Origin of the sequence: Vogesella sp. AC12 (genome assembly GCF_024437575.1) — a bacterium.
Classification (GTDB): Bacteria; Pseudomonadota; Gammaproteobacteria; order Burkholderiales; family Chromobacteriaceae; genus Vogesella; species Vogesella indigofera.
The window spans coordinates 661,797-718,195 of record NZ_JANFNU010000001.1 but is presented as its reverse complement, the minus strand read 5'-3'; the positions used below and the strand labels follow the sequence as shown (position 1 = coordinate 718,195).

Genomic DNA, 56,399 nt, shown 5'->3' with positions numbered 1-56,399 from the left:
AAGCCAGACCCGGCGCCGTCAGCGTGGAGCGGCTGAGCAAGGTACTGCGCGCACTGAATGCCGAACTGGTGATCCACACCCGCGATGACAAACCGCCGGCAGTCAGCGACGAGGCTTGGTGAGATGGGCCGCAAAAGTCACCGACAACAGCTGAATGTGTGGATGAACGGCCTGCTCGTCGGTGAGTGGGCACTCACCCGCAGTGGCGAAACCTTCACCTATAACGACAGCTGGCCCAATCATCCGCAAGCGCGACCACTGTCGCTGTCGCTGCCATTTTTGCCCGGCAATGCCGCTTATCGTGGCGCGGTGGTCAACGCCTACTTCGATAACCTGCTACCCGATAGCGATGCCATCCGTCGTCGTCTGGCACAACACCACCGACTGAGCGATAGCGCGCCCTTCACCCTCCTGGCCGCGCTAGGGCGCGACTGTGTAGGCGCGCTGCAACTGCTGCCAGAGGGCGAAACGCCGCAACACCTGCAGAGCATCACCGGCGAAACGCTGGACGAAGTCGCCATCGCCAACCTCCTGCGTCAAACCGTACGCCCTGGCTTGCCCGGCCAGATGGACCCCGACACCGATTTGCGCCTGTCCATCGCCGGGGCGCAAGAAAAAACCGCCCTGCTCTACCATGATGGTCGCTGGCAACGCCCACTGGGCAGCACGCCAACCACTCATATTTTCAAACTGCCATTGGGGCTGGTGGGTGGTATGCAGGCGGACATGCATAGCTCGGTCGAAAACGAATGGCTATGCGCGCGACTGGTAACCGCGTTCGGCCTGCCGGTGGCTCATTGCGACATCGCCCGCTTTGAAGAACAGAAAGTACTGATCGTCGAACGCTTTGACCGCCGCCTGTCCGCAGACGGCAGCTGGTGGATACGCCTGCCGCAAGAAGATCTGTGCCAAGCCACCGCCACGCCGCCCCACCTCAAATACCAGAGCGACGGTGGCCCCGGCATCGCACGCATCCTCGACATTCTGGCCGGGTCGGAGAATAGCGAGACCGACCGCCGCCAGTTTTTCAAGGCTCAGGTGGTGTTCTGGTTGCTGGCCGCCACCGACGGCCACGCCAAGAACTTTAGTCTGTTCCATCTGCCAGCTGGCCGTTACCGTGCCACACCGCTATACGACATCCTGTCCGCCCACCCCGTCATCGGCCATGGTGCCGACAAGGTAGCGCCGCAAAAAGCCAAGCTCGCGATGGCTGTGCGCGGGCAAAGCAACCACTACCTGATCGATCGCATCCAGCCGCGCCACTGGCTGGCGCAAGCGCGTAGCAGCGGCCTGACCGAGGCCTAGGCCAAAGACCTGCTGCACGAATTGGCCGACACCACAGACAAGGTCTTGCAGGAGGTACAGGCAGGTCTGCCGTCAGACTTCCCGGCAGATGTGGCAGAGACCATCTTTCACGGCATACGACGCCAGCGCGACAAGCTGGCTGAGTCGACCCCAGTTTTGTAGGTTCGCTTATGACTGCGTTCAGATCAGGAAACCGCATTTCTTTGTACGTAGAGAATGGTACGGTTTCTATGACCGCACCAAGCTGCCGCCCCTGGCCAGAGGGCGACGAATCATTGAGCTGCAGCAGGCAGATGGCGCCCTGCCCCGCTACGCCGCCACCTCCCGCCACAGCTGCTCGACGACAGCTTTCAGCTGCAGCGACTCCTGCCAGCGGTCGGTGATGTCAAGACCGTCGGCGCCGGTGATCGCATATGGCGCCGGCCCCAGCTCGCAGGTGAACGACAGCGTGTCGCCCGCCGCCGCGCGCGCTCGCCAGCTGTGCATGCCGTAGCGCCACCAGTCCTGGAACTGCTGCAGCCACGGCTGGTGCTGGTCAAAGCGCAGCGGCACCTGCACCTGATGGCCGTTGGATACCCGGCCGTGAAATCCCCAGCTGTGATCAAGAATGGTGTGCATCTGCCGCTGGTCTTCCGCCGCCGGCGGCAGCGGCAGCTCGCGCGCCACCACGTAGTGCGACAGGTCGGCCAGCAGCTTGAGGTCGGGCAGCTGTTCCAGCACGTCCAGCGTAAACAGCAGGTCGTTAGTCAGCCGGTAGCGGTGTGTCTCCACCAGCACCGGGAAGGCCACCTGCTCCGCCAGCCGCTGCCAGCCTTCCAGCACGCGGATCGCCTCGCGCAGCGTGCGCGGGCGCAGGTCGGCCTGGATGGTGATGTGGTGGCAGCCGAACTCGCTGCCCAGCTCCAGCGCCGGTTGCAGGCCGTCGATGTCGCTGGGGAACACCTGGCCTTCGGCCTGCAGGCCAAGCTCGCGGGCGGTGGCCGCCAGCCGCTGTACGTGCGCGCGCTGGTAGTAGTGGTCGGTAAAACCGTCAAAGCCGGCGGCGGCCAGCTGCTGCAGGTTGTCCTCCACGCTGGCGGTGTGGCCGTGGGGATGGATGCGCTCCATCGCCCACATCGATTGAAAGATCAGCAACTGCTTAGACACGGGCTACTCCTTTGAGCAGGGATTTCAGACTGCTGGCCGGGTCGGCCAGCGCGGCGGCGGGCAGCGGCTTGCCGCTGCGGATCAGCATCTCCGCCAGCTTGATGTCGCGGGCGATGCTGTTACCGGCGCCCCAGCCGCAGGCACCCTGTAGCCGCTCCGCCGCATCGAGGTAGAACAGCAGCACGCCGTCATCCGGCAGCGCGCGGGTCACACAGTTGGCCGCCGCCTGCAGCTGGCCGGCCAGTTGCAGGCTGTGGTCGAACTGGTCGGACCAGAACCACGGCAGCGCGGCATAGGCGTCGGCGGCGCCCAGCAGGCTGCGCGCCACGTGGCGGCCCTGTTCCTCGGCATTGCGCCAGGTTTCCAGCCGCTGCGGCTGGCCACTGATGGGGCAGGGAAACTCGCAGGCATCGCCCACCGCGTAGATGTGCGCGTCGCTGGTGCGCAGCCGGGTATCGACACGGATGCCGTTGCCCACCGCCAGCCCGGCGGCGGCGGCCAGCTCGGTGTTGGGCTGGATGCCGATGCCCACTACCACCGTGTCGCAGGCCAGCAGCTCGCCATCAGCCAGCTCTACCGCGCTGACGCTGCCTTCGCCGCGAAAGGCCGCGATCTGACAGCCAAGGCGCACTTCCACCCCGCGCGCCCGGTGCAGCGCCAGCAGCTTGGCGGAAATCAGCGGCGGCAAGGCGCGTGCGGCCAACCTGTCGCCGGCTTCCAGCACCGTCACCGCACAGCCCAGCTGGCGCGCGCTGGCGGCCACTTCCAGACCGATGAAACCGCCGCCCACCACCACCAGCCGCTGCCCGGCCTGCAGCCGTGGCCGCAGCGCGGCGGCGTCGTCCAGTGTGCGCAGCAGCTGCACGCCGGCGAGACCGGCACCCGGCAAGCAGGCCTGGCGCGCACGGCCGCCGGTGGCCAGCAGCAGCTTGTGATAGGGCAGCGTGCGACCATCGTGCAGGGTGATCTGGCGCTTGGCCGGGGCAATGGCGCTGACACGGGTGGCGCTCAGCCGCTCGATGGCCAGCGTCTGGTACTGCTCGGCGCTGCCGATGTGGCAGGCGTCCGCCGGCTGGCTGTCCAGCAGCAGCTGCTTGGACAGCGCCGGGCGCTCATACGGCAGGTGCGGCTCGTCGCCGATCAGCAGCAGTGGCCCGGCGTAACCCTGTTCGCGCAGGGCCAGCGCGGCGCGGCCGCCGGCATGGCCGGCGCCGACGATGATGATAGGTGCGGTGTTCATGGCGCGGCTCCGTTCAGGCGTCGGCCAGTGCGATCCACACCCGGCCGCCTTCCAGTTTTACCGGGTAGGTCTGCAGGTTCACGCATACCGGCGCGCCCAGCGCCTTGCCGCTGCGGTAGTCGAAGCGGCCGTTGTGCTTCGGGCATTCGATGATGTGATCCATCACCAGGCCGTCGGCCAGGTGCACCTTCTCGTGGGTGCAGGTGCCGGCGGTGGCGTAGAACTGGTCATCCGGTGCGCGGTAGATGGCATAGGTGCGGCCGGTGTGGTCAAAGCGCAGTACGTCTTCCTGCTCGATGTCGTCGACATCACAGGCGGCGATCCAGTGGCTCATGGTTTGGTTCCTCGGTGTGGGTGTCGCCGGCGCTGGCCGGCGCGGTTGTCTGGGTTCAGGCGTAGCTGCGAACGGCTTCAGGGTTGGCCGCAACGCGGTGGCTGGCCGGCAGCGGCGGCAGCTGGCGCGGAATGGTGTAGCTGGGGTCGCTGCGCTGGCGCCACAGGGCCGGGATGATCTCGCGGTAGGCGTCGGCCAGGCCGGGGTGGGCCGGCGGGCATTGCTCCTTGATCAGCGCGTGCAGCTTGGGCAGGTTGTAGAACGGCACCATCGGGAACATGTGGTGCTCCACGTGGTAGTTCATCTTCATGTACAGGAAGGCGAACAGCGGGTTGAAGATCACGGTGCGGGTGTTCAGGCGGTGGTCCAGCACGTTCTCGGCGAGGCCAGCGTGCTGGGTAATGTTGAACACCTGGGTCAGCGGCGAGCCGTAAAAGCGCGGCAGTACCACGAACATGGCCGGCAGGATGCTGCCGCTGTAGATGCAGGCGGCGATGGTGGCGGCAAAGATCAGCGTGTAGACCTGGCTGGAGCGGATCATGCGGCCGATTTCCGATGCCGGCACGAAGCTGCGGGTGGCGCTACTGACGCTGCCGCAGGCGTGGCGCACGGTGCGCGCCAGCTCGATGCTGCCGGACTTGAGGAAGAAGAAATCGGCAAACAGCCCGGCCAGGCGGATGGGGCGCGGAAAAGCGATTTCGCGGTCGTTGCCGACGATGATGGTGTCGGTGTGGTGGCGGGCGTGGCTCCAGCGCCAGAACACGGTTTCATGCAGCGCCAGGAAAGAGGTGAGCTGGAAGAAAAAGGTATTCAGCCAGCCGGTGCGAAACGGCGTGCCATGCGACAGCTCGTGCGAGCCGTGCTCGCCGGCGGCATACAGCAGGCCGTACAGCAGGAAGGCCGGCACCGCCCACGGCGTGCCCCAGGCGTGGTAGGCCAGCACGCCGCTGCCGATCAGCAACGCCAGCCAGCTGCCCAGGTATTTCAGCGCCTGCCAGTCGTCGCGCTGCATCAGCTGTTTCATGGTCTTGCGGTCCACCGTGCAGGCAAACCACTGTGCTGATACCAGGCCGCGCGCGGCGGCCTGCTGGCCGCAGGGGCCATCGAGACTGTAGTCCCGGATTTGCTTGTTATCTATCATTTTCTATCATCCTCCGATGTATGGTGTCGTGATGCGCCTGCTGGCGATTACTTGTTGGCAATCAAGTGGCTGCAGGGTGTAATCGAGTATAATCAGCCAGCGCCAGCGTACAATCCGGCCGCTTCACTTGGCATCAATAGCTATCATTTGATGGTAAAAAGTGAATGATAGAAACCATCAAGACAAGGCAAGAAAATGGGACCGACAATGACGGATGTGGCCCGCGAGGCCGGGGTGGGCGTGGCCACGGTGGACAGGGTGATCAACAAGCGCGCCAGCGTCAGCCAGGAAACCGCCGAGCGGGTGCTGGCGGCGGCCGAGAAGCTGGGTTTTCGCCGCGCCGGCCTGATCCGCAACCGGCTTGACGAGCGCACCGCCGGCTATCGGCTGGGCTTTATCCTGCAAAAGAGCAGCACCCATTTCTACAGCGAGCTGGGCAGCGTGCTGGAGGCGGCGACCCGGACGCAGATGCAACCCGCGGGCAAGGCGTTGGTGGCGTTTCTGGACGAGCTGACACCGGAACACGTGGTGGCCAAGCTGTACGAGCTGAGCAAGAAGGTGGACGCCATCGCGCTGGTGGCGGCCGATCACCCGCTGGTCAGCCAGGCCATCGACGACATCACGGCGCGCGGCATCCCGGTGTTCGCGCTGATTTCCGATCTCACCGCCGACAGCTGCAGCGGCTATGTCGGCATCGACCACCGCAAGGTTGGCCGCACCGCGGCGTGGGCGATTGCCGAGCTGGCGCCAGCGCCGGGCAAGGTGGGGGTGATCGTCGGCAGCCACCGCTACCTGTGCCAGGAGCAGAGCGAGATGAGCTTCCGCTCCTACTTCCGCGAGTTCGCGCCGCAGTTCCAGCTGCTGGACACGCTGATCAGCCTGGAAGACATCCACCTGGCGCAGTCGGCGACGCTGGAATTGCTGAAGCAGCACCCGGACCTGACCGGCATCTATATCGCCGGCGGCGGTATTGAGGGCGTGCTGCAGGCGCTGAAGGACGGCAATCCGCCGCCGGGACTGGTGACGGTGTGCCTGGACCTGACCGCGGTGACGCGGCAGGCGCTGATCGAGCGGCGCGTCAACATGGTGCTGTCGCATCCGCAGGAGTGGCTGGCCAGTCGACTGGTGGCGGTGATGGTGGCCGCGATTCAGGACAAGGCCACCCGTGGCTCGCTGCAGAGCAGCCTGCCGTTCATCACCTACACCCCGGCCAACGTGTAGCGAACCCTGGCCGACAAGCCCTGCCGGGCTTGTCACCGCGCCGCAACGGCCACCGCATCAAGCCGCACGCTGCGGGCAGCCCAAGGCTGACGCCAGTGCGGGCTCCGTCACCCGCAAAAAAGGGCACCCCAACGGGGTGCCCAAGCTTACCAAGCGGGAGACAACAACGGCTGACGACCGCGCCACAGCCGCCACCACGCAACAATGCGTTGCCGCATTGCCGCGCGGGCGGCCATGGTGCCGCTCGTCAATTACGACTCTGGTAGTTCTTGTAGTTGGCCGCAGTCACCAGCTCGTACGGCACCCAGATCATGCTCGGCACCTTCTCGCCGGCCGCCAGCTTGATCGCCGCATCCACCGCGCCCTTGCCCTGGGCCGCGGCATCCTGGAATACCGTTACCTTCATCTCGCCGGTCTTCATCGCGTTCAGCGCATCCTGAGTGGCGTCGATGCCGGCGACCACGGTCTTGTCCAGCTTGCCGGAAGACTTCAGCGCCTGGATCGCGCCCAGCGCCATTTCGTCATTGTTGGCCACCACGGCATCGAACTTCAGGCCGGCGGTCATCCAGTTCATCACCAGATCGCGGCCTTCGGTGCGCGACCACTTGGCGGTCTGCTTTTCCACCACCTTGATGCCGTTGCACGGCGCCTTGGCCATCACCTCTTCCGCGTACCGGGTGCGCAGGCGTGCCTCTTGCGTGGCCAGATCGCCCATCATGATCACCACACTGCCCTTGCCGTTGAGCTGGCGGCACACCTCTTTCATCTGGATGGTGCCGGACACCGAGTCATCCGAGCCGACAAACGCCACTTTTGGCGGCAGGGTCTTGTCGGTGGGCATGCGGTTGACGAACACCAGCGGGATGCCGGCCGCCTGCGCCAGCTTGGTGATCTTCGGCGTGGTGCTGGTATCCACCGCGCTGACCACGATGGCGTCCACCTTCTGCGCGATGAAGTTCTGCACCTGGCTGATCTGGCGGCCAACGTCGTTCTGCGCGTCCTCCAGCTGCAGGTTCACCCCCTTCTGGCTGGCGGCGTAACTCTTCATGTTGTTGCGCAGAATGGTCAGGAAATTATTGTCGAAGGTGGCCATGGTCACGCCCAGCCGGGCGGCGGAGGCCGGCACGGCCTGCATGGCAAGGGAAACCAGAACTACCGAACCTGCATGCTTGATGAAACGTTTCATTGGTGTATCTCCTGTGTTTTATTAATACCACCGATACCTGCCACCTTCCCGCAGGAAAGCAGGCAGGCATATGACGCTGTTTCAGACTGCTGTTGCCTTACCCGCCGCGGCACGGCGCCTGCTGTACGCCCGCCGCGGCCGGTTGTTCATCACGGCTGGATTGCCGCCTGGCCGCGGATCTCGGCCAGCGCCACCGGGCGGCGCTCGGTCACCGAGGCAATGCAGGCCAGCGCGATTTCCAGCGCCGCCTTGGCATCCGCGCCGTCCGGGCCGCTGTTGCGGCCGCTGCGCACCGAGGCGACGAAGGCGTGCAGCTCGGCGGTGTAGCCGTCAATGAAATGGTCGGTGTCCAGCCGCCAGGTGTCGTTGGAGACGCCATCCTTGTCGAACAGCGTCATGCTGGAACGGCGCACGTCGCCCATGCTGACCATGCCGCCGGAGCCAAACACTTCACCGCGAATGTCGTAGCCGTACAGTGCGCTGAAGTTGGCCTCCGCCACCGCCACCGCGCCATTGTCGAAACGGATGGTGACCACCGCAGTATCCAGCAGGCCCTTGTCCTTGAAGTCCGGGCGCACCAGCGCGTCGGCCACCGCGTACACCTCGGTTGCCTTGGCGCCGGCGTTCAGCCACAGCAGGGTGTCGAAGTCGTGGATCAGGGTTTCGAAGAACACCGTCCACGGCGGGATGCGCGCCGGGTCGGCGCCAAACGGCCCCGGGTCGCGGGTCAGCGAGCGCAGCAGCTGCGGCGTGCCGACCTTGCCGGCCTCGATCGCCGCCTTGCCTTCGGCAAAGGCGCGGTCCCAGCGGCGGTTGAAGCCCACCTGCAGCGGCACCCCGGCCTCGCGTGCGGCGGCGATGGCCAGCTCGGCATCCGCCAGCGTCAGCGCCATCGGCTTTTCGCAGAACACCGCCTTGCCGGCACGGGCGGCGGCGACTGCCAGGTTGGTATGGAAGCGTGCCGGCGAAGCGATGATCACCGCCTCGATCTCCGGGTTGGCCAGCAGTTCATCGACATCGGTGTAGGCCAGCGGGCATTCCAGCTTGTCGGCCAAGCTGGCGGCGGCGCCCGGTGCCGGATCGGCAATGGCAGCCAGGGTGGCATTTTTCAGGCGGCGGGCGACGATCTCGGCATGCGAGGCGCCGATGCGACCGGCGCCAATCAGCGCCACGGCGACGGGTTTGGTGGAAGACATGTCTCACTCCTTGTTTTGTGGGGGATGAATGCAGTAGCGCGCTCAGGCCGGCAGCGTGAAGGCGTCGCGGAAGCGGCGCAGCGCCAGCTCGTCGTCACCGGAGGCAAACGCTTCCAGACCGATGCTGCCGCGGTAGCCCAGCGCCTGCAGCGCCCGGGCGATGGCCGGATAGTTGATCTCGCCGGTGCCCGGCTCGCAGCGGCCGGGCACGTCGGCGACCTGGATTTCGCCGATATGCGGCAGCGCCTTGCCCAGCAGTTCGATCAGGTTGCCCTCGCCGATCTGCGCGTGATACAGGTCCAGCATCAGCTTGAGGCCGGGGCGGTTCACCGCCGCCACCAGCGCCAGGCAGTCCTCGGCGCGGGCAAACGGCACGCCGGGGTGATCCACCGCGGTGTTGAGGTTTTCCAGCACGAAGGTCACCCCTTCGCGCTCGCCCAGCTCGGCCAGTTGCGCCAGGGTGTCGCGTGCCTGCAGCCACATGGCGCCGCTGACGTGGTGCGCCGGCTGCACCGGCAGGCCCTTGTTATCGAGCCCGGTGCCGTGCAGGTTCAGCCGCGGAATGCCCAGCGCCTTGGCCACCGGGATCGACTCGCGCGCGGTGTGCAGCAGCTCTTCGGCGCCGGCGGCATCGGCCAGCGTGCCGCGGATATAGCCGGTCATCGACGAGAAGGTGGCGCCGGTACGGGCCAGCGCATCGATGTCGTGGCGGGTCCAGTCCCAGATTTCCACCTGGAAGCCCAGCTCGTGAATGCGGTGAATACGCTCCACGATGGGTAAATCGCGAAACACCATTTCGGCACATACCGCCAGCGTGAACGGGCTGGCTTGCTGCTGATCCTGACTGCTCATCTCAATCTCCATGTGGGTTTTGTTGTGTCTGCCGCGGCATTCATTCACTGCAACCGCGTTTTGCTACCGGTTGCAAAACAATGCGTAAAAAAGGGGAAAGCCTGACCCTGACCAGTTGCACGCCTTCCCTCTGCCATTGATGCTACCGGTTGCAATTTCTGATCAAAGAAAGGACGGCTGGACGGTTACCCCGTCGCCAACTTGTCGCCCCTGCTTTGCTACCGGTTGCATTGACGTTACATTAGTAGCCCGTCACAAACAAAGTCAAGAAAATTTTTTTGATTTTAATTAAAATTGGAAAATATTTTTCAAGGAGACTCCATGAGCAAACCCAGCCGCGCGACGGCAGCAGACGTGGCCCTGGCCGCCGGCGTGTCGAAATGGACGGTGACACGGGCCTTTACCCCCGGCGCATCGATTGCCGAGCACAGCCGCGAACGCGTGCTGCAGGAAGCCGCCAAGCTGGGCTACCGCCCCAACCTGCTGGCACGCAGCCTGACGACCAAGACCACCAATCTGGTGGCGATCCTGGTCGACGACTTTGCCAACCCCTACAAACTGCCGGTGCTGGAAGTGCTGACCCAGGCGTTGCAGGCCGAGCAGATGGCTGCGGTGCTGATCAATATCAACCAGCACTTCGATCATCTGTCGGCCATTCTGGATGCCGACCAGCGTCAGGTGGACGCGGTGATCCTGGTCGGCACCGACTTCAAGGACGAGGCGCTGAAGCTACCGACCCTGCCTGCCTCGCGCCCGCCGCTGTATGTGCTGGCGCGGGAAAGCACCATCGCGCACATCCCGGCGGTGTCCTGCGACGCCAGCGTGTCGATGGCGGCGATCAACCAGCACCTGTGGGCGCAGGGCTATCGCCGCCCCGGTTTCATGTCCGGGCCGCGCTCTCTGTCCACTGCACTGGGGCGCAAGAGCCACTTCACGGCATTCTGGCAGCAGCAAGCCGGCACCCCGGTGCCGGAGCTGGCCGCCGGCAGCTACGATCACCGGGCGGCGGCGCAAGCGCTGCGCACCTACCTGCAGCAGACACCGGCGGCCGAGCGCATCGACGTGCTGATGTGTGAAAACGATGCGCTGGCCATCGGCGCCATCGAAACCGCCAGACATGAATTCGGCCTGCGCGTGCCGCAGGATCTGGCCATTGCAGGCTACGACGGCGACGAGTTGGCCGCATCGCCGTCGTTCAACCTGACCAGCTACCGCCAGCCGCTGCCGGAAATGGTCGCGGCACTGATCGACATGCTGAAAGGCCGCAGCGCCGCACGCTCGATCAATCTCCCCGGCGAACTGATCATCCGCGGCTCGACCTAGCCGCGACAGCGCCTGTGCGAAGCCCGCGGGCAGAGGCATGGCGGACACACGACCGGCAACGCCCGCCGGCGGCCGCGCCGCGGGCTACCAGCGCTGGGCTCCGTCAACGATCAGCTTGACCCCGGCCAGCAACAGGCCGGCATACGACACCCGGTAGAACCACTGCCGTTGCAGGCGGCCCGCCAGATAGACCCCCAGCAGCACCCCCGCGATGCCAACCGGCAGCAGCGCCAGCGCCATGCGCATGTTGCCGCCGGAGAGCAGGTCCATCTGGTAGTACAGCGGCCACTTCATGGCATTCACCATGAAAAAGAATACCGCGCTGGTGCCGGCCAGATAGCCGGGCGCCATGTTGCGCGCCAGGCAGTACATCATCATCGGCGGCCCGCCCGCATGGCAGATAAAGCTGGCAAAACCCGACAGCGCCGACATCAGCCAGGCGAGCGGGCGCCAGTGCCAATCGATGCGCCCGACAGGCAGCAGCCGCTGCAACAGGAAACACAGGGTCATGGCGCCGACCAGCACCGATACCACGGCCAGGCTCACCACGCTGAGCAGCAGCCAGCCCAGCAGCACACCGCACAGCCCCGCCGGCAGACAGTGCTTCAGCACCGCGCCATCCACCGATTTGCGCAGTGAATACACGCTGACCAGGTCCATCACCAGCAGCAAGGGCAGCATCACCGCCGCCGCCTGCGTGATCGGCATCGCCAGCGCCATCAGCGGCGTGGCAAAGGCGCCGAAGCCATTGGCAAAGCCACTCTTGCTCAGCCCCATCAGCAGCACGGCGGCAATGGCGGGCGGTAGCCAGTCAGCGGGCATCACTTGCGCCTTTCATCGTGCCAGGGATCGCGGCGGGGCGTTGTCACGCGCCGTCACGTCGCGGCCCTGTCGCGTGCCCCGGCCGTTGCCGGCCGGCACCGCATTGAAAAAAATAGCCACCCCGCAGGGTGGCAAAAACACAAACGCCTTGGGAGAGTTGCGTCCGTCTTACTTCATCGTTGGCATCGCGAATTCGGCGCCGGCGCGGATGCCGGTTGGCCAGCGGCTGGTCACCGCCTTCATGCGGGTATAGAAGCGCACCCCTTCCGGACCGTGCATGTGGTGGTCGCCGAACAGCGACGCTTTCCAGCCGCCGAAGCTGTGGAACGCCATCGGCACCGGCAGCGGCACGTTGATGCCGACCATGCCGACCTGGATGCGGTGCACGAATTCGCGCGCCGAATCGCCGTCGCGGGTAAAGATGGCGGTGCCGTTGCCGAAGGCGTGGTTGTTGATCATCTCCACCGCCTCGTTGAAGCTGTCGACGCGCACCACGCACAGCACCGGCCCGAAGATTTCTTCCTGGTAGATGACCATGTCGGTGCTGACGTTGTCGAACAGGCAGCCGCCGAGGAAGAAACCGTCCTCGCAGCCCGGCACGGAGAGGCCGCGACCGTCCACCACCAGTCTGGCGCCCTCTTCCACGCCGCGGGCGATATAGCCGCTGACCTTGTCGAGATGGGTGCGCGTCACCAGCGGGCCCATTTCCGACTGCGGATCGTTGCCGGGGCCGACTTTCAGTGTCTTGAGACGGGTTGCCAGTTTTTCCACCAGCGCATCGGCGACATTGCCGACCGCCACCGCCACCGAGATCGCCATGCAGCGCTCGCCGGCCGAGCCGTAGGCGGCGCCCATCAGCGCGTCGACGGTCTGTTCCAGATCGGCATCCGGCATCACCACCATGTGGTTCTTGGCGCCGCCCAGTGCCTGCACGCGCTTGCCGTGGCGGGCGCCGGTTTCGTAGATGTACTGCGCGATCGGGGTGGAGCCGACGAAGCTCACCGCCTGCACGTCCGGATGCGTCAGCAGGCCGTCCACCGCCAGCTTGTCGCCCTGCAGCACGCCGAACACGCCGTCCGGCAGGCCGGCTTCTTTCAGCAGCTCGGCAATCAGCAGCGCCGCCGACGGATCACGTTCCGACGGCTTCAGGATGAAGCAGTTGCCGCAGGCCAGCGCCACCGGGAACATCCACATCGGCACCATCGCCGGGAAGTTGAACGGGGTAATGCCGGCGACCACGCCCAGCGGCTGGCGCATGCTCCAGGCGTCGATGCCGCGGCCAACCTGTTCGGTGTACTCGCCCTTCAGCAACTGAGGAATGCCGCAGGCGAATTCCACCACTTCCAGGCCGCGGGCGACTTCGCCCAGCGCATCGGAATGCACCTTGCCGTGCTCGCTGGAGATGATGGCGGCCAGCTCGTGCTGGCGCGCTTCCAGCAATTCCTTGAACTTGAACATCACGCGGGAGCGGCGCAACGGCGAGGTATCGGCCCAGGCCGGGAAGGCAGCCTTGGCGGCGGCGACGGCGGCGTTGACATCGGCGTTGTCGGCCAACAGTACGTCGGCTTGTGCCTGACCGGTGGCCGGGTTGTACACCGTGCTGGTGCGGCTGCCGTGACCGGCGGTTTGCTGGCCGTTGATGAAGTGGCTGAGGATGCGGTTCATGTCATTTATCCTGTACTGGCGGGCGATACTCTGCCCCGGCAGCCCGCGTGCGGGTCTGCCTGTGGTCGTGTTCTTAGGTCGTGGGGGTTCGGTTTACGGCTTGGCGATGATCCACTCGTGCGCCGGGTCGTTCTTGAAGCACCATTCGCGCTTCGGACCGGCCATCACGTTGAGGTAGTAGGACTCGTAGCCGTAGGGCACGGACACCGGGTGGTAGCCTTCCGGCACCATCACCACGTCGTGGTCTTCCACTGCCATCGATTGATCGATGCGGCGGTCGTCGGTGTACACGCGTTGGAAGGCAAAGCCCTGCGCCGGGTTCAGCCGGTGGTAGTAGGTTTCTTCCAGCACACTTTCTTCCGGCAGCGCGTCGCGATCGTGCTTGTGCGGCGGGTAGCTGGAGGAGTGGCCGGACGGGGTGCGCACTTCCACCACCAGCAGGCCGTCGGCCGGCTCGCCCTGCGGCAGGATGTCGGTGACGTAGCGGGTGTTGGCGTCCTTACCGCGCACGCTGCGCTGCATGCTGTCCGGGGTGATCAGCCGTGCCGGATGGTTGCCGGCGGACGGCGCCGAGCAGAACGCCACTTCGGCAGCGCTCTCGGCGGTCACTTCCACCGCCACGCCCGGCGGCGCGTACACCGCGTACGGCGCCATGTTGTCGAACACGCTCTGGCGCTCGCCCAGGTGCGTCCACTGCTGCTCGCCCACCTTGACGCTGGCCTTGCCGGCCAGAATCACCACACAGCACTCGCGGCCCGGCTGCTGCCACACTTCGCGTTCCTGTGCGGCCAACTTGACGGCGCGAAAGCCGACATGGATCCAGCCTGCCGACGCCGGGGTCACCTCCACCAGCGGCTTGCCAGCCTGGTCTGCCTTAACCAGCAAATTCATGCCTTCTCTCCTCAGGACAGGCCGGCAACCAGCCCGGACAGGGTGTTGAAGCCCTTCTGTGCATATTCGTAGCTCGGCGCGATGGTCGGATCCTGCTCCGCTTCCACCACCAGCCAGCCCTGGTAACCGTGCTGCGCCAGACGCGCCAGGATCGGCCCGAACTGGATGTCGCCGTCGCCGGGCACGGTAAAGGCGCCGTTGAGTACCGACTGCAAAAAGCTCCAGCTGCCGTTGCGGGCTCGGCGGATCACTTCGGCGCGCACGTCCTTGCAGTGCACGTGCACCACGCGGTCGATGTGCTTGTTCAGTTCGGTCAGCGGATCGCCACCGGCAAAGCACATGTGGCCGGCATCGAACAGCAGGCCCACTTCCGGCCCGGTCAGCGCCATCAGCTTGTCGACGTCGGACGGATGCTCGACGTAGGCGCCCATGTGGTGATGGTAGGCCAGCTTGATGCCGCGTGACGCCAGGTGGCGGCCGAACTGGTTCAGCTTGGCGGCGTACTGCTGCCAGGCTTCCTCGCTGGTAAAGGTTGGCCGCTTGTACAGCGGGGTGTCGATCTGGCCCTGGATGGAGCCGGCCACCTCGCCGTACACCATCACCTGGCAACCGCTTTCCACCAGCAGGCGCAGATGGTTTTCCACGCTGGCGATTTCCTCCTCCACCGAACGCTCGGCCAGCTGGCCGGAATACCAGCCGGACACGCACTCCACGCCGTACGGTGCCAGCACCGCCTTCAGCGCCGCCGCGTCACGCGGAAACTTGTTGCCCAGCTCGAAGCCCTGGTAACCGATCTCGCTGCCTTCGCGCAGGATGGTGTCCAGCGTCACGTCACCGCCCAGCGACGGCAGGTCATCGTTGCACCAGGAAATCGGGTTGATGCCGATCTTTACCTTGAAAGTGGAAGTCATAGTGTTGTCCGTGTCTTTGCTTGCTGTTGTCGTTGGCTGCCGTGATGGCGTGCTTACTGCTGGGCCTGGCGCCGTTGCGCCTGCCAGATATCGATCAGGGTTTCAAAATTGTGACGGGCGGCGGCGATCAGGCCGGCATCGTCGATCTCGCCGGCCAGCCAGCGCTGCGACGGTTCCTGGAACAGGGTGCGGCCAACCATGAAGCCACGGCAGCTGCGGCTGTTGCGTGCCTGCTCGAAACCCTTGCGCAACTCGCCCACCGGCGCGTTCAGCCCCAGCAGCACCACGCCGCGGCAGTACGGATCGCGCTGTTCCAGCAGGGTGTCGATGTCCTGCCACTGCTCGGCGCTCATCGACTCCAGCTTCCACCATTCAGGGTAGATGCCGAGGTTGTAGAAGCGCTTCAGCGCGCGCAGCACGGTGTCCGGCTGTTGCGGCAGTTTCCGGGACGGGATCACCTCCAGCAGCAGTTCGTGGCCGCTGAGCTGTGCCATCTGGTACACGGCGCGCACCTGCGCCTCCTGCTCCAGACGGTTGCCGACTTCATCGTCCGGGTGGTACTGCACCAGACACTTGATGATGTGTTCCTGCGGCCAGATTTCCAGCCGTGCCGCCAGCGCGCGGCCGTGGTCGAATTCCAGCGGGTTGGAGCCGGGCAGTTCGATCGGGCGGCCGATCCACCAGCCGCGGCCGGTGGCGGCGTACATCGCGTCCTCGCCGTAGCGGTCGTCGACCAGGATGCCGGTGCGGCCCTGCAGGCCACTGGCGGCTTCGGTCTGTGCCACCGCCTGCACCAGCAGCGTTTTCAGCTGCGAGATACGGCTTTCCGGCACGCCGTTCTGCCGGGCCAGCTCGAAGAACTGGTTGCGGTGGTCAAAGGCGAACACGCACAGGTTGTCCCACTGCTTGCGCTTGACGCTGACGCGGTGCAGCCGGGCCAGGGTCGGGTCTTCTGCCGGGCGCAGCGGCGTTACCGCCAGACCCAGGAAGTAGTCCAGCTCCGCCGGGGTCGGCATCGCCACCGAGCAGCCGTGGCGCGACACCACCAGCGCGCCGCAGGCATTGGCACGGCGGCAGCAGCTGGCGTAGTCCTCGCCCCGCAGCCACGCCGACAGGAAACCGGACAGGAAGGCGTCGCCGGCACCGAGCACGTTCATCACTTCCACCTGCGCACCGCTGATGGTGAAGGCGTCGTCGATGTCGGCCGGGATGTCGCCGTCGATCACCGCGCAGCCCAGCGGGCCACGCTTGACCACCAGCACCGCCTGCGGCGCCAGCTGGCGCACCACTTGCAGGCAGTCCAGCAGCGCCGGCTTGCCACCGGCGATCAGGAATTCTTCTTCGGTGCCGACGATCAGGTCGAACAGCGGCAGCACCGATTGCAGGTGGGCGCTGACGGCATCGTCGGCAATGAAACGCTGCTCGCCGTCACCGCGGCCGGTCAGGCCCCACAGCACCGGACGGTAGTCGATGTCCAGCACGGTGCGCACATTGTGCTTGCGGGCAAAACCGAGCGCCTTGCGGCTGGCGGCGTTCACCTTTTCGGTGGACAGGTGGGTGCCGGTAATCAGCAGGCTCTTGCTGCTGGCGATGAAGGCTTCGTCGATATCGTCTTCGCACAGCGCCATGTCGGCGCAGTTCTCGCGGTAGAACAGCAGCGGAAAGGTATCGCGGTCCTTGATGCCCAGCAGCACCACCCCGGTCAGCCGCTGCGCGTCGATTTTCACCTGGCTGATGTCACAGCCTTCCTTCTCCAGCGTTTCCAGCAGGAAGCGCCCCATCTGCTCGTCGCCGACCCGCGACAGCATCGCCGACTTCAGCCCCAGACGGGCGGTACCGAAGGCGATATTGGCAGAGGAACCACCAAGGTATTTGGCAAAGCTGCTCGCATCCTCCAGACGTGCACCCAGCTGGCGGGCGTAAAGGTCAACTGCCAGTCGCCCCAGGCAAATCACGTCGAGGTTACGGTCGGGTGCAAAGGATGTCTGGTTTTGCATGGTGTCGATTCCGTTGGTTTCAGAAGGTCAGTGGCGCCGGCTCCGGCATCTGCGCAGGGGTGTCGCCGTTGGCTACTGTCTTGCAACAAGATTAATCCTGCCCCGCCGCGAATGCAACTTTTTTTTCGTATTTATTTTCTACTAGAAATTTATTTCTGAAATATTTTTTTCAAAACGTCCGCTTTCGTTTTAAGATGTAACCATCAACCTACAAGGTCAAAACAGCATATGAGCAACGGAATCACTGCCGATCAACTCATGCAGCGCATTTCTGAGGAGTACGAAGGCCTCAGCAAGCAACTAAAGGTCATCGCCAAGTACATCGAGGAACACCGCCCGACGCTGGTGCTGGAGCGCATTACCGACATCGCCCAGGCCTGCGAGGTGCAGCCGTCTGCCATCGTGCGCTTTGCGCAACGCTTCGGTTTCAGTGGTTTCAGTGACATGCAGGCACTGTTCCGCGATTCGTTCGCGCCGGCGCAGGGCAACGTCAACAACTACCAGAAGCGCATCCGCACCGTCATTGCCAGCCAGGACACCCCGCTCTCCAACACCGAGCTGACGCAGAGCTTTCTTTCCGCCTGCCAGCAGGGGCTGGACGAGCTGAGCCAGTCGCTGGACCCGGCGGCGATCGACGCCGCGGTGGAGCTGTTGTACAAGGCAGAAAACATCTACGTGGTCGGCGTGCGCCGCATGTTTCCGATCGCGTCCTATGTCTGCTACGCACTGCAGCACACCCAGAAGCGGGTGCACCTGATCTCCGGCCTCGGCGGCATGTACCACGACCAGGTGCGCAGCATCCGTGAAAACGACCTGATGATCGCGATCAGCTTCCAGCCCTACGGCCGCGAGACCCGCTACTGCGCCCGCGTCGCCAGCCAGAACAAGGCCAAGCTGCTGGTGATCAGCGACAGCAAGATGAGCCCGCTGGCGCGCAACGCCAGCACCGTGCTGACGGTCAAGGAAGGCACCGCTTTCGCCTTCCGCTCGATGAGCAGCACCATCAGCCTTTGCCAGGCCCTGTTCATTGCCCTGTCTTACCGGCTGGAACTGGTGATTGAAGAGACGCAGGACGCCGGGGCTTATGACGACTGACCAGGATGGCGGACAGGATCAGGCCGGCGCCTAGCCACTGCTGTCCCGTCATCACCGAACCGAACCACCAGCTGGCCAGCAGCGCCGTCCACACCGGCTCCAGCAGCAGGATGAAGGCGGCCCGGGCGATCGGCATCTTGCCCTGCCCCCAGTTCTGCAGCAAAAAGCGCAGGCACGTCGCCAGCAGGATGCTGGCCAGCAGCCAGTGCCCGCTGGCCAGCAGCGCCGGCCACGACCACGCCTCCCCCGGCACGCTCCCCAACAGACACATCACTCCCACCATCAAGAGCTGCAGCGCGGTGGCAGGCAGCGCCGGCACCCGCGCCATGAAATGACTGTTGAGGCTGAGATAGGCGGCGGAACACAGCGCGAACGCCAGAAACAGCCAGTCCGACGCGTGCAGGCCGCCACCGGCACGCAGCGACATGCAGGCCATGCCCAGCCCCGCCAGCGCCATCGACACCCACGCCGCCCGGCTCAAGCGCGTACCCAGCAGCAGGCGGCTGGCAAACGGTGCCAGCACCACGCCCATGCTGCAGATGAAGGCCGCCACCCCGAGGTTGCTGCTGTGCTGCAAGCCCTTGATCCACAGCATCATCGACACCCCGAACAGCAGGCCGCAGCCCAGGGTTGGCCGCAACGCCCGGCGCGGCAGCACCGCCCCGCGCCAGCGGCCCAGCAAGAACAACAGCAGGCCGGCCGTGCCGAAACGCAGGCCCATGAACAGCAGCGGCGGCAGCTGCTGCAATACCTGCTTCGAAAACAGCCAGCCACTGGCTGCCAGCAACGTCACCAGTAGCAGCACCGCATCCGCCGCCGCCACCTTGCCTACCCTTGCCTGATCCAAGAACACTTACCCGCAAAAACCCCGCCGCAGCGGGGTATACCAATGACAAAGGCCCGGGAAACCCGGGCCGAGTACAAGGTTGGCCGCAATGCGGCCAACCTTGAAAAAACAATCAGCTGCGACGATGACGCTGACGATACTGGTCGGCTACCACCGCCACCACGATGATCACACCTTTGACGATTTCCTGATAGTAGGCGTCGATGCGCAGGAAGGTGAAGCCCGAGGTCACCACCCCGAGGATCAGCACGCCGATCACGGTGCCGGTGATCTTGCCGAGGCCGCCGTTGAGCGAGGTGCCACCGATGACCGCCGCGGCAATCGCGTCCAGCTCGTACATCATGCCCATGCCGGCCTGACCGGATACGGCGCGGGAGGAGGTCACCACCCCGGCGAGGCCCGACAGCAGACCGGCCACCGCGTATACCACCACCAGATGGCGCCCGACGTTGATGCCGGACACCCGTGCCGCGGCGCGGTTGGCACCGATGGCGTAGGTGTACTTGCCGTAGCGGGTGTAGCTGAGGATCACGTGGAACAGCGCGGCCACACCGAGGAAGATCAGCACCGGCGTCACGCCGCTGCCGATTTCGGCGTAGCTGTCGGACAGCATGCTGATCGGCTCGCCTTCGGTATACCACTTGGCCAGGCCACGGGCGGTCACCATCAGGCCCAGCGTCGCGATGAACGGCGGGATCGCGGTCTTGGCAATCACGAAGCCGTTGAGCAGGCCACAAGCCAGCCCCACCACCAGGCCGGACAGCAGCGGCACCACCATCGGCAGGTCGGTCAGCGACGGGAACACCGCGCGGCCGAAGTCCGAGGTTTGCGCCAGACTGGCCGACACCATGGCGGTGAGCGCCACCACCGAGCCGGACGACAGGTCGATGCCACCCATGATGATGATCTGGGTCACGCCGACGGCGATGATGCCGATCACCGACACCTGCAGGATCATCACCAGCAGGCGATCCTTGTTGGCAAGAAAGCTCTGTCCGACCAGGAACCAGCCCAGAATTTCGAAAATCAGCGCCACACCGAGCAGCACCATGAAAATCCGTGCTTCGGCAGGGATCCTGAATTTGCTCAGCGGCCCTTTGTCGAGCTTGTCGATCGTGCCGGTATTCGCGATAGCCATCGTTCCATCCTCCATGTTTGTCTTGTGGCACTGTGACAGTGCTTACTGCTGTTAGCGTTGTGCTGGCGCGGCGGTTTAGCTGGCGGCCAGTTGCATGATGCTGACCTGGTCGGCATCGGCGCGATCGAGGATGCCGGTCACCCTACCGCCGTGCATCACCATGATGCGATCGCTCATGCCCAGCACTTCCGGCAATTCCGACGAGATCATGATTACCGCCACGCCCTGCCCCGCCAGCTTGGAAATCAGGCGGTGGATCTCGGCCTTGGCGCCGACGTCGATGCCGCGGGTCGGTTCGTCCAGGATCAGGATGCGCGGATTGGTCAGCAGCCAGCGGCCGATCAGCACCTTCTGCTGGTTGCCGCCGGACAGGTTCTCCACCCGTTCGTACAGCCCCGGTGCCTTCACCCGCAACGTCGCCGCCATGCTTTCGCACAGCTGGTCGATCGTCTTCTGGTGCACGAAACCGGCGGTGAGGTGATCGTCGTTCAGCACCGAGATCTGCATGTTCTCCAGGATGCTGAGATTGAGGAAACAGCCGGTGTCCTTGCGGTCTTCGGTGAGGAAGGCCATGCCCTGCGCCATCGCCACCTGCGGCGAATCGACGGTCACCGCCTTGCCGAAAATGCTGATGCTGCCGGCGCTGGCCGGGGTTACCCCGAACAGCGTCTCCGCCACATTGCTGCGGCCGGAACCGATCAGGCCGGCGACGCCGAGAATCTCGCCCTGGCGCACCTCGAAGCTCACGTCGCTGAAGACGCCGTCCAGGGTCAGGCCCCGTACCGTCAGCGCCACGTCGCCGATCTTGGCGGGCTCCTTGGGGAACATCTCGGTGATCTCGCGGCCAACCATCATGCTGATGATCTCGTCGCGCTCCAGGCGCTCGGCCTGCTTGCAGCCGATGAAACGGCCGTCACGGAATACGGTGACTTCGTCGGCGATTTCCGCCAGCTCGTTCATCTTGTGGGTGATGTAGATGATGCCCTTGCCCGCCGCGCGCAGCTCGCGAATGATGCGGAACAGGTGCGACACCTCGTGCTCGGTCAGCGCCGAGGTCGGCTCGTCCATGATCAGCACGTCGGAGTCGTAGGACACTGCCTTGGCGATTTCCACCATCTGGCGGGCGGAAATGCTGAGGTCGATGATGTTGCTTTCCGGATCCAGCTCGATGGACAGCTGTTGTAGCAGTTCGCGCGTCATCTGGTTCATGCGGCCGTGATCGACCATGCCCAGACGGTTCAGCGGCTCGCGGCGGATCCAGATGTTTTCCGCCACGCTCATGTACGGCATCAGGTTCAGCTCCTGATGGATCATGGCGATGCCGTGTTCCAGTGCGTCCAGCGGCGACTTCAGCACGATATCGCGGCCACGCAGGCGGAAGACGCCCTTGTCCGGCTCGTGCACCCCGGCCAGGATTTTCATCAGCGTGGATTTGCCGGCGCCGTTTTCGCCCATCAGGGCGTGCACGGTGCCCGGACGCAGGCGGAAGGAGGCATTGTCCAGCGCCACCACACCCGGAAACGTCTTGCGGACACCTTCCACTTCGATCAGCAGGGTCGCTTCCGGCTGTGATGTTGCGGCGGCCTCGGCAGCCGCGGCGACAACTTTCTCTGGTGCTAAACTCAACATGACTCGTGTTCCTTTGCAGCGCCGCAGCGGGTCGCCTGCCCCCACCGCGGCAACACAGACAATCAGTTACGCGCTTCGTAGGACTTCAGGTTGGCCGGGGTCACCAGCTCGAACGGAATGTAGTTCATCGACGGTACTTTTTCGCCGCGGCCGAGCTTCAGTGCGGTGTCGATGGCGCCACGGCCCTGGCCGGCGGCATTCTGGAACACGGTGACTTTCAGGTCGCCGGACTTCATCGCGGTCAGCGCGTCGCGGGTGGCATCGACACCGGCGACGATGGTACCGTTCAGGCGCTTGGCGGATTTCAGCGCCTGGATCGCGCCCAGCGCCATTTCGTCATTGTTGGACACCACCGCGTCAAATTTCACGCCGGCGCTGAGCCAGTTCATCATCAGGTCGCGGCCTTCGGTGCGCGACCACTTGGCGGTCTGCTTCTCCACGATCTTGATGCCCTTGCACGCCGGGGTGGCAATCACGTCTTCCACGTCCTTGGTGCGCATGCGCGCAGCCTGGTTGGACAGGTCACCCATCATCACCACGATGTTGCCCTTGCCGCCCATCTGGCGGCACACCTCTTTCATCTGCAGGGTGCCGGACTCCACCTCGTTGGAACCGACAAACGCCACCTTGGCCGGCAGCACGCGGTCGGCCGGCAGGCGGTTCACGTACACCAGCGGGATGCCGGCAGCCGACACCATCTTGGTGATTTTGGGTGTCACTTCGGTATCCACCACGTTCACCACGATGGCGTCCACGCGCTGGGCGATGAAGTTCTGTACCTGGGAGATCTGACGACCGATGTCGTTCTGCGCATCTTCAAACTGGACGCTGACGTCCTTCTGGCTGCCGGCGTGGGACTTCATGCTGTTGCGCAATACGGTCAGGAAGTTGTCGTCAAAAGCCGACATGGTGACGCCGATCTTGGCGGCAGAGGCAGGCATGGCGGCGGTGGCCAGTGCAACGAATACAGCAGAACCAGCAAGCTTGGTAATACGTTTCATCGGTGTGTCTCCTGTGTTTTTTTGATTTGCTACCGGGCCGTTGAGTGCCGTGTCAGTTGCGAGCAACTCCAGCGGCGTCTTCGGCAAATCCGTATTGCTAAGATAAGTGTTGCCGCCGACAATTGCAAATAAAATTTCACATAAAAATTTAAGTAGAAATTTATTTCTACAAAGCCACCACACCATGCCTCGGGCATCGGGCGGCGTGCCCGCCGCCAGCGACACCCGGCAGCAGAAAACCGCCGCGCCCGACCCCGCCGGTGCTACCGCGACAGCGCATGGGCAGCCGCTGCCTCAGGCGAGCTGTCACCCGCCGCCGCCGCAAACGCCGCGAACTGCACGCCACCACGGCAAGCGCTTGCGGCCAACCTTTGTCGCCAAGGTTGGCCGCAAAAAACAAGCGGGCCGCCCATCGCTGGGCGACCCGCTTGGCGGGACAAGACGACCCTCAGCCGCTGACGCTCAAGCGCACACTCAGACGCGCTGCTGGCGCACCGCCTGCTCGTAGCGCTCGCGTGCCGCGTTCACCTCGCTGCGCTCCGACACCTGCGGAATGCCCACCTGCCACCAGCTGCCACCTTCCGGCGTGCACTGCGGGCCGTCCACCTGCAGGCTGATCAGGTAGCTCTTGGTCGACGCGCGCGCGCGCTTCATCGCCTCGGCAAACTCGGCAACGCTGCACACCGTTTCCGCCGCCGCGCCCAGCGAGCGGGCGTTCATTTCGAAATCGATGGTCGGCGCACCGTCCGGCCCGGTCAGGCAGTGCTCGTACATATTGTTGAACTGCGCGCCGCCGCAGGCCTGCTGCAGGCGGTTGATGCAGGCGTAGCCGGCGTTGTCCAGCAGCACCACGATGATCTTGTGACCCAGCATCACCGAGGTGGCCAGCTCGTTGTTCAGCATCATGTAGCTGCCGTCGCCCACCATCACGATCACCTCGCGCTCCGGCTGCGCCATCTTGGCACCGAGGCCGCCGGCCACTTCGTAGCCCATGCAGGAGTAGCCGTATTCCATGTGGTAGCCGCCGGGACGGCTGGTACGCCACAGCTTGTGCAGCTCGGCCGGCAAGGTGCCCGCCGCGCACACCACGATGTCGTTGGCGGTGGAATCGGCCGACGAGGCCTGCACCGCGCCGATGGCTTCGGCGTAGGTCGGCAGCGCCGCGCGCGGGCTGACCACGATCTCCGCCACCTGGCGGCGCCAGGCGTCGCACAGCCGCCGCGCCTGCGTGTCCCACGCCGCCTCGCTGTGCCAGTCGCCAAGCGCGGCACTCAGTGCCGTCAGACCGGCCGTGGCGTCGGCCTGGATGCTGCAGCCGCCCCACTTGATGGCGTCGAAGGTATTGACGTTGATCGACAGCAGTTTGGCCTGCGCGTACAGCGTGTGCGAGCCGGTGGTGAAATCCTGCAGCCGGGTGCCCACCGCCAGCACCACGTCGGCGTCCTGCGCCAGCGCGTTGGCCGCCGGCGAGCCGGTGACGCCGATGGAGCCGGCCAGCAGCGGGTGATCCCACGCCAGCGCACCCTTGCCGCCGTGGGTCTCGCCCACCGGAATGCCGTGCTTGTCGGCAAACCGGCGCAGCGCGGCCACGCCGCCCTGGCTGTACAGTACGCCGCCGCCGGTGACGATCAGCGGCCGCTTAGCGTTTTTCAGGATCTCGGCCAGCTCCGCCACTTCGGCGGCCTCGGCCGGCGGCTGGCGGAAGCGGATGGTGCGTTCGTTAAAGAACGATTCCGGCCAGTCATGCGCCAGCGCCTGCACGTCCTGCGGCAGCGCCAGCGTCACCGGGCCGCACAGCGCCGGATCGGTCAGGTAGGCGATGGCGCGCGGCAGCGCGGTGAGCAGCTGTTCCGGCACCACGATGCGATCGAAATAGCGCGATACCGGGCGCAGGGTGTCGGCGGCGGAAACACCGCCGTCGTGGAAGTCTTCTACCTGCTGCAGCACCGGGTCCGGCGCGCGGGTGATGAAGATGTCGCCCGGCAGCAGCAGCATCGGCAGACGGTTGACGTGCGCGGTGGCCGCGGCGGTGACCAGGTTGTTGCAGCCGGGGCCGATGGAGGTGGTCACCGCCATCATGCGACGGCGGAAGTGCGCCTTGGCATAGGCGGCGGCAGCCAGCGCCATGCCTTGTTCGTTGTGGGCGCGGAAAGTCGGCAGCGCGTCGCGCATCGCGTACAGCGCCTCGCCGAGACCCGCCACGTTACCGTGGCCGAAAATCGCCCATACGCCACCAAAAAGCTGCTCGCGCGTGCCGTCCTCGGCCTCCACATACTGCGCAGCCAGAAAGCGCACCAGCGCCTGGGCCACCGTCAAGCGTACTGTCTTCACCTTTGTCTCCTTGTCCATGCGGCCTGCCGTGGGCCGTTACGCCGCCGTCAGCGTGCGGCTACCTGCTCACGATATAGGAACGGCGTCATTTTGCAAAATATTTTCTTAAATTTAAATCAATAGAAATTAATTTCGCAACGTCGCTTGCGCCTGTGTCAGCCATCAGCCCAGATACGGCTGCTGCCCCATGTTCTCCGGCAGATACAGCCGGAACTCGCCCGCCGCCGACGCCGCAGCATCCGCCGGCGCCATCTCCAGTGCCGCCAGCACATGCTGCAGCGCGCGGATCGCCTGCGTGTCCGGGTCCTGGTCGATCACCACGTCCAGCAGCCCCTGCTGCATGTACAGCCGGTGGTCGTCGGAAATCTCGTGCGTCACCCAGCACACCTTGTCCAGCGCAAAGCGGCGCAGCGCCGCCTCGATGCCGGGCGAACCGGCCCCGGTATTGTAGATGCCGGCGATCACGTCGCCGCGCTGGAAAGCCTGGCTCACCGCCCAGTAGCACTTGTCCGGGTCGTCGTGGGTTTCGCTGCTGCGCGCATCGCACTCCAGCTCCGGAAACTGCGCCGCCAGCACCTCGCGACAGCCGCGGCTGCGCTCGATATGGCCACGGTAGTCGCGGCGGCTGGATAGCAGCAGGATGCGGCCAACCTTGCGGCACAGCCGCCCCAGCAGATAGCCGGCGGTGCGGCCGGCGGCGTAGTTGTCGATGCCGACATAAGCCGCGTCCGGCACCTCGTCCACCCGCGTCACCACCATGGCAATATGTTCGCCGCGCGCGCGCGCCTGTTGCAGCGCCGCCCGCACCGCCGGCGTATCCGGCGCCGCCACGATCAGCGCCTGGCGCTGGTGGCGGCGCTGGGTGATGGCGCGCAGCAGCGCCGCCTCGTCCTGGTCCGGCGTCCACAGCCGGTGCACCACCAGCCGCTTGTCCAGCATCGCCACCCCGCGCTGCAACGCCTGGTTGAGGCGCAGGAAGAATGGCGAGCGGTTGTCCGGCAGCACGATGTCGATATGAATCAGCCCGTGGCGGGTTTCCGGCAGCAGCCGCGGTACCCCCAGCTGCCGCGCCGCCGCCACCACCTGCGCCCGCGCCCGCGCCGACACGCTGCCGCGCTCGTTCAGCACCCGGTCCACGGTGGCGATGCTGACGCCAGCCAACGCGGCGATCTCGACAAAGCGCGCGCTTTTCTTGCGGCGAGGAGGTGTATCCATGCGTGCTTCCCTGGTGATGGTGGTGGCGTGATGCAACGTTGGCCGCATGCCTTCCGGCGCGGGCGGCCAACTCTTTTTTTCCATGTTACGGACAAACCGGCCCCGGATGCGCCTGCTGCTTATCCGGGCTAGCGCCCATTTTGACGATTTATCGTCAACAACAGTGCTGCCATTTCTGTTGACGGCCTCTAGATTTAGCCAACACCAGCCCCCGACACAGGGTGCGGCCAACACTAAAAACCGGAGGAGATCATCATGAAAATTGCACTCGACCCCTATATGCACCGCCACCTCAGCCTGCCCGAGCTGGTGAAGAAAACCGCCGAGCTGGGCTACGACCAGATCGAGCTGTCACCGCGCGCCGACTTCCTCGACTGGTGGGTGATGCCGCGCGCCCACAAGCAGCGCATCGCCGAATTCAAGCGCGCGCTGCGCGAGCATGGCGTCGGCCTGGCCACCCTGCAGCCGATGTACCGCTGGGCCAGCCCGTTCGAGGACGAGCGCCAGTGGGCGATGAAGTGCTGGAAGAAAGCCATCGAAGTGTCGGTGGAAATGGGCTGCCAGCTGATGATCTCCGAATTCGGCCGTGGCGCCTCGCCGGAGCGCTCCGTCGGCCAGGGTGCCGGCGCCAATACCCGCGAGATGTGCGAGGCGGCCTGGTGGCGCTCGATGGAAGAGCTGGTGCCGATCTTCGAGCGCGAGGGCATCACGCTGTCCGTAGAGCCGCACCCGGAAGACTGGGTGGAAACCCTGGCCCCGGCGCTGGACATCGTGCGCGTGCTCGGCTCGGACAAGGTCAAGCTGTCCTACATCGCGCCGCACACCTTCTACTACGGCGACGACATGGCCGCCATGCTGCGCGAGGCCGCGCCGGTGCTGGCCCATGTGCGCGTGGCCGACACCTTCAACCACAAGGCCAGCTCGCAGCTGCGCTACATCGTCAACCCGCCCGGCTCCAGCCACATCCGCGTGCACCAGCACCTGGACATCGGCGAGGGCGAGATCGACTGGGACGTGTTCTTCGCCACCCTGGCCGACACCGGCTTCGACGGCGTGCTGTCGTCCTGCGTGTTCGCGTGGGAAGAACGCGCCGATGAATCCTCGCGCTTCATGCGCGGCGAAATCCAGCGCTACCTCGACAAGTACGCCCGTTAACCCGGCACCACGAATCCGTCACCCCGTGCCGCAACGGGGCCGGCCCCGCTTTACCCAGAACAAACAACCGGAGACACCGAACATGAGCCGCATCGACTTTGCCATCAACCGTATCAGCGCACCGCGCCTGTCGTTCCAGGACTACCTCGCCATGTGCCAGCGCCTGGGCGTAGCCACCATCGAGATCCGCAACGACCTGAACGGCGTGGAAATCAGCGACGGCACCGACCCGGCCGCCATCCGCGACGCCGCGCAGGCCGCCAATATCCGCATCCGCTCCATCAACGCGCTGTATCCATTCGATGTGTTCGATGCCGACCTGCAGGCGCGCGCGGTGAAACTGGCCGCCTACGCCCGCGACTGTGGCGCCGAAGCACTGGTGATGTGCCCGCTGAACAGCTGGGAAGACAAGCGCAGCGCCAGCGAGCGTTACCACGACCTGGTCAGCGCACTGAAGCAGCTGCGCCCGATCCTGGACGACCACGGCATTACCGGTCTGGTGGAACCGCTGGGCTTCGAAGAGTGCTCGCTGCGCCGCAAGTCCGACGCGGTGAAGGCGATTTTCGATGCCGCCGGCGAGCGCCACTACCAGCTGGTGCACGACACCTTCCACCATCACCTGTCCGGCGAGGACATCTTCTATCCGGAGCTGACCGGCCTGGTGCACATCTCCGGCGTGGAATCGACCGAGCTGGCCGACAACCAGATGCGTGACGGCCACCGCGTGCTGGTGGGCGATGCCGACCGCCTGGGCAACCTGCGCCAGCTGGCCATCCTGCTGCAGCGCGGCTACGACGGCGTGGTGTCGTTCGAGCCGTTTGCCGCCGAGATCATGGAAGCGACCGACAGCGAAGCGCTGCTGCGCAGCAGCATGGACTACATCCGCCACTCGCTGACCTGAGCAAGACAAGCCCACAAGGTTGGCCGCAAGCCATGCGGCCAAGCTTGACCCGACAGCAACAACAGCAGCAACCACATAGAGAGAACAGATCATGACATTGCAAATCGGCGTAATCGGCACCGGTGCCATCGGCCAGGACCACATCCGCAGAATCACCCAGGCGCTGTCCGGCGCCCGCGTGGTGGCGGTCAACGACATCAACCCGCAACAGGCGCGAGACACCGTGGCGCGCTACCAGCTGGACGCCATCGTGCATACCGATGCCCACGCGCTGGTAGCCGACCCGGCGGTACAGGCGCTGCTGGTCACCTCCTGGGGCCCGACGCACGAAGAATTCGTACTGGCCGCCATTGCCAAGGGCAAGCCGGTGTTCTGCGAGAAGCCGCTGGCGGTGACCGCCGAAGGCTGCCGCCGCATCGTCGACGCCGAAATCGCCCACGGCAAGCGCCTGGTACAGGTCGGCTTCATGCGTCCGTACGACGCCGGCTACCGCGCGCTGAAAGACGTGATTACCAGCGGCAAGATCGGCGCGCCGCTGATGTTGCACTGCGCGCACCGCAACCCGAGCGTGGGCGACAGCTACACCACGCCAATGGCGATTACCGACACCCTGATCCACGAGCTGGACGTGCTGCGCTGGCTGCTGGACGACGACTACGTGTCCGCGCAGGTGGTGTTCCCGCGCAAGAGCAGCCACGCCAGCTCGCACCTGGCCGACCCGCAGATCGTGCTGCTGGAAACCACCCGCGGCGTGCGCATCGACGTGGAAATCTTCGTCAACTGCCAGTACGGCTACGACATCCAGTGCTCGGTGGTGGGTGAAAGCGGCATTGCCAACCTGCCGGAGCCGGCCAGCGTGCTGCTGCGCAGCGACGCGCGGCTGGGCACCACCATCCTCACCGACTGGAAACAGCGCTTCATCGACGCCTACGACGTGGAGCTGCAAGCCTTCATCAACGGCATCCGTGACGGCCAGCTCACCGGCCCGTCGGCCTGGGACGGCTACGCCGCCGCCGTGGCCGCCGACGCCTGCGTCAAGGCACAGGAAACGCGCCAGGTCGAAGCCATCAGCATGGGTGCGCGCCCGGCGTTCTATCCGCGCTAAGCATCAGTTCACGATCTGCGGTGTTGTACTACTTGCTGCGCCTGGGGCGATACAGCGTTGAAAGTGTCTTCGAAATGCGCATTGACTTCATGTCAATGCCGCTTCCTCAGCCGCTTTCGCCTTGTCTCGCCTTAGCTCGCAAGATCGTGAGCCAGCCAAGGTAATAACAGCCGCCGGCTGCCGCACGATCACTGTCAGGGTGACGGCAGCCGGTGCGCTGTTGCAGGCATGGCACAAGCAGTGACGCCAAAAATTTTTCTAGTTAAATAGTATTTGAGAAATTAATTTCTAATCTTATACTGCGTTGGCAACAGGTCGCCCGCCACGGGCGCCACCAGATCGCCAGCGCTGCCGGTGTTTCCGACAGGCAGGCGACCAACCTACAACACGGAGAACACCATGATCGACGTAGCCCTGTTCGGCGCTGGCCGTATCGGCAAGATTCACGCGGCCAACCTGTTTGCGCACCAAGGCGTGCGCCTGAAATACGTGGTGGACACCCACGCACCGTCCGCCGCCGCGCTGGCCGAACAATACGGCGCCAGCGTCACCGACACCGACACCGCGCTGAACGACAGCAGCGTCGGCGCCGTCATCATCGCCAGCAGCACCGACACCCACGCCGAACTGATCCTGCGCGCCGCCGCCGCCGGCAAGGCCATCTTCTGCGAGAAGCCGGTCGATCTGGATCTGGCCCGCGCCCGCGACTGCGCCGCCGCAGTGGCTGCGGCCAACGTGCCGTGCCTGATCGGCTTCCAGCGCCGCTACGACCCGACCTTTGCCGCCGTCAAAGCACGCATCGACGCCGGCGAAATCGGCAGCCCGGAAATGCTGATCGTCACCAGCCGCGACCCGGGCGCCCCGCCGGTGGACTACATCAAGCGCTCCGGCGGTATCTTCAAGGACATGCTGATCCACGACTTCGACATCTGCCGCTGGATCCTGGCCGACGAAGTAGTGAGCGTGCACGCCAGCGCCAGCGTGCTGACCGACCCGGCCATTGCCGATGCCGGCGATGCCGACTGCACCGCGGTCACCCTGCGCACCAGGAGCGGTCGCCTGTGCCAGATCAACACCACCCGCCGCGCCGCCTACGGCTACGACCAGCGCTTCGAGGTGCAGGGCAGCCTTGGCATGTTGCAGGCCGGCAACCACCGCCCGACCGAAGTCACCGCCTTTGGCAGCAAGCAGGTGGCCACCGACCTGCCGGAACACTTCTTCCTGGAACGCTACCAGGCCGCCTACGCCGGCGAGATGGCGCACTTCTTCCACGTCATTACCCAGGGCGAGATGCCGCGCACCACGGTAGAGGACGGCGTGAAGGCGCTGGAGCTGGCCGACGCCGCCACCCGCTCGTGGCAGGAAGGCCGCGTCATCACCCTGTAAATCATTGCCAAACCTGCTTGCAACCTCAGCCAAGCCCGGAGCTGTCGCGTGACAGCGGCCTGCATCGCCGCTCATGGACGATAGGAACGGCAGCATCGCGCTTGGCGCAAGCAGGGTTGGCGCCCCATGCATAAGGACAGACCCGTGACTACAGTACGTATCGCCATCGTCGGCCTCGGCCGTCTTGGCCGCCGCCATGCGGCCAACCTGCAACAAACCCACGGCGCGCAGCTCGTTGCCGCCTGCAGCCCGGTAGCGGAAGAGCGCGACTGGGCCGCTACCGCCCTGCCCGGCGTGGCGCTGTATGCCGACTACGCCGAGGTGCTGGCCAATGCGGACGTCGACGCCGTGTTCCTGGTCACCCCCACCTCGCTGCACGCCGAGCAGATCATTGCCGCGCTCAGGGCCGGCAAGCACGTGTTCTGCGAAAAGCCGCTGGCGCTGAACGTGGAAGACTGCCTAGCGGTGGAGGAAGAAGCTGCGCGCCACCCGCAGCTGAAGGTGATGATCGGCTTCGTGCGCCGCTTCGATGCCAGCTACCGCGACGCCGCCGACAAGCTGGCTGCCGGCAGCGTCGGTCGCCCCTACCTGCTGCGCTCGCAAACCTGCGACCGCAACGACGAATCCGGCTTCTTCGTACGTTTCTCCGCCAGCAGCGGCGGCATCTTCATGGATTGCAGCATCCACGACATCGACCTGGCGCGCTGGCTGCTGGGCAACCCCAAGCCGAAGCGGGTATGGGCCACCGGCACCAATGCACTGCACCCGGCGCTGGCCGAGCACCAGGACGTGGACAACGGCGTGGCGATGTGCGAGTTCGAGGGCGGCCAGCTGGCCTGCTTCTACGCCTCGCGCACCCAGGCGCACGGCCACGAGACGCTGACCGAGATCTTCGCCAGCGAAGGCCGCCTGACGGTGGGCGCCAACCCGCGCGCCAACCGGGTGGAGATCAGCGACGCCCACGGCGTGCGCAACGAGTGCGTGCAGGACTTCTACCAGCGCTTTGCCGACGCCTTCGTTACCGAGGCGCAGGTTTTCGTGGACACCATCCGCGACAATCGCCCGTCGCCGGTGACGCTGGCCGACGCACGCGAAGCCACCCGCATCGGTCTGGCCATCACCCAGGCATTCCGCAGCGGCGAGGCTGTAAATCTGTAACGGTTGTTGCACAAACTGGGGCTTGCGTACGTCTGGTCGAATGACGGCGCAAGCAAGTCCCTCCCCTCTCAAGTATCAGATCAGTGGTGTGGTCGGCTAAGCGTGGGCGGGATTGCCAGATGCTCCGGCCAACGCCAGCCTGGACAGCTCGGCAAAGTAACGAGCGCCGGTGATCAGGATGTCATCATTGAAGTCGTAGCCCGCGTTGTGCAGCGGCGTCGCGCCCTCTTCACCAACCGCGCCATTGCCGATGAAGATGAAATTGCCCGGCACCTGCTGCAAGAAGGCACCGAAGTCTTCGGAGATCATCATCGGCGCCACGTTGTCGTCCACCTGCCGGCTGACCGTTTTCGCTGCCGCTACCGCCAGCGCGACGTACTCGGGCGAGTTCACGGTCGGAGCGAATTCGTGGGTGTAGCTGAATTCGCAGAGGGCGCCGTGGGCGCGGCAGATGCCTTCGGCCAGCTCCCGCATGCGGCTGGCGAGCAGCGCCTGGATTTCCGGGCTGTAGCTGCGCGTGTCGCCCTTGATGACGACCTCGGACGGAATCACATTGCGCAGGCCGTCGGTGACGAACTCGGTGCAGGACACCACTGCCGGCTGGCTGGGGTCGACGTTGCGCGACACCACCGTCTGCAGCGCCAGCACGATCTCGGCGCCGATCACCAGCGGGTCGATGCCCATGTGCGGCCGCGCGGCGTGGGTGCCGCGGCCGTGGATGCGGATAACGAAATTGTCCTCGCTGGCCATGATGCCACTCGCACGGGTGGCGAAGCTGCCGGCCGGCATACCCGGCATATTGTGGGCGCCGAAGATGGCATCCACCGGAAAGCGCTCAAACAGCCCGTCGGCCATCATCGCCTTGGCGCCGCGGCCGTGTTCCTCCGCCGGCTGGAAGATGAAGCGCACGGTGCCGTTGAAGTCGCGCCGCTCGCTCAGCAGCCGCGCCGCGCCCAGCACCATGGCCATGTGACCGTCGTGACCGCAGGCGTGCATCTTGCCAGCGCTGCAGGAGGCATGCGCGCGTTCGGGCACGTTCTCCTGGATGTGCAACGCATCCATGTCGGCGCGCAGGCCGATGACGGCCCCGCCATCACCAACCCTGAGGTTGGCGACGATGCCGGTGCCGCCGATGCCGGTGTGCACCTCCAGCCCCATCCCGCGCAGCTGCTGGGCAACAAAGGCGGCGGTGTTCACCTCCTCGAAGCCGGTTTCCGGGTGCCGGTGCAGATGGTGGCGCCAAGCTACCAGCTGTTGTGACAGTGCTTGTTCGGACATCCTGTTTCCCCCGTTAAGCTGCTTACTGAGCATGATCGACCATCCAGCGTGCCTGGCGTTTGGCCACGCTGCTGGCCGACTCCCCAACCAGCGCCTCGTACACGTTGGGTGCAGTGGCGCCTTCGGTGTTGACCACCAGCACCCGCGACTGCCCGTTCAGCCTGACCGCCGCACGTCGAGCCGGGTCCGCAGCCAGCACCTGCAGCCCGGCCAGACCGGCGGCGCCGGATTCGCCGGCGACAACGGGCACGTCGCGCGGCGAGCCTGCGGCCAACGTTTGCATGGCGCGCACCGCGTCTTCGTCCTGGATGGTGAGAAAATCATCGATCGCCTGTTCCAGCACCTGCCACGCCAGCGGCGAGGTCTCGCCGCAGGCAAGTCCGGCCATCACCGAATCCACCGAGCCGGTGGCGCGGGAGGCGCGGCCCTGCAGTGCGCTCTGGTACAGGCAATCGGCCTGCTCCGGCTCCACCACGATGAAGCGCGGGCGCTGATCGCCGTAGTGCTGCCACAGATAGCTGGCCAGCCCCGCCGCCATGCCGCCGACCCCGCCCTGCAGCAGCACGTGGGTGAACGGCTCGGCCTGCTGCGCGTCCAGCTGCTCTGTGATCTCGGCGGCGATGGTGCCATAACCCTGCATCACGTCGCGCGGGATGGCCTCGTAGCCGTCGTAGGAGGTATCGGACACCACGTGCCAGCCGTGCGCTGCGGCCAACCTTGCCGCCTCGGTCACCGATTCGTCGTAGTTGCCGCTGATGCGCACAATGCGCGCACCGTAGGCGGCAATGGCGGACTCGCGCTCCGCGCTGACGTGGGCATGTAGCACGATCACGCACTGGCAGCCCACGGTCTGGGCAGCGGCAGCCAGCGCGCGGCCGTGGTTGCCGTCGGTGGCGCTGATCACGGTTATGCCGCTGACCTGGCCGCGATTATTACTACTTAACAGCTGTGCCGGGTCCAGTACCGGATTCAGCCGTGCCAGCAGGCGGATCAGCGCGGCCGGCGCACCCAGCGCCTTGAAGCTGCCAAGCTCCGAGCGGAAGGATTCGTCCTTGACCGCCAGTTGCGCGATGCTCAGCCTGGCAGCAAGCTCCGGCAGACGCCACAGCGGCGTGGCCTCGCGGCTCAGGCGCTGCCACGGCACCAGCCAGCGGCGGCTTTCATCGGCAGCGCGGATATTGAGGATGGTTTGCAGCGAGTCGGGGTAGGCACCGTGGTTGGCCTTGGGGTTGTGGGTCAGCATATGCAGGGTCTCCGGGGCAATGATCGGAATGAATGGGTCAGGCAAGCAGGCACTTGAGCACGACATCGAGCAGCACCTGCGCGCCCTGCAGCAGCTGGGCGTCGTCGGTGTGTTCGCGCGGGTTGTGGCTGATGCCGCCGTGACTGGGGACAAAAATCATCGCGGCGGGCGCGATGCGGGCAATCATCTGCGCGTCGTGGCCGGCGCCGGAGGTCATGCGCCGGCAGCTCAGGCCACGGGCGGCGGCAGCATGCTCGACCTCGGCCACCAGGTGTTCGGCAAACAGCACCGGTTCAAAGCGGGCCAGCCGCTCACTGTGGATGCGGACCTGCTCCTGCTGCTCCAGCTGGGCGAGGTAGTCGCGCAGCGCCTGCTCGGCCGCCTGCAGCCGGCTTTCGTCCGGGTCGCGCAGATCGACACTCAGCACCGCCTTGCGCGGAATCACGTTGATCAGGTCCGGCTCGAAGTGCAGCGAGCCGACGGTGGCCAGCGTGGTACCGGACTGTGCGGCCAGCTGGCGCACGAAGGTGACGATGGCAGCGGCGGCCCAGCCGGCATCGTGGCGCAGATGCATCGGCGTGGTACCGGCATGGTTGGCCTTGCCCTGGATGGTCAGCTGCTGCCAGGAGATGCCCTGCAGGTTGGCCACCGCGGCGATCTGCACGCCTTCGGCCTCCAGCACCGGCCCCTGCTCGATATGCAGCTCCAGGTATTCGTGCGGCACGATGCTGCCTGCGGCCAGCTCGCCGGCGTAGCCGATGCGCAGCAACTCGTCGCCCAGGCGCGTGCCGTCGGTGCCGATGCTGTCCAGCGCCGCCTGCAGCGGCAGGCGGCCGGCGTGGACCAGCGAACCCATCATGTCCGGCTGGTAGCGCACGCCCTCCTCGTTGCTGAAGGCGGCCACGGTAATCGGACGGGACGGCAGCACACCCGCCTGGCGGAAGGCGCGCACCACGGCCAGACCGGCCAGCACGCCGTAGCAGCCGTCCAGCGCACCGGCGTTTTTTACCGTATCGATGTGCGAGCCCAGCATCAACGGGCGGGCATCCGCGCCAACGTTGGCCGCAGGCAGGGTGCCAAAGATATTGCCGATCTGGTCGATCTGGACGATGAGTTCCAGCTCGTGCATCCAGTGCACCAGCTGGTCGCGGCCGGCTTTTTCGGCATCGGTCAGCGCGATGCGGGTGCGGCCGCCCGATTCAGGCTCGGCACCAATCTCGCCTAGCGCCCGGATCTGGCGCAGCAGAGTGTCGCCATCGAGGGGCAGTGTGTCCATCCGTGGGGTTAGCGGCATGTTTCGTCTCCAGAGGGCCAGCATAAGGGCTGGCCAGTAGCGAAATAATATTGCTGAACTACCGTGAATTTTTCTTGATAATTGAGGATGGATCGCAAAAATATTGCGTTTATGGACAAGCAGCTGCAAACGGGAACAAAGCAATGAACAACCAGCTGGATAGCTACGATCTGAGACTACTGGCGGTGATCCAGCAAGACGCGCGCACGCCGCAGAACGAGCTGGGCGAAGCAGTGAACCTTTCCACCGCCGCGGTGAACCGTCGCCTCAAGCGGCTGGGCGAGGAGGGCGTGATTGAGCGCTACACCGCGGTGATCGCACCGGATGCCGTGGGCTACGGGCTGACCATCATCGCCACGGTGGAAGTGGAAAGCGAGCAGATCGACCAGCTGGACGCGACCCGCCGCACCTTCACCGCCTGCCCGCACGTGCAACAGTGCTACTACACCGCCGGCGAGTGGGACTTCGTGCTGGTTTTCGTGGTGCAGCACATGGAGCAGTACAACGAGCTGACCCGCAAACTGTTTTTCGGCAACGCCAACGTGAAGCGCTTCAAGACCCTGGTGGCGATGAGCCGTGACAAGGTCGGTCTGACGCTGCCGCTAGGGGAAGGTTGAGCGCAGATTGTTATTCAAGCGGGTATAGCTACCTATCGTTTCAACCACAGTTTTGACAGCAGCAGCCCCCCCACGACTGAACTGTTGCCGGTCATCTGTTCATAAAGACCTAGGTTCTAAAAGTTGATAGTTATCCTACTGAATATTGCTGTTGCCAATGCCACTAAAATATCATAGGATCATCTAATAACCGAGCTGTCGGTATAACAGCCTTTCAAACGCATCACCCAATATGCAGTCTGACACCGAGCCACTAATCTGGCACTCAGGTGGTTTACTGCCCATCTCCTGCCTCCTCAGCAAGATGGTTCTCACGTAGTTCATGACCCGTAGCGTACCCTTGGTGCGCCATCTGCTTGCGCCTAAGACATGGGTTCTGCCCATCGATTTTGCCGCTTTCACTTTGACTCAGCATTTACCGTCAACGTAGTCATCTCGCTATTTTACGAAAATGTCAAAAGCATTTTTCCATTCCATATTGCGATGATGTCTACGCATTATTCGTCAACGTTCGTTGACGCCATTTTATTTTCGAGAAAAACCATGATCAAACTACGTTTAGCAGGAACTCAATTCAATGCCATCAAATACTCAACAAACAGCACACACATTTGAAACTATCAATATTCCACAGCATGCGCTGATTCGCGTGATCTGGGAGGCTTTCAAGCAGATCTCTTTCTCGGTGCCCACTAGCACCCGGATTACACCGGCCCAGTTTTCCCAGTCTGGTTTTCCAACACTGCAAATTTGGCGCCCAATGCCTCAAAGCCCTTGGGAGTTACTTGCTGGTTTTCGCACTTATAACCTTGCCAAGACGGCCAGTCTTAAGGAAATGGTCGTCATTGAACGCACTGGGCTTAGCGAAGCAGAAGCCTTCGACATTGCAATGAACGACATTCTGCTGCCGCTATTAATTTGGAGCCATGGCAATAAAAGTAGTAGCACCCAAGTACTCTATTTTTGCAAAACCGTCCGCCAAAACATGTCCGAACCTTATCGGAAACAATTGCCGCGACAAGCTGAACTCCGACAATGCTTAAATCTCGGCGAGTATGTCAGTCGAAAACAACCTGCCACACCGAGTAAACTAGCCCAGTTGAGACTGGCACTCTCCTCTGCTGTAGCAAACGTGAATAATGAAGAGTCGGTGCACCATGGCAAAAACTGACTCCCGTTTCAGAGAGGACAGTCTCGGCGCATTGTGCCAACTCGTTCACATCGAACCCGATGCCCTCCGTCCACTACTGGACTGGATTAATGCACCGCCCAACCTGCAACAGTTTCGTGCCGTCATCGGCAATCTGCTGCAGCTGTTCGAGTTTGCTCAGTCCTCGCCCCTGCTCCCGGAACTCAATCTGGAAGAAGTACGTGTTACCGAGTGGAAAACTACTCTGCAAACGCTACATGACACACTACCTGCGGATTTTCCACGCGAACTGCGGCACCTGAATGCACGGGAGGATGTCCGTCCAAACGGCCTCATCGGCAGCTACTCGGAATATGCCTCTCTCGTCGCGAGCAATCCTCGCTACCCGGCGGAACAGGAGGTAGCCATTCGGTGCCTACATTTCATTGCACTGGGTTGTGCCGCAGGCTACCGTCAGCAAATTGCCTCTGGAGAAGTCAAGCAATCCACGGATTGTATTTATTCGGGCATGCTCAAAATTCGCGCCTTGGAAAAGCCGAACAAACGCCCGGCCTTTCCGATTCCCGATCTGACAGCCGCGACCTCTCTGGATGAATGCCAAGCACAGATTGAGGCGCTGGCCAATGCCGCCAGTGATGACGATAGCCACACATGGTGTCAAATGATACGCGGCCTTATTCGCGCCTACCGGGAAGGCCGAGAAGGCAACCGAGGAGGTTATCGCCTGAAGGTGGACAGGGTTGTTGAACCAGAGACATTGTCGGAGCAGGACGATCCCGACTGGATCACAGAAACAGGGTACTCTCGCCCTCCCCCACTCATTACCGTCACTACCTTTGTCAGTCGCCCAGACAAGGCCAGCAGCCGAGAGCTGACCAATCTGGGGCTCTCACCAGAGGAATGGGCAACTCAAACAGCAATCGCGTTTGATGAACCTGGGACGCCGATTCATGCAACGCAAAATGCTCAACTCAGTCGACTCAGGAACCGAGGGCGCCTGAACGCGATCATCCAGTCGGCTCAGACTCTGCCCGATAGCTGGGGCACCCCCACTGCCTATGAAATAGAGCAGCTGGTACGCCAGCTAAGCCGCGATCTACAACCGGCACTCAAAATAATCCCGCCTGCTGACATCCCTGCACTGCAAGCTCTCCTTCTGCTTCGACTCTGGACCGGTCGCCCGCTTGACGATTTGCTGGCCCTGCGACTCGTTCCGGATCTGGAGCGCTATACAGTACATAATCAGCAACAGCTGACATTCATTGAAGACGCCGCCGTGTTGGCGCTCCCCATCAGCTCACCCACACGACAACGTGGCATCAACCCGATTGATCAGGCTCTACTGCAAAGTCCGGAGCTGGGTGGTCGCCCAGCCTCATCTGAAAGCAGTATTTTTGTCCGTCTTCCCAAAACAGCTACGGCCATTCTGAAAAAATTCTTTGATGGCTGGCACCAAACCAAAAGGCGAAAAGCAAGCAGCCAACCATTTCAGCATCGCAACACCAACTTTGCCGAAGGCATCAAATCCTACCTCGCCAATATCAACGATCAATCAGCAACGCGCTGGACCGAAGCGCGCCAGTCACAGATCATGCGGCAGGCCATTCTGCAGAGCAGCGGTGACTAGGTATTTGTCTACCTACTCACCAGACAGGAACCTGGGCATGCCGTTGTCGCGGCACATTATCAATGTACCGACGTAGGTTACCTGACGGCGGTTTTCCAGCGCGCGCATGAGTGGATCATGTCGACCGTTCGCGATGGTACTGCACCACACCATCCGCCTATTGAGGCCCTACCCCATGTAGCCGGCATCGGCAGTCAGTTAGCGGTTTCAGATACATTTGTACGCGAGCTTTCCAGCCATCTCAAACAAGCCATTCGATTCCAGCAGCGGCAATCTCCGTCTAACAGCACTTGGGTTGGCATCCACAACGCACTGGTCGCATATATCGCCCATTGGCTGGGTTTCTGCTCGGGTTATCGAGCTGTACGTGACCCACTGCATGATCCACGGGAACTGGATCAGCAAACAGGTTTACTGGTTATTAGTGACAAGGATGACGACAGCTATCGGCATTCGCGGGCGGTCTGCTTGCCACTCAGCTTCGTCGACCAGATCCATGAGTATGTGGAGCATCTGCTGAGCCTGGCCAATAAGCTGACAAGCAAACCTGAGCTGAAAATCCACATCCGCCAGCTCTGTCAGCTCTATCGTGATCCAGATACCAGCAGTGGAGGGACCACCCAAGGCATACCATTTCTTTTTTTCCTGAGCCCACAACTGCGGGTTCGCAGCGTCTCCCCTAGCACACTCGGTGAGTTCAATCCAACCGATTTGCCTGCCAATATTGACCGGCATTATTTACGGAGCAAGCTGAGCGAGCTCGGTGCACCACCGGAGTACATCGACTATTACATGGGACACTGGGAGCGTGGCGAGGAGCCATATCAAAAATATTCGATGATCAGTCCGTTACAAATTGGCAGGATCCTCCAGCCTTACCTGGCACAGATCAACAAGTCCTGTGGCTGGCGGGTACAGATTGGCTTGCGCGGTAGCTAAATCCCCTTCTGGAGATTACTGGATGAATGACGCCACAATTTGGACAGGCTGGTCTCTCAGCTATGTCGACAACAGCCCGGGAAACCACGGGCATCAAAAACGGCATGCGAATCGCGCGAAACAGCGTAAAAACGCGGAACTGGCACTGCTAACACAACTGGATAAGCTCCAGCCGGGTTCAGGCACAGGGCAACCTTCACTACAATTCAGTCAGGAACTGCTGGCTGAACTTGAACAATGGCAATGGACAGATCCGCAGCAGATTTCCCACATCAAGCACCTGCGTACGTTTCTTCGCCGGGGACTGGTCAATGGTCAGCAAGCGTTGCACTGGCAAATTGTGCTGCCGCCTCCAGTCCTTACCTTGCCAGCCATTAGCAACCCGCTGACACCCCAAGCCTGTTCGTCACTCCCCTCGTTTCGCAAGCAGATTCAGCTTTTCGTGGCGACATTGTATCCGACCTGGTCAGGCTCACAGCGGGAGCAAGTCGCCATAAAACTACGCTGGGGTCAGTTCTTGTTTAGCAGCGTGGCACTAGGCGGCCTGCTGGATGCGGCAACCTGGTTGCAGCTTCCGTTCTGCCAGGACAAAGTTCAACGCTGGCAAGACCAAGTATGGATTGAGCTTTTTACAGCAGAACTTCCCGAATATGTTCAAGCCAAACGTGCACCGCGGCACTGGTTCCCAGACCCGGTAAGTCTGATCTTGTTCAAGCACCTGCCTCCGGCACCGCTTGACCGCTGCCATGACAGAGACTCTACTCGCCGATGGGTATACGGCTGTCTGCAGGACTTTCTGACCTATCTCAGCGACAGCCATCAGGGGCAAGCCAACGCCCATAGCCTGCCCCGGCGTCAACTGCATCAAAACATCGAGCAGTGGCTTTGTGATGCCACCACGTACTGGCAGCTGGTCTTGCCCCCCTTCCTTATCGAACATAGCCGCGGCCAAAGTGGTGTAACCGCTTGGACCACATCATGTTGGCATCGTATTCTGGAGAAAAAGTGTCCTCCCCAGACGAAGACTCACGAGGTACCGTTTGTTCCGGCATCAGTTCAAGCCCCGATAAAAGTGACTCAGGTTGCAACGGGTGAGCAGATACAACAACTCTATAATGCGATCAAAAAGGCCCTGCACCACTCATCCAAGCAGCCTGATCCCACTCACAAAACAGTGCATCATCGCCTACGATCCCTCAAGGAGGGTGCACTAGAAATCAGCATCGTAATAGGTGGGCTACTGGACTGGATTCTGTCCCGCTACAGCAAAAAGGAAATCCGCCGCAGCACTGCCTACCAAGAATTGACGAGCCTGGGCCAGAGCCTGCTCGCCGAGCTGGATGAAACCATGCTCGCCGACATGGAGGCGGCTGACTTTGAAACTGTTTACGAGGCCATCCTGGACCATGTAACCAAACCCCAAACACGCTCGCAGAAGGCACACCAGTTACGCCGCTACCATCTGCACATGATGCAGCTTGCCGGTTGGCCCAGCTTGCATATTTCCATAGACGGGTTGAACGGCGCACAGCAAGCAGATGCCAATATTCTGACGGAAGAGGAGTATCAATGCCTGTACTCGGCACTACAGCAAGCCAAAGGCGATCTGTACTGCCATATACAGCTGATATTGCTGATCTTGGGATTTCGCTGCGGCCTACGTATCAGCGAAGCCAGGGGCTTACGGCTGGAAGATATTCATTATCGCGGAACATTAGGAGTGATAGATGCACCTGCCAGCAAACTTGGACGACTGAATGCGACATTGCTGGTCAGGCGTAGCCCCTTCAGCCGGCTAAAAACCGACAATGCCAAGCGGCAACTGCCGCTCAGCCAGCTATTGGCTAACCACGAGTTGGCGGAGCTACTGAGTTACCATCAACAGCAACGTCACCGTACTGGTGCTCAACGTGGGCGTTATTTGTTTGCCAGCGAAGCTTCAAATAGCCGCCCCATTGATTTGGAGCTCGTTCAACCGGCACTGCATCACCTCATGCGACAAGTCACAGGCGATCATGAAATGCGCTATCACCATCTGCGCCATTCGTTTGCCACCCATCTGGTCCAGCTTTTTACAGGGCACCATCACCACTCACGCTACCCAGCCACTGGGCTACTCCCATCAGCGATGACTGCCCCGTGCCGCGACTCGTTGCCCATGTTTCACCCAAGAGTGAGCTCAGTCGAAAGGGACTATTCGCAATCGCAGAATGGATTGGCCATGCCAACCCCGGTACCACACTCTGCCACTATGTTCACAACCTAGACCACCTTCTGAAAGATAATTTGTGGGCACACAGTTTTGAGCATCGGCGGAACGGTATCGGCCTGGCCAGACAGTTTGTAGAGCACATCCAGCCTGCACGTCATGTCGCGAATTTTCTTGGTATCAGCGATGAGAATCTACGCCAACGTAACAGCCGCCATGGACACTTAATGGGCTGGGTTCCAGCCTTACTTGGCCTGTCGGATCAATCTCGTGAACCGGAGCGGAAGCTGTGGCTTGTGCCTCAAAAGATTGATCTTCAGATAAATGCCCAGACTACCGAGCCACGCACTCTCGCCCAATTCGGTTTCGATGAATGGTGCAGCTTCCTGGGGCTTTGGCGCCAAGGCATCGCCATATCAACACTAGAGCAGATTTACTATCTCGCACCTGACAGCCTGCCACCCCAGCTGATCAAGCTACAAAAGCTATTTGGAAGAAAGGGTGCCAGAGGGGGTAAAACATTGGTACGAAAGCAGTTTAACCAATCAGGGCACGTGGTATTGATTCCAGTTGTGCCACGCGGCCATCAAGAACGTGAATCGGCACGACAATATTATTTATCTATTCAAAAACTGCTAGCGAAAGAAAAAAATAGCGACTACGTCGCCGGTCTACGTTACTTTGCCACCCACTATCGCACCTGGAATAACAAGATTCTTTGGCAAGGGCTAGAAGAAGAACGAGAGCGGCAATCAGGCTTATGGATGCTTATTGAAAAACTGGCTCCTCACATAGACCTTTCACCCCAAAAGAATATCACGCGCTTTACACGTAGCTTCGGCCATATATCACTGATAAGTCCACAAACTGGAAGGTCTAGTCACGGCCTTTATTTTGCCCTGCTGCTCGCCTGTATCACTCAAGCGGTCAGGTCCTGACCGACTGCAGATACAGGTGAACCTGACCAGCCGTGCCGATGGGGGCTGAACCATAGTCAGGCGCCTCTGGTCTTGCCCCCAGATTTACGTTAATTGCTCTCGTCACACTCCGGCCAAGCGGCAATGATCCTTTCGGCAAGCTGCTTGAGTTTTTCCATATCTTCCTGCTGTGTAGCATGCGGGGCAAGAAACACCCCACTGTGCCTTGGAATCACATGGATGTGGTAGTGCGGTACGGTCTGCCCCGCCGCGCTACCGTTAGCCTGCGCCAAAATGATGCCAGGAGGCTTCAACGCGGTCTTAACGGCGATGGCCGCCTTGCGCGCAGTCAGCATGCAGGCTGCGGCAGCACCTTCTGATAGCTCGAAAATCTGCGAAGCGGACTCTTTGGGAATAATGAGGAGATGGCCATCTGCTTGGGGCATGATATCCATGAACACCAGCGTCATCTGGTTTTCGAAAACCTTGATGCACGGGGCTGCGCCACGCAAAATTTTGGCAAATACATTATTGGGATCGTATGACATCACATTCTCTGTTCAATGAACCAGATTTCATTCTGGTGCAGATAAGGTATCAACCAGTAAATTGATATTTCAAGGCGTACTCTATTGTTGCAATGATCGCCAGCCTCTATTGGTCGCGTAGTTCAAACATCGTAACTCGGCTGACTTCCGGTTCTCGGCCTTTGCGGTCATTGCTTCTGTTGGCTGAATCAGTCAGCAATGCACCGGTAAGCTGCCCTTCATCGGCAAATCCCCCTGAACGGCAGCTTTTCTGTCGGGCGAACTCACACTCCCGACCCTTCTCTGTCGTTCCGCTTAGGCCGCAGTAGCGGCCGCTATCGTGTGTAAGGCGACCTCTGCCTGCCCGCGCGGACGGCTTTGCGCTCATGCAATGGCCTCGCCCATCAGTCGTCCACGCATCATCCATAGGTTGCTCAGAGCGAACAGCGTATGCAACTTCTGCGTGTTCTTCATCTGCCGCGATGGCATCTTTAGATGCCATCGTGCGCGGCGATGAACATGGCGACGGCCGACCGGCAATAGGATTCGATTTCGTTGTCGTCCTCTGCTCTCGCCTCATCGAAGCGTGCGATAAGTAGAAGATCGGATCCTTTGAAAAGCGCGGTAAATAAGCGGGCGGACCGGGGAACATCGGGCACGTGAAGAATTGCCTTCGCGTGTAACTGACGCAACATGACCTCGATTTGGGCGATGACATGGGCGGGCCCGGCTTCGTAATGGAGCTTGCTTAACGCCTTTTGATTAGTCTTGTCGGCCAAGACCATGGCTTCGACACTGCGGACGTCCGGGCTCAACAGCGTGCGAAGCAGGGATGACCCCATCGCCATGAGTTGATCTTCGGCCGAACCGTCGACACCTTCAAGAAGGGCCTGCGATGCAAACGGATGGCAGTGGGCCACCATCGCCGCGCTGAACAGCGCCTCCTTGTTCTCGAAGTGCCGATAGATGCTCAACTTGGATATCTTCGCTCGCTGGGCGACCTTGTCCATGGTCGTCGCTTGAAAACCCAATTCCATAAAGAGTTCGCAGGCGGTGTCAACTATTGTTTGACGAAGCGTCTCATTGACGGGCCGACCGCGTCGGCTCTGGCTTTTTTGGGTCATGACAATTACGGTACTTGACAGTATTCAAATTAACAATTTACGATACTATACAGTATCTAAAACGTGCACTCCAGTCACAACTTACCTCTGCCATCCTCTACTCGGAGCCCATTACCATGGATGACGTCATCATCATCGGCGGCAGCTTTGCCGGCCTGGCCGCCGCCCTGCAGCTTGGCCGTGCCCGCCGCAAGGTCACGGTCCTCGACACTTGCCGGCCACGCAACCGCTTCGGTCACCACTCGCATGGCGTGCTCGGCCACGATCACAAGCCGCCGTTGGACATCTTGGCCGAGGCGCGGCAGCAGTTGGCGCGTTATCCCACGATCAGGCTGGTCAATGCCCGGGCTGAGAGCGTGTCTGGCGCCATCGACGATTTCTGCGTCGTCACTGACGATAACGAAAGCCTAAAGACACGTCGCCTGATCCTGAGCTATGGTGTCGTTGATCAGTTGCCTGACGTCCCCGGCTTTGTCGAAAGCTGGGGCACGTCCATCGTGCCCTGCCCATATTGCGACGGTTTTGAAGTGGCCGACCAGCATTGGGGCGTCGTTTGGTCCGGCCCGCATTCGCACCAGTCAGTCAGGCTGTTCTGCGATTGGACCAACAAGCTGACTGTCTTCGCCGATGGCCATGACATCACGGCCGATATCCAGGCCGATCTGGCGCACCGCAACATACCGGTCATCGATGGCAGGATCACTGAGATCGCCCATCACGAGGGCCATATCTCCACCGTCAATCTGGATACCCACCGCAATATCTCAGTCGACATCCTGTTCGCACAGCCGCGCAACAAGCCGTCCGCACGCCTGCATGAGTCATTGGGCCTCGCCACGGTCGATACGCCCACCGGCACCGTCCTCAAGGTCGACGAGCGCCGTCAAACCAGCGTGCCCGGCATCTATGCTGCTGGCGACCTCGCCACGCCCTTCTTGCCTTCAGTTACCCAGTCTTCGTGGCAGGGTGCGATGGCGGGTATCTTCGCCCAGCAGTCGATGTTGGTTTGAGAGCACAGACTCCCTTCTCCCGTGGCGTCGTCGCCTTCGAAAAGGTTGGCATAGATTGGCGCGGTGAAGGATGGATCGTCGAGTTAAGGAGATGACATGGCAAAGCAAGGTGCCGATCAGGCCGGTGACTGGAATGGTCAAAGCGGGGAGCGCTGGGTCGCCAACCAGGCCCGGCTCGACGCTATGGTGGCGGTATTCGGCCAGGCCGCGATAGAAGCCGCTGCGCCCGCGACGGGTGAGCGCGTGCTGGACATCGGCTGCGGCGCGGGCGCGTCGAGTCTGGCTCTCGCAGCCCGTGTCGGCGCAGGGGGCCAAGTGCTGGGCGTGGACATATCCGAACCGCTGATCGGCCGAGCGCGCGCGCTTGTGCAACAGGATACGCCGGCCCTGTTCCAGGTGGCCGACGCCAGCAGCGCCGAGCTTCCCGAGGGCGCGTTCGACGTCCTGTTCTCGCGTTTCGGAGTGATGTTCTTCGACGATCCGATAGCGGCGTTCGCCCACATGCGACGCGCGCTCCGGCCCGGTGGGCGGGTCGCTTTCGTCTGCTGGCGCGGCGCGGCCGAGAACGATTGGGTGCGCCTGCCGGTGGGCGCGCTCAAGGGCATCGTCCCGCCGAGCGCGCTACCCGATCCCGAAGCGCCCGGCCCGTTTTCGTTCGGCGACCGGGGGCGCGTGGCATGCATCCTGACGGCGGCCGGCTTCACCGATATCGCTATCGCACCCTTCGACGCTTCCGTCCCGTTCGGCGAGGGCGTGACGCGGGACGCTGCGATCGACGACGCGGTGAAGATGACGCTTGAGGTCGGCCCGTTGTCGCGTGCGCTCGCAGATCAGCCCGACGACATCCGCGCCCGCGCCTCGGCCGCAGTTCGTGCTGCCTTCGCGGGCCTCCCCGGCGAGCGGTCGGTGATGATCAACGGCGCGGCGTGGATCGTCATTGCACGCAATCCAGTAAGCTGACAGGTGACGTCGACTGATGTGTCAGAACCGGCAATTCCTCGTGTCTCGGGGAGGGCCTACCTTGAGCGCCGAACGGCCGGAATGCGGCACTGATTGGCCATTGAGGGCGAAAAGAGCAGTGGCTCTTGATGGTCGAGAGCAGGATTTCCAAGTTGGCACCCGATAGCCGACAGATGGAAACGCAAGAGCAGCATTCTGGATGCTGTCAGTTACGGCAGCCCCCGGCCACTACCTGTCGTTATTCGTTCCGTAGGATCGGCCATTCGGGCGACTGATACGCTCTGAGAGCTGCGGGTCACACAACTTCTGTACTTCGGCCAAACCGGACATTCAGTTACCAATAGACCAACGGCTGCCTTCCTTCAGAAAGCAGCCGTCACAGCGCATTGACTTAGTCGCGGTAGCTGATACCGTTTGGTCCTGCCCCTACCTGGTACGTGTTGACCACACTGTGTTGACGGTTGTCGATCACCGACACCGAGCCAGCCTCGATATTGCTGACGAAAACATACTGCCCGTCGCTGCTGATGGCCACACCGTGTGCACCGGGGCCTGTTTTCACCTCTGCAATGGTCTTGCCAACTGCCGGGTCGACAACCGATACGCGGTCATCCGGTTGCTTGCTGCTGCCCTGGTTGGCTACGAATACCTTGCTGCCGTCCGGGGTGGCGTACATCTGAATCGGGTTGCGGCCAACCTTGATCTTGCCAGTCAGCTTGCGGCTGGCGGTGTCGATCAGGCCCAGCGCGTTTTCGGCGCTGAGCGACACATAGGCCTGCTTGCCATCGGCGGCAAACCCCACCTGCACCGGGGCGTTGCCCACGGCGATGCGCCCGGTTTCCTGCAGGCTGGTCACGTCGATCACCGATACGCTGTCACTCTTCACGTTGGCCACGTACAGGCTGCTGCCGTCCGGGCTCAGGCGCAGGCCGTGCGGATAGCTACCGGTCTTGATGGTGGCGATCTGCCGCCGGCTTGCCAGCTCGTAGACCTGCACCGCGTTGTTATCGGCATCGGTGACAAAGGCCAGTTTGCTGTCACGATCGGTGACGACATGGCCCGGATGCCCGGCCACCGGCAGCACCATGCTCGGCTTTCCGGCCAGCGGCAGCTCGAACACCTGCAGCTCGCCGCCGCCCTGGCCACTGCCATGGTGGCCGGCATGGATGTTCATGCCCACCGCCAGCAGGTGCTTGCCGTCGGTACTGACCTGTACATTGTGCGGGGAAATCTCCAGCGGGATGGTGGTGACACTACCGTCTGCCAGCGTGATCTGACTGATGGAGTTGCCACGCTCGTTTGCCGTAAACACGGTGCCGGATGGCGCCGCCAGTGCGGAGGTGGCGGCCAGCGAAAAGGCGAGCAGCAGTGATGCGGGAATAAGCTTGCGCATGAGGGGTTCCTTTAATGATGGGGTATCTGCCCCTTGGCGGGGATGAAGGCGGGGGTGTGTTGTCGGTAGGATTGATAGCGCTCGCCAAACTGCGCCAGCATGTCGGCCTCTTCGTGCCGCGCAAGGCGAGAGTAGATCCAGACCAGAATCGGGAACATCAGCAAGGTCACCAAGGTTGGCCACTGCAGCAGGAAACCGAACATGATGATGACGAAGCCGACGTATTGCGGATGGCGAATGCGGGCGTAGGGGCCCGCCGTCGCCAGCTCATGCCGGCGCTGGGCGTGATACAGCACACGCCAGGCGGCGGCCAACAGCCAGAAGCCGGCAAAAATCAGCACGGTGCTGAGCAGGTGGAATGGCCCCCAGTGCGGGTTGCCACGCCAACCGAACATCACCTCCAGCAGGTGACCATTGTCGTGCGACATGAAATCGACACCGGGATAATGGCTGCCCAGCCAGCCGGACAGCAGGTAGATGGTCAGCGGGAAGCCGTACATCTCGGTAAACAGCGCCACGATAAAGGCGGAAAACACGCCCAGCGAGCGCCAGTCCCGTGCCGACTTGGGTTTTGTGAAGCTGAAGGCGAAGATGATGAAGACCAGCGAGTTGATCAACACCAGTCCCCATAATCCGTAGGCCTGCATGTGCTCGTTCATGGCTGTTCTCCATCCTTGTCTTGATGATGGTGACGTGGCGCCCCGCCATGGTGATGACCGTGGCCGTGATGCATGAACAGGTGCATCAGCGGGCAGGCCAGCAGCAACAGATACGGCAGCGCGCCCAATACATGCGCCCGGTGCTCGGTGAACAGCAAGAAACCGGCCACCAGTACAAAGCCGATGAAGACCCAGTGGCTGCGCTTGCTGTGCGGATCATGGTGTTCAGGCATGTCAGACTCCTTTGCCATGCGGGCTGTCATGCTCATCCGGTTTGTTGGCGGCGACTGCCGCATCAATCTCGGATTCCGCCTGCCGTGTCAGCCGGTAGCTCAGCCAGATCACGCCCCACGGGCATGCGGCCAACAGTAGTGCCAGCAACAGCGTGGCAAGCGATAAGCCGAAACGCAGCAGCACGAACGCCATGATGGCGAGCGCCAGCAGCGCGCAGAGTTGATAGGCTCGCGCCTTCATGATGTCGCTCCTTCGCCCTGGGTACTGATCGGCACCCGCTTGAGCAACGCCGAGTTGACGATGACCGACAGCGAGCTCAACGCCATGGCGGCGCCGGCCACCATCGGGTTCATGAAACCCAGGGCCGCGATGGGGATGCCGATGCTGTTGTAGATGAAGGCCCAGAACAGGTTCTGCTTGATCTTGCGCATGGTGGCGCGGGACAGGCGGATGGCGTTTTCCACGTCACGGACATCGTTGCGAATCAGGATGATTCCGCCGGTTTCCTTGGCCACGTCAGAGCCGGAGCCAATGGCGATACCGATGTCGGCAGTCGCCAGCGCCGGGGCATCGTTGACGCCATCGCCCACCATCGCCACCACCTCGCCTTCCTGTTGCAGCTGCTGGATAACCTTGACCTTGTCCTCCGGCAGCACTTCGGCAATCACCCTTTCGATCCCCAGCTGCCGGGCAATGGCGTCTGCAGTACGCTGGTTGTCACCACTGAGCATGACCACCTTGATGTGCTGCTGCTTGAGCAGGGCAATGGCTTCGCTGGCTTCGGGCTTCAGCGTGTCGGCCACGGCGATGATGCCAATCAGCTTGTCGGCATAGCCCACCAACATCGCTGTCTTACCGTTTTGCTCCAGGCTGCGCATGGCGTCATCTGCCACACCGGTGGCGATGCCCTGCTGGGACAGTAGCCGCCGGTTACCTAGCCAAACGGGTAAACCATTGACCTGGCCGCGAATGCCCAAGCCGGCTAGACCGGTAATGGCGCTAGCTTCCGGCAAGCTCAGCTGGCGATGGGCGGCCTCCCGTACAATCGCCTCGCCCAGCGGGTGCTCCGAGCCTGTTTCCACCGCCGCCGCCAGGCGCAGCACGTCCAGCTCGTCGTGCACATCAAACGGTACGATGTCGGTCACCGTCGGTTCGCCACGGGTAAGGGTACCGGTCTTGTCAAAGACCACGCAGCTGAGCTTCTCCGCCCGCTCCAGCACTTCGCCGCCACGGATCAGCATGCCGCTGTCAGCCCCTTTGCCGACACCCACCATCAGCGCCGCCGGGGTCGCGATACCCAGCGCACACGGGCAGGAGATGATCAGTACCGCGATGAAGGCCAGCAGTCCCTGCGGGAAGTCGCCGGCCAGCCACCAGCCGACAAAGGCCAGCACCGCCACGCTGATCACGGCCGGCACAAAGTAGCGGGTGACCTCGTCTGCCAGCCGCTGGATGTGGGCGGTGCTGGTCTGCGCTTCTTCCACCATGCGGATGATCTGCGCCAGCGCGGTATCGGCGCCGATGCGGGTGGCGCGGAAGCTGAACACGCCGGCCCGGTTCAAGGTGCCGCCAATCACGGTGTGACCGGGCTGCTTTTCCACCGGCATGGATTCGCCGGTCAACATCGACTCATCCACCGTGGACTGGCCGGAAATGACTTCGCCGTCGGTCGCGATCTTCTCGCCGGGCTTCACCACCACGGTTTCCCCGACCATGATGCTGCCGGCCGGAATCTCTAGCTCCTGACCATCGCGCAGCACATGGGCCGTGGCAGGCTTGAGGTCCAGCAGCCGGCGTACGGCGGCGGAAGATTTCTTCTTGATGATTTCTTCCATGTAACGCCCCAAAAGCACGAAGGCGATAATCACGGCGGAGACTTCAAAGTACACGTCGCGCTCGGCTACTTTGATCGGCAGCACGTCCGGAAAGAACATCACCACCACGCTGTAGAAGTACGCCACCGAGGTACCCAGCGCGATCAGGAAGTCCATGTTGATGTTGCCGGTGCGCAGCGTATTCCAGGCACCGCGATAAAAGGTCCAGCCGCCGATGAACTGCACCGGGGTCACCAGCAGGAACAACCACATTCCCCAGGTGAACCACGGCAGATTGGGAATGGGCGCCCAGCTCAAAAGCGTGGCACCGGTCGCCAGCCCGAGGAAGGCGCCGGCGCGCAGCACGGCCAGCGCCAGCACCCCGGTCATGGCGATGGCGACGCGGGTCTTCATCGACTTGAGTTCGTTCTCCGGCGACTCGAAGGTGCGCAGGCAGGTCTCGCTGCAGAAGTAGTAGCTGCGCCCGCCGCGTTCGCTTTTCAGCGCGGTGGCCTTGTTGACCAGCATGCCGCAGATCGGGTCTTTGGCTTTTTCTCCTGGCTCGATTGCAGCGCTTGCGGGGGCATGCTGCTGATGTTGCGACCCAGCCGTCGGCCCCGTATCGGCAGGTGCCGCCGCATAGCGCGCGGGCGCAGCCACAAACTGCTGCTGGCAGTGAGCAGAGCAAAACCAGTAATCCTGCCCGGCATAGCGATAGTTGGCCGCAGCCTTGCTGCTGTCCACTGTCATGCCACATACCGGGTCTTTGACGCTAGCCATGCTTCACTCCTTGTCCGGTGGCGCACAGTGCGCCTGGTGCTTACTGCAGCGCGCCAGACACTGGCTCACCCAGCTGAATACCGTGCCAGTGACAAAACCCCACACCACCAGCACCGTCAGCGGGAAGAAAAAATCCCCCAGGCTAAATGGTGTCGGTGTTTTGAGCCTGCCAAAGTCCAGTCCGTGAAACAGGGCGTTCAGGAAGGCAACGCCTTGCTCCGGCCACAGCCGGTACAACAGGGCGCAAACGGTGTAACTGATTGCCATGGTGATCGCGAGGCTGCGACCGGTATGCCAGTGTGAGGACTTCATCGGGATACTCCTGCGAGAGGGCGGGTGAGCGCGTGGGGCGTGCGCGCTATTCGTGCCACGCCCCACCTGCTGGTGCCCGATTTACTGCATGGGCATCATGCCGCCTGATTGCCCCATCATCTGCTGCATCATGTCCATCATCTTCATGCGCTGGTCCATCATCACCTTAGCGTCTGCGGCCCCCGCGCCCATGCCCTGACACGGCATCATGCCTTTGGCCATCATGTCTTTATCCATGCTCTGCATCATGGCCATGCCCTCCTGCATTGACTGCATCTGCTCAGCCATGAGCTTTTGCCGTTCTTGTGGCGTCTTCGCCGCCATCATCTTGTCGTGCATGGTGCGCATCTTCTGCATCTGCATTTCCATGTTGGCAGGGCTTGCTGGCATCGGTGGCTGTGCGGCCCAGGTTGGCGTGGCCAGCGCCAGTAGCAGCAGTGCCGCAGACCAGGTTTTCTGGTTTTTCATGATTGGATTCCTTAAACGTGAGAACGGATGGTTTTCGCGCAACAGGCGCGAGTGAAGTCGCTACGAGGCAGGGCGTCGTAGTGGTGTGAATGCAAAGCGAGCTAATTGTTGAAGCGCAGGAACAGCAGATGTGGGCGGGGTGGTGTGCCACCGGGAGTGGCAGGGGAATTCAGACGTGTGACGATGGCAGGTGATAGAAGCAGCAATGGCGGCAGCAGGAACCAGGCAATCAGCAGTACAGACAGCAGGGAGGGCATCGCAAAGCTGACGTCACCCTTGGCGATGGGGGCGGAAAGCGTCTGGCAGGCTTGTTCGCACAGGGAGGACTCGTCATGAGTTCCGGCATGGTCAGTTGCCGTCAGTTGCAGGGTTTGCAAGGTTCCCGGCGTGGCAAAGCGATGGGTGGTTTCCTGCGCTTGCCCCTGACAACCAAGCAGCACGCCAAACGCAAACACCAGACACCATGTCGCCACTAACAGGCGACACAGTTGCCGGGTTCTTGTTTGGGTGAGGCGCATGATGACAGGCTCTCATAAACGTTAATAGCACTATAGACCGCAGCTCACCAACCGGGCTTGATGACAGTCAATCACTTCTGGCGGGCATGGTCAGCTTTTCCGCGCCCGCTGGTTTACCGCATCGTGCTGGGCGCGTATCTCGCCAGGCCATTGGCTTTTTATCCACGACAGTGCAGCAACAATATCGGCATCGCTCAGTGTGCCCTCATAGATGGGCATGGCCGACTGGTAGTCCGGCATATTGGCTACCTTGGCAACGCCGTACTTGGTCAGCTCAAACAGCATCTCGTCCGGATGGTGCCAGGTATGCCCGGTCTCGTTGTGTGGCGGCGCCGGCAACATGCCCAGCGCATTGCGTTCGCGCCAGTTGGGCTGGCCCTCCAGCTTGCCGCCATGGCAGCTGGCGCAATTGGCCAGGTAAACCTGTTTGCCACGCGCCACCAGGGCGGCATCGTCCGGCTGCAGCGTGAGCGATGCCGGCGCAGGCCGGCTGCCGGTATACAGGTAGGCACCCAGGCCTGCGGCCAGCAGGGCGACGGTGATGACTGGGAGGAGGACTTGCTTGCGGGTAAGTGACGGCATGGTTGTATGGTCGGCATCATAGGGAATAAGACATGGCCGGGTCGCCCCGGCCATGCGCATCAGCTGGCGGGCTGAATCTCGGTCACCAGCATCTTGCCGTCTTCATGGCTGACCATGAAGCGGATCCTGTCACCCACCTTGACCTTGTCCAGCAGCGCCTTGTCCCTGGCGGTGAACACCATGGTCATGCCAGGCATGTCCATATGCTGGATCGGGCCATGCTTGATGGTGATCTTGCCGGCTGCCGGGTCGATCTTGCGGACTTCGCCATCGGTCAGCATCGCCATGCTGCTGGCGGTAGCCGGTTGAGAGGCATGGGCAAGGGGGCTGAGGGTAGCCATCCCCAGGGTGGTGGCAAGAATCAGTGCGCGGATAGTCATGTTGTCATGCTCCAGAAGTGTGAAAACGGTGTTGCGGCCAACCTGCGGTAGCAAGCTGGCCACGAAGCAGCATTATTTTTTTGCCACCTTGATCTGCCCCTTCATACCGGCATCGTAGTGGCCCGGATGCAGGCAGGCGAAGTTGACCGTACCCGCCTTGCTGAAGTGCCAGATCACCTCGCCTTTGGCACCCGGAGCCAGCGATACTTTGCTGGGCTCGTCGTGCTCCATGTCCGGGAATTTCTTCATCACTTCGTAGTGTTCCAGCAGTTCCTGCTCGGTGCCCAGACTGAACTCGTGCTTTACCTTGCCCAGGTTTTTCACCACGAAGCGGATGGTCTCCCCTTGCTTCACAGTGATCAGCGGTGCGGAAAAACGCATGTTGTCGGACATGTCGACCTGAATGGTGCGGGTGACATTGGCGGTCTTGCCCGGCTGGCCAATGGCGCTTTCACCGTGGCTGCCCGCGTGGGTGCCGGCGGCGATGGCCGGGGCAATGCTCAGACCGGCCAATAGCGTGGTAATGAGAAGGCGGTGGGTGGTTTTCATGCAGTTCATTCCTGATGGTGATGTGGGGTTAATGCTGTTCCGGGTGTATCCCCGGCTTTTTGGCTTTGACCGTGGTTGCGGTGGCTGCTTGCGGGTTGGGCGCAGCTTGTTGCCGCGGTGGCGTCTGCAGTTCGCCGCTGTATTCGTAGGCAACGGTACCAGCGGGGTGCTGGAACCAGCCCGGATCCTTGTAGTTGCCGGCCGGCTGGTCCTTGCGTACTTTCAGCACGCTGAACATGCCGCCCATTTCCAGCGGGCCGAATGGCCCCTGCCCGGTCATCATCGGCGCGGTGTTGTCGGGGATGGGCATCTCCATCTCGCCCATGTCGGCCATGCCGCGCTCGCCCATCAGCATGTAGTCCGGTGCCACCTGCTGGATCTTGCCCACCAGCCCGCGGTGATCGACGCCGATCATGGTCGGCACATCGTGCCCCATGGCGTTCATGGTGTGGTGGCTCTTGTGGCAGTGGATCGCCCAGTCGCCCTCCTCGTCGGCGATGAACTCCAGCTGCCGCATCTGGCCGACCGCCACGTCGGTGGTGACCTCATGCCAGCGGCTGGATTTCGGCGTCGGCCCGCCATCGGTGCCGGTGACCTGGAATTCATGGCCGTGCAGATGGATCGGGTGGTTGGTCATGGTCAGGTTGCCGACCCGGATACGCACCTTGTCGCCCAGGCGCACATTCAGCGAATCGATGCCCGGAAAGATGCGGCTGTTCCACGCCCAGATATTGAAGTCGGTCATGGTATTGACCTTGGGCGTCTTGCTGCCCGGCTCCACGTCGAAGGCGTTGAGCAGGAAGCAGAAGTCGCGGTCCACCTCGTCGATCAGCGGGTGTTTGCCCTTGGGGTGCGTCACCCAGAAGCCATGCATGCCCATCGCCATCTGCACCATTTCGTCGGCATGCGGGTGATACATGAAGGTGCCGGGGCGCCGTGCCACGAACTCGTAAACGAAGGTTTTGCCAGGCTTGATGCTGCGCTGGGTCAGGCCGGATACGCCATCCATGCCGTTGGGCAGGCGCTGGCCGTGCCAGTGGATGCTGGTATGTTCCGGCAGCTTGTTGGTGACGAAAATGCGCACGCGGTCGCCTTCCACCACTTCGATGGTCGGGCCCGGACTCTGGCCGTTGTAACCCCACAGTTGCGCAGTAAAGCCCGGCGCCATCTCGCGTTCTACCGGCTCGGCGACCAGGTGGAACTCCTTGACGCCGTTGTTCATGCGCCAAGGCAAGGTCCAGCCGTTCAGGGTGACCACCGGGTTGTACGGGCGGCCGCTTTCCGGCATCAGCGGCGGCGCGGTTTCCACCGATGTCTGGATCACCGCCTCCGGCAGTGCGGCCAGCGCCGAACGCGCCACGGTGGCGCCGACCACGGCGGTGGCCGCCCCGGCGAAGAACTGGCGACGGGATTGATTGATGCTCATGGATAGTCCTTTCAATGACCCGCCGCGGCAGGGCTGTCGCCGCCGCCTGCGGCCAACGTTACAAAGCTTTCCGGCACGTGGCCCAGCAGCAGCAACTGCAGGTCCGCCTCGGCCAGCCAGAAATCACGCACGGCGGTGATGGCCTCCACACGAGCCTCGGCCAGTGCCCGGGATTCGGCCAACAGATCCCAGGTGTTC

54 protein-coding genes and 1 pseudogene (2 of these 55 cut by a window edge) are annotated in these 56,399 nt (G+C 62.8%); 18 read left to right on the top strand and 37 right to left on the bottom strand.

Translation table 11 applies throughout. The features are described from left to right. A protein-coding gene (locus NOM55_RS03590; RefSeq protein ID WP_255907529.1) for a helix-turn-helix domain-containing protein crosses the window boundary here: on the top strand, window positions 1-122 show its 3' end. Its footprint begins 130 nt before the window's first position; the window shows 122 of its 252 coding nt (coding positions 131-252); the start codon falls outside the window, past its left edge; it ends in the stop codon at window positions 120-122. Beyond that, window positions 85-1,305 carry a type II toxin-antitoxin system HipA family toxin gene (locus NOM55_RS03585; RefSeq protein ID WP_255907528.1) on the top strand — a complete coding sequence of 407 codons (1,221 nt, stop codon included), beginning with the start codon at window positions 85-87 and terminating at the stop codon, window positions 1,303-1,305. Before NOM55_RS03590 ends, NOM55_RS03585 begins: the two co-directional genes overlap by 38 nt. Window positions 1,306-1,614: 309 nt before the next feature. Here NOM55_RS03585 and NOM55_RS03580 read toward each other — a convergent pair whose 3' ends face one another. The 4 genes from NOM55_RS03580 to NOM55_RS03565 are packed head-to-tail and all read right to left on the bottom strand — an operon-like array spanning window position 1,615 to window position 5,166. Then, the gene (locus NOM55_RS03580) at window positions 1,615-2,451 is read right to left on the bottom strand and encodes a sugar phosphate isomerase/epimerase (protein ID WP_255907527.1); all 837 of its coding nucleotides are present in this window, start codon (window positions 2,449-2,451) and stop codon (window positions 1,615-1,617) included. Beyond that, window positions 2,444-3,691, bottom strand: a complete 1,248-nt coding sequence (locus NOM55_RS03575; protein WP_255907526.1) for an NAD(P)/FAD-dependent oxidoreductase — start codon at window positions 3,689-3,691, stop codon at window positions 2,444-2,446. The genes NOM55_RS03580 and NOM55_RS03575 overlap by 8 nt, the downstream gene beginning before the upstream one ends. 13 nt (window positions 3,692-3,704) lie before the next feature. Next, entirely contained in the window at window positions 3,705-4,025 is a 321-nt protein-coding gene (locus NOM55_RS03570) for a MocE family 2Fe-2S type ferredoxin (RefSeq protein WP_255907525.1), read from the bottom strand. Window positions 4,026-4,080: 55 nt separating this feature from the next. Beyond that, entirely contained in the window at window positions 4,081-5,166 is a 1,086-nt protein-coding gene (locus NOM55_RS03565) for a fatty acid desaturase (protein ID WP_255907524.1), read from the bottom strand. A gap of 207 nt (window positions 5,167-5,373) precedes the next feature. Between NOM55_RS03565 and NOM55_RS03560 the strand changes: the two genes are divergently transcribed. Further along, window positions 5,374-6,387 carry a LacI family DNA-binding transcriptional regulator gene (locus NOM55_RS03560; RefSeq protein ID WP_255907523.1) on the top strand — a complete coding sequence of 338 codons (1,014 nt, stop codon included), beginning with the start codon at window positions 5,374-5,376 and terminating at the stop codon, window positions 6,385-6,387. Window positions 6,388-6,634: 247 nt separating this feature from the next. On the opposite strand, the gene NOM55_RS03555 is transcribed toward NOM55_RS03560, so the two are convergent. From NOM55_RS03555 to NOM55_RS03545, 3 genes are all read right to left on the bottom strand, one after another. Continuing rightward, the gene (locus NOM55_RS03555; protein ID WP_255907522.1) at window positions 6,635-7,573 is read right to left on the bottom strand and encodes a sugar ABC transporter substrate-binding protein; all 939 of its coding nucleotides are present in this window, start codon (window positions 7,571-7,573) and stop codon (window positions 6,635-6,637) included. A gap of 149 nt (window positions 7,574-7,722) precedes the next feature. Beyond that, complete coding sequence (locus NOM55_RS03550; protein ID WP_255907521.1) at window positions 7,723-8,769, bottom strand: Gfo/Idh/MocA family oxidoreductase; 1,047 nt, start codon at window positions 8,767-8,769, stop codon at window positions 7,723-7,725. Between the two features lie 42 nt (window positions 8,770-8,811). After that, the gene (locus NOM55_RS03545) at window positions 8,812-9,621 is read right to left on the bottom strand and encodes a TIM barrel protein (RefSeq protein ID WP_255907520.1); all 810 of its coding nucleotides are present in this window, start codon (window positions 9,619-9,621) and stop codon (window positions 8,812-8,814) included. Window positions 9,622-9,942: 321 nt separating this feature from the next. On the opposite strand from NOM55_RS03545, the gene NOM55_RS03540 reads away from it, so the two are divergent. Continuing rightward, window positions 9,943-10,944, top strand: a complete 1,002-nt coding sequence (locus tag NOM55_RS03540; RefSeq protein ID WP_255907519.1) for a LacI family DNA-binding transcriptional regulator — start codon at window positions 9,943-9,945, stop codon at window positions 10,942-10,944. Between the two features lie 84 nt (window positions 10,945-11,028). Here the strand turns inward: NOM55_RS03540 and NOM55_RS03535 are convergent, their stop codons facing one another. The 5 genes from NOM55_RS03535 to iolC form a co-directional block, all read right to left on the bottom strand. After that, window positions 11,029-11,766, bottom strand: a complete 738-nt coding sequence (locus NOM55_RS03535) for a sulfite exporter TauE/SafE family protein (protein ID WP_255907518.1) — start codon at window positions 11,764-11,766, stop codon at window positions 11,029-11,031. 168 nt (window positions 11,767-11,934) lie between these two features. Continuing rightward, window positions 11,935-13,431, bottom strand: coding sequence for a CoA-acylating methylmalonate-semialdehyde dehydrogenase (locus NOM55_RS03530; RefSeq protein ID WP_255907517.1), 1,497 nt, complete (start codon window positions 13,429-13,431; stop codon window positions 11,935-11,937). Window positions 13,432-13,524: 93 nt separating this feature from the next. After that, window positions 13,525-14,322 (bottom strand): 5-deoxy-glucuronate isomerase, encoded by a 798-nt coding sequence (iolB, locus tag NOM55_RS03525; protein WP_255907516.1) that lies wholly within the window; start codon window positions 14,320-14,322, stop codon window positions 13,525-13,527. An 11-nt stretch (window positions 14,323-14,333) separates the two neighbouring features. Next, the gene (iolE, locus tag NOM55_RS03520; protein ID WP_255907515.1) at window positions 14,334-15,233 is read right to left on the bottom strand and encodes a myo-inosose-2 dehydratase; all 900 of its coding nucleotides are present in this window, start codon (window positions 15,231-15,233) and stop codon (window positions 14,334-14,336) included. 53 nt (window positions 15,234-15,286) lie between these two features. Further along, complete coding sequence (gene iolC / locus NOM55_RS03515) at window positions 15,287-17,230, bottom strand: 5-dehydro-2-deoxygluconokinase (protein WP_255907514.1); 1,944 nt, start codon at window positions 17,228-17,230, stop codon at window positions 15,287-15,289. A 258-nt stretch (window positions 17,231-17,488) separates the two neighbouring features. Between iolC and NOM55_RS03510 the strand changes: the two genes are divergently transcribed. Further along, complete coding sequence (locus NOM55_RS03510; RefSeq protein ID WP_245961125.1) at window positions 17,489-18,325, top strand: MurR/RpiR family transcriptional regulator; 837 nt, start codon at window positions 17,489-17,491, stop codon at window positions 18,323-18,325. On the opposite strand, the gene NOM55_RS03505 is transcribed toward NOM55_RS03510, so the two are convergent. The 6 genes from NOM55_RS03505 to NOM55_RS03480 all read right to left on the bottom strand — a co-directional run bounded on the left by NOM55_RS03505 (window position 18,255) and on the right by NOM55_RS03480 (window position 26,486). Next, complete coding sequence (locus NOM55_RS03505; RefSeq protein WP_255907513.1) at window positions 18,255-19,172, bottom strand: DMT family transporter; 918 nt, start codon at window positions 19,170-19,172, stop codon at window positions 18,255-18,257. The genes NOM55_RS03510 and NOM55_RS03505 overlap by 71 nt on opposite strands. Window positions 19,173-19,284: 112 nt before the next feature. Continuing rightward, entirely contained in the window at window positions 19,285-20,310 is a 1,026-nt protein-coding gene (locus NOM55_RS03500) for an ABC transporter permease (protein ID WP_255907512.1), read from the bottom strand. Window positions 20,311-20,385: 75 nt separating this feature from the next. Next, window positions 20,386-21,939 (bottom strand): sugar ABC transporter ATP-binding protein, encoded by a 1,554-nt coding sequence (locus NOM55_RS03495; protein ID WP_255907511.1) that lies wholly within the window; start codon window positions 21,937-21,939, stop codon window positions 20,386-20,388. A gap of 62 nt (window positions 21,940-22,001) precedes the next feature. After that, window positions 22,002-22,940, bottom strand: coding sequence for a sugar ABC transporter substrate-binding protein (locus NOM55_RS03490; RefSeq protein WP_120810748.1), 939 nt, complete (start codon window positions 22,938-22,940; stop codon window positions 22,002-22,004). Window positions 22,941-23,414: 474 nt separating this feature from the next. Beyond that, window positions 23,415-25,271: a 3D-(3,5/4)-trihydroxycyclohexane-1,2-dione acylhydrolase (decyclizing) gene (gene iolD, locus NOM55_RS03485; protein WP_245961126.1), complete on the bottom strand. Its 1,857-nt coding sequence runs from the start codon at window positions 25,269-25,271 to the stop codon at window positions 23,415-23,417. Window positions 25,272-25,433: 162 nt separating this feature from the next. Then, on the bottom strand, window positions 25,434-26,486 hold the full coding sequence (locus NOM55_RS03480; protein ID WP_255907510.1) for a LacI family DNA-binding transcriptional regulator: 1,053 nt from the start codon (window positions 26,484-26,486) through the stop codon (window positions 25,434-25,436). Between the two features lie 255 nt (window positions 26,487-26,741). Between NOM55_RS03480 and NOM55_RS03475 the strand changes: the two genes are divergently transcribed. From NOM55_RS03475 to NOM55_RS03455, 5 genes are all read left to right on the top strand, one after another. Then, window positions 26,742-27,641 carry a sugar phosphate isomerase/epimerase family protein gene (locus NOM55_RS03475; protein WP_255907509.1) on the top strand — a complete coding sequence of 300 codons (900 nt, stop codon included), beginning with the start codon at window positions 26,742-26,744 and terminating at the stop codon, window positions 27,639-27,641. A gap of 82 nt (window positions 27,642-27,723) precedes the next feature. Then, the gene (locus tag NOM55_RS03470; RefSeq protein WP_255907508.1) at window positions 27,724-28,542 is read left to right on the top strand and encodes a TIM barrel protein; all 819 of its coding nucleotides are present in this window, start codon (window positions 27,724-27,726) and stop codon (window positions 28,540-28,542) included. Window positions 28,543-28,633: 91 nt separating this feature from the next. Then, window positions 28,634-29,647, top strand: a complete 1,014-nt coding sequence (locus tag NOM55_RS03465) for a Gfo/Idh/MocA family protein (protein ID WP_255907507.1) — start codon at window positions 28,634-28,636, stop codon at window positions 29,645-29,647. Between the two features lie 399 nt (window positions 29,648-30,046). Continuing rightward, the gene (iolG, locus tag NOM55_RS03460; RefSeq protein ID WP_255907506.1) at window positions 30,047-31,033 is read left to right on the top strand and encodes an inositol 2-dehydrogenase; all 987 of its coding nucleotides are present in this window, start codon (window positions 30,047-30,049) and stop codon (window positions 31,031-31,033) included. 144 nt (window positions 31,034-31,177) lie between these two features. Further along, window positions 31,178-32,191 carry a Gfo/Idh/MocA family oxidoreductase gene (locus NOM55_RS03455; RefSeq protein WP_255907505.1) on the top strand — a complete coding sequence of 338 codons (1,014 nt, stop codon included), beginning with the start codon at window positions 31,178-31,180 and terminating at the stop codon, window positions 32,189-32,191. Between the two features lie 96 nt (window positions 32,192-32,287). On the opposite strand, the gene NOM55_RS03450 is transcribed toward NOM55_RS03455, so the two are convergent. The 3 genes from NOM55_RS03450 to NOM55_RS03440 are packed head-to-tail and all read right to left on the bottom strand — an operon-like array spanning window position 32,288 to window position 35,988. After that, window positions 32,288-33,469, bottom strand: a complete 1,182-nt coding sequence (locus NOM55_RS03450; RefSeq protein ID WP_255907504.1) for a M20 aminoacylase family protein — start codon at window positions 33,467-33,469, stop codon at window positions 32,288-32,290. Between the two features lie 22 nt (window positions 33,470-33,491). After that, on the bottom strand, window positions 33,492-34,712 hold the full coding sequence (locus tag NOM55_RS03445; protein WP_255907503.1) for a diaminopropionate ammonia-lyase: 1,221 nt from the start codon (window positions 34,710-34,712) through the stop codon (window positions 33,492-33,494). Window positions 34,713-34,749: 37 nt separating this feature from the next. After that, complete coding sequence (locus tag NOM55_RS03440; protein WP_255907501.1) at window positions 34,750-35,988, bottom strand: Zn-dependent hydrolase; 1,239 nt, start codon at window positions 35,986-35,988, stop codon at window positions 34,750-34,752. Window positions 35,989-36,149: 161 nt separating this feature from the next. On the opposite strand from NOM55_RS03440, the gene NOM55_RS03435 reads away from it, so the two are divergent. From NOM55_RS03435 to NOM55_RS03410, 6 genes are all read left to right on the top strand, one after another. After that, complete coding sequence (locus NOM55_RS03435; RefSeq protein WP_255907500.1) at window positions 36,150-36,623, top strand: Lrp/AsnC family transcriptional regulator; 474 nt, start codon at window positions 36,150-36,152, stop codon at window positions 36,621-36,623. Between the two features lie 577 nt (window positions 36,624-37,200). Beyond that, window positions 37,201-37,794 carry a hypothetical protein gene (locus NOM55_RS03430; protein ID WP_255907499.1) on the top strand — a complete coding sequence of 198 codons (594 nt, stop codon included), beginning with the start codon at window positions 37,201-37,203 and terminating at the stop codon, window positions 37,792-37,794. After that, entirely contained in the window at window positions 37,781-39,400 is a 1,620-nt protein-coding gene (locus tag NOM55_RS03425; protein ID WP_255907498.1) for a hypothetical protein, read from the top strand. The genes NOM55_RS03430 and NOM55_RS03425 overlap by 14 nt, the downstream gene beginning before the upstream one ends. Before the next feature lie 117 nt (window positions 39,401-39,517). Further along, window positions 39,518-40,339 carry a hypothetical protein gene (locus tag NOM55_RS03420; RefSeq protein ID WP_255907497.1) on the top strand — a complete coding sequence of 274 codons (822 nt, stop codon included), beginning with the start codon at window positions 39,518-39,520 and terminating at the stop codon, window positions 40,337-40,339. Between the two features lie 22 nt (window positions 40,340-40,361). Beyond that, on the top strand, window positions 40,362-42,605 hold the full coding sequence (locus NOM55_RS03415) for a tyrosine-type recombinase/integrase (protein ID WP_255907496.1): 2,244 nt from the start codon (window positions 40,362-40,364) through the stop codon (window positions 42,603-42,605). Between the two features lie 20 nt (window positions 42,606-42,625). After that, a complete protein-coding gene (locus tag NOM55_RS03410) occupies window positions 42,626-43,486 on the top strand; it encodes a hypothetical protein (RefSeq protein ID WP_255907494.1) in 861 nt (286 codons plus the stop codon). Between the two features lie 89 nt (window positions 43,487-43,575). Here NOM55_RS03410 and NOM55_RS03405 read toward each other — a convergent pair whose 3' ends face one another. The 3 genes and pseudogenes from NOM55_RS03405 to NOM55_RS03395 form a co-directional block, all read right to left on the bottom strand. After that, window positions 43,576-44,013: an HIT family protein gene (locus NOM55_RS03405; RefSeq protein WP_255907493.1), complete on the bottom strand. Its 438-nt coding sequence runs from the start codon at window positions 44,011-44,013 to the stop codon at window positions 43,576-43,578. A 363-nt stretch (window positions 44,014-44,376) separates the two neighbouring features. Further along, window positions 44,377-44,496, bottom strand: a pseudogene (locus NOM55_RS03400) (IS5/IS1182 family transposase); the annotation flags it as partial. After that, window positions 44,484-45,116 carry a TetR/AcrR family transcriptional regulator gene (locus NOM55_RS03395; RefSeq protein ID WP_255907492.1) on the bottom strand — a complete coding sequence of 211 codons (633 nt, stop codon included), beginning with the start codon at window positions 45,114-45,116 and terminating at the stop codon, window positions 44,484-44,486. The pseudogene NOM55_RS03400 and the gene NOM55_RS03395, both read right to left, overlap by 13 nt. A gap of 116 nt (window positions 45,117-45,232) precedes the next feature. Here NOM55_RS03395 and NOM55_RS03390 point away from each other — a divergent pair, with 116 nt between their 5' ends. Together NOM55_RS03390 and NOM55_RS03385 are read left to right on the top strand one after the other, a co-directional pair. After that, window positions 45,233-46,126, top strand: a complete 894-nt coding sequence (locus NOM55_RS03390; RefSeq protein ID WP_255907491.1) for an NAD(P)/FAD-dependent oxidoreductase — start codon at window positions 45,233-45,235, stop codon at window positions 46,124-46,126. A 96-nt stretch (window positions 46,127-46,222) separates the two neighbouring features. Next, the gene (locus tag NOM55_RS03385) at window positions 46,223-47,086 is read left to right on the top strand and encodes a class I SAM-dependent methyltransferase (protein WP_255907490.1); all 864 of its coding nucleotides are present in this window, start codon (window positions 46,223-46,225) and stop codon (window positions 47,084-47,086) included. Window positions 47,087-47,477: 391 nt separating this feature from the next. Here the strand turns inward: NOM55_RS03385 and NOM55_RS03380 are convergent, their stop codons facing one another. The 13 genes from NOM55_RS03380 to NOM55_RS03320 form a co-directional block, all read right to left on the bottom strand. Beyond that, window positions 47,478-48,479, bottom strand: coding sequence for a YncE family protein (locus tag NOM55_RS03380; protein ID WP_255907489.1), 1,002 nt, complete (start codon window positions 48,477-48,479; stop codon window positions 47,478-47,480). A gap of 11 nt (window positions 48,480-48,490) precedes the next feature. Then, window positions 48,491-49,138 carry an isoprenylcysteine carboxylmethyltransferase family protein gene (locus NOM55_RS03375; RefSeq protein WP_120810043.1) on the bottom strand — a complete coding sequence of 216 codons (648 nt, stop codon included), beginning with the start codon at window positions 49,136-49,138 and terminating at the stop codon, window positions 48,491-48,493. Next, window positions 49,135-49,371, bottom strand: a complete 237-nt coding sequence (locus NOM55_RS03370) for a DUF2933 domain-containing protein (protein WP_120810044.1) — start codon at window positions 49,369-49,371, stop codon at window positions 49,135-49,137. The genes NOM55_RS03375 and NOM55_RS03370 overlap by 4 nt, the downstream gene beginning before the upstream one ends. A 1-nt stretch (window position 49,372) precedes the next feature. Continuing rightward, window positions 49,373-49,612: a hypothetical protein gene (locus NOM55_RS03365; protein ID WP_120810045.1), complete on the bottom strand. Its 240-nt coding sequence runs from the start codon at window positions 49,610-49,612 to the stop codon at window positions 49,373-49,375. Next, window positions 49,609-51,966, bottom strand: a complete 2,358-nt coding sequence (locus NOM55_RS03360) for a heavy metal translocating P-type ATPase (RefSeq protein ID WP_255907488.1) — start codon at window positions 51,964-51,966, stop codon at window positions 49,609-49,611. Before NOM55_RS03360 ends, NOM55_RS03365 begins: the two co-directional genes overlap by 4 nt. A gap of 3 nt (window positions 51,967-51,969) precedes the next feature. Further along, entirely contained in the window at window positions 51,970-52,278 is a 309-nt protein-coding gene (locus NOM55_RS03355) for a DUF5676 family membrane protein (RefSeq protein ID WP_255907487.1), read from the bottom strand. A gap of 81 nt (window positions 52,279-52,359) precedes the next feature. Then, a complete protein-coding gene (locus tag NOM55_RS03350) occupies window positions 52,360-52,746 on the bottom strand; it encodes a hypothetical protein (protein WP_255907486.1) in 387 nt (128 codons plus the stop codon). A gap of 101 nt (window positions 52,747-52,847) precedes the next feature. Beyond that, the gene (locus tag NOM55_RS03345; RefSeq protein ID WP_255907485.1) at window positions 52,848-53,264 is read right to left on the bottom strand and encodes a hypothetical protein; all 417 of its coding nucleotides are present in this window, start codon (window positions 53,262-53,264) and stop codon (window positions 52,848-52,850) included. 90 nt (window positions 53,265-53,354) lie between these two features. Then, window positions 53,355-53,846, bottom strand: coding sequence for a cytochrome c (locus NOM55_RS03340; protein WP_255907484.1), 492 nt, complete (start codon window positions 53,844-53,846; stop codon window positions 53,355-53,357). A gap of 59 nt (window positions 53,847-53,905) precedes the next feature. Then, complete coding sequence (locus NOM55_RS03335; RefSeq protein WP_255907483.1) at window positions 53,906-54,226, bottom strand: copper-binding protein; 321 nt, start codon at window positions 54,224-54,226, stop codon at window positions 53,906-53,908. A 72-nt stretch (window positions 54,227-54,298) separates the two neighbouring features. Then, window positions 54,299-54,775 (bottom strand): cupredoxin family protein, encoded by a 477-nt coding sequence (locus NOM55_RS03330; RefSeq protein WP_255907482.1) that lies wholly within the window; start codon window positions 54,773-54,775, stop codon window positions 54,299-54,301. A gap of 28 nt (window positions 54,776-54,803) precedes the next feature. Then, the gene (locus NOM55_RS03325; protein WP_255907481.1) at window positions 54,804-56,201 is read right to left on the bottom strand and encodes a multicopper oxidase family protein; all 1,398 of its coding nucleotides are present in this window, start codon (window positions 56,199-56,201) and stop codon (window positions 54,804-54,806) included. A gap of 11 nt (window positions 56,202-56,212) precedes the next feature. After that, window positions 56,213-56,399, bottom strand: partial view of a hypothetical protein gene (locus NOM55_RS03320; protein ID WP_255907480.1) — the 3' end only. 884 nt of this gene lie beyond the right edge of the window; 187 of the gene's 1,071 nt are visible here — the last part of the coding sequence; its start codon lies beyond the right edge, outside the window; the stop codon is at window positions 56,213-56,215.

Coding starts and splice junctions, on each gene's coding strand:
- NOM55_RS03585 (WP_255907528.1), top strand. CDS start 85: ATGACAAACCGCCGGCAGTCAGCGACGAGGCTTGGTGAGATGGGCCGC.
- NOM55_RS03575 (WP_255907526.1), bottom strand. CDS start 3,691: ATGAACACCGCACCTATCATCATCGTCGGCGCCGGCCATGCCGGCGGC.
- NOM55_RS03570 (WP_255907525.1), bottom strand. CDS start 4,025: ATGAGCCACTGGATCGCCGCCTGTGATGTCGACGACATCGAGCAGGAA.
- NOM55_RS03565 (WP_255907524.1), bottom strand. CDS start 5,166: ATGATAGATAACAAGCAAATCCGGGACTACAGTCTCGATGGCCCCTGC.
- NOM55_RS03560 (WP_255907523.1), top strand. CDS start 5,374: ATGACGGATGTGGCCCGCGAGGCCGGGGTGGGCGTGGCCACGGTGGAC.
- NOM55_RS03555 (WP_255907522.1), bottom strand. CDS start 7,573: ATGAAACGTTTCATCAAGCATGCAGGTTCGGTAGTTCTGGTTTCCCTT.
- NOM55_RS03550 (WP_255907521.1), bottom strand. CDS start 8,769: ATGTCTTCCACCAAACCCGTCGCCGTGGCGCTGATTGGCGCCGGTCGC.
- NOM55_RS03545 (WP_255907520.1), bottom strand. CDS start 9,621: ATGAGCAGTCAGGATCAGCAGCAAGCCAGCCCGTTCACGCTGGCGGTA.
- NOM55_RS03540 (WP_255907519.1), top strand. CDS start 9,943: ATGAGCAAACCCAGCCGCGCGACGGCAGCAGACGTGGCCCTGGCCGCC.
- NOM55_RS03535 (WP_255907518.1), bottom strand. CDS start 11,766: ATGCCCGCTGACTGGCTACCGCCCGCCATTGCCGCCGTGCTGCTGATG.
- NOM55_RS03530 (WP_255907517.1), bottom strand. CDS start 13,431: ATGAACCGCATCCTCAGCCACTTCATCAACGGCCAGCAAACCGCCGGT.
- iolB (WP_255907516.1), bottom strand. CDS start 14,322: ATGAATTTGCTGGTTAAGGCAGACCAGGCTGGCAAGCCGCTGGTGGAG.
- iolE (WP_255907515.1), bottom strand. CDS start 15,233: ATGACTTCCACTTTCAAGGTAAAGATCGGCATCAACCCGATTTCCTGG.
- iolC (WP_255907514.1), bottom strand. CDS start 17,230: ATGCAAAACCAGACATCCTTTGCACCCGACCGTAACCTCGACGTGATT.
- NOM55_RS03510 (WP_245961125.1), top strand. CDS start 17,489: ATGCAGCGCATTTCTGAGGAGTACGAAGGCCTCAGCAAGCAACTAAAG.
- NOM55_RS03500 (WP_255907512.1), bottom strand. CDS start 20,310: ATGGCTATCGCGAATACCGGCACGATCGACAAGCTCGACAAAGGGCCG.
- NOM55_RS03495 (WP_255907511.1), bottom strand. CDS start 21,939: ATGTTGAGTTTAGCACCAGAGAAAGTTGTCGCCGCGGCTGCCGAGGCC.
- NOM55_RS03490 (WP_120810748.1), bottom strand. CDS start 22,940: ATGAAACGTATTACCAAGCTTGCTGGTTCTGCTGTATTCGTTGCACTG.
- NOM55_RS03480 (WP_255907510.1), bottom strand. CDS start 26,486: ATGGATACACCTCCTCGCCGCAAGAAAAGCGCGCGCTTTGTCGAGATC.
- NOM55_RS03475 (WP_255907509.1), top strand. CDS start 26,742: ATGAAAATTGCACTCGACCCCTATATGCACCGCCACCTCAGCCTGCCC.
- NOM55_RS03470 (WP_255907508.1), top strand. CDS start 27,724: ATGAGCCGCATCGACTTTGCCATCAACCGTATCAGCGCACCGCGCCTG.
- NOM55_RS03465 (WP_255907507.1), top strand. CDS start 28,634: ATGACATTGCAAATCGGCGTAATCGGCACCGGTGCCATCGGCCAGGAC.
- iolG (WP_255907506.1), top strand. CDS start 30,047: ATGATCGACGTAGCCCTGTTCGGCGCTGGCCGTATCGGCAAGATTCAC.
- NOM55_RS03450 (WP_255907504.1), bottom strand. CDS start 33,469: ATGTCCGAACAAGCACTGTCACAACAGCTGGTAGCTTGGCGCCACCAT.
- NOM55_RS03445 (WP_255907503.1), bottom strand. CDS start 34,712: ATGCTGACCCACAACCCCAAGGCCAACCACGGTGCCTACCCCGACTCG.
- NOM55_RS03440 (WP_255907501.1), bottom strand. CDS start 35,988: ATGGACACACTGCCCCTCGATGGCGACACTCTGCTGCGCCAGATCCGG.
- NOM55_RS03435 (WP_255907500.1), top strand. CDS start 36,150: ATGAACAACCAGCTGGATAGCTACGATCTGAGACTACTGGCGGTGATC.
- NOM55_RS03430 (WP_255907499.1), top strand. CDS start 37,201: ATGCCATCAAATACTCAACAAACAGCACACACATTTGAAACTATCAAT.
- NOM55_RS03425 (WP_255907498.1), top strand. CDS start 37,781: ATGGCAAAAACTGACTCCCGTTTCAGAGAGGACAGTCTCGGCGCATTG.
- NOM55_RS03420 (WP_255907497.1), top strand. CDS start 39,518: ATGTCGACCGTTCGCGATGGTACTGCACCACACCATCCGCCTATTGAG.
- NOM55_RS03415 (WP_255907496.1), top strand. CDS start 40,362: ATGAATGACGCCACAATTTGGACAGGCTGGTCTCTCAGCTATGTCGAC.
- NOM55_RS03405 (WP_255907493.1), bottom strand. CDS start 44,013: ATGTCATACGATCCCAATAATGTATTTGCCAAAATTTTGCGTGGCGCA.
- NOM55_RS03395 (WP_255907492.1), bottom strand. CDS start 45,116: ATGACCCAAAAAAGCCAGAGCCGACGCGGTCGGCCCGTCAATGAGACG.
- NOM55_RS03390 (WP_255907491.1), top strand. CDS start 45,233: ATGGATGACGTCATCATCATCGGCGGCAGCTTTGCCGGCCTGGCCGCC.
- NOM55_RS03385 (WP_255907490.1), top strand. CDS start 46,223: ATGGCAAAGCAAGGTGCCGATCAGGCCGGTGACTGGAATGGTCAAAGC.
- NOM55_RS03380 (WP_255907489.1), bottom strand. CDS start 48,479: ATGCGCAAGCTTATTCCCGCATCACTGCTGCTCGCCTTTTCGCTGGCC.
- NOM55_RS03375 (WP_120810043.1), bottom strand. CDS start 49,138: ATGAACGAGCACATGCAGGCCTACGGATTATGGGGACTGGTGTTGATC.
- NOM55_RS03370 (WP_120810044.1), bottom strand. CDS start 49,371: ATGCCTGAACACCATGATCCGCACAGCAAGCGCAGCCACTGGGTCTTC.
- NOM55_RS03365 (WP_120810045.1), bottom strand. CDS start 49,612: ATGAAGGCGCGAGCCTATCAACTCTGCGCGCTGCTGGCGCTCGCCATC.
- NOM55_RS03360 (WP_255907488.1), bottom strand. CDS start 51,966: ATGGCTAGCGTCAAAGACCCGGTATGTGGCATGACAGTGGACAGCAGC.
- NOM55_RS03355 (WP_255907487.1), bottom strand. CDS start 52,278: ATGAAGTCCTCACACTGGCATACCGGTCGCAGCCTCGCGATCACCATG.
- NOM55_RS03350 (WP_255907486.1), bottom strand. CDS start 52,746: ATGAAAAACCAGAAAACCTGGTCTGCGGCACTGCTGCTACTGGCGCTG.
- NOM55_RS03345 (WP_255907485.1), bottom strand. CDS start 53,264: ATGCGCCTCACCCAAACAAGAACCCGGCAACTGTGTCGCCTGTTAGTG.
- NOM55_RS03340 (WP_255907484.1), bottom strand. CDS start 53,846: ATGCCGTCACTTACCCGCAAGCAAGTCCTCCTCCCAGTCATCACCGTC.
- NOM55_RS03335 (WP_255907483.1), bottom strand. CDS start 54,226: ATGACTATCCGCGCACTGATTCTTGCCACCACCCTGGGGATGGCTACC.
- NOM55_RS03330 (WP_255907482.1), bottom strand. CDS start 54,775: ATGAAAACCACCCACCGCCTTCTCATTACCACGCTATTGGCCGGTCTG.
- NOM55_RS03325 (WP_255907481.1), bottom strand. CDS start 56,201: ATGAGCATCAATCAATCCCGTCGCCAGTTCTTCGCCGGGGCGGCCACC.